At 41.6% G+C, this 57,671-nt stretch carries 53 protein-coding genes and 1 riboswitch; of the genes, 39 read left to right on the top strand and 14 right to left on the bottom strand.

What is annotated here, in order from left to right; all coding sequences use genetic code 11:
- Positions 1-365: 365 nt before the first annotated feature.
- Together EKM80_RS05710 and EKM80_RS05705 are read left to right on the top strand one after the other, a co-directional pair.
- Complete coding sequence (locus tag EKM80_RS05710) at positions 366-1,130, top strand: ABC transporter ATP-binding protein (protein WP_125552150.1); 765 nt, start codon at positions 366-368, stop codon at positions 1,128-1,130.
- Positions 1,131-1,136: 6 nt separating this feature from the next.
- Positions 1,137-2,951, top strand: coding sequence for an FtsX-like permease family protein (locus EKM80_RS05705; RefSeq protein WP_225418821.1), 1,815 nt, complete (start codon positions 1,137-1,139; stop codon positions 2,949-2,951).
- A 41-nt stretch (positions 2,952-2,992) separates the two neighbouring features.
- Here the strand turns inward: EKM80_RS05705 and EKM80_RS05700 are convergent, their stop codons facing one another.
- Together EKM80_RS05700 and EKM80_RS05695 are read right to left on the bottom strand one after the other, a co-directional pair.
- Positions 2,993-3,664: a histidine phosphatase family protein gene (locus tag EKM80_RS05700; RefSeq protein ID WP_125552148.1), complete on the bottom strand. Its 672-nt coding sequence runs from the start codon at positions 3,662-3,664 to the stop codon at positions 2,993-2,995.
- An 18-nt stretch (positions 3,665-3,682) separates the two neighbouring features.
- Positions 3,683-4,582 (bottom strand): proline-specific peptidase family protein, encoded by a 900-nt coding sequence (locus EKM80_RS05695; RefSeq protein ID WP_125552147.1) that lies wholly within the window; start codon positions 4,580-4,582, stop codon positions 3,683-3,685.
- 257 nt (positions 4,583-4,839) lie between these two features.
- On the opposite strand from EKM80_RS05695, the gene EKM80_RS05690 reads away from it, so the two are divergent.
- The 4 genes from EKM80_RS05690 to EKM80_RS05675 all read left to right on the top strand — a co-directional run bounded on the left by EKM80_RS05690 (position 4,840) and on the right by EKM80_RS05675 (position 10,361).
- Positions 4,840-5,868 (top strand): DUF1002 domain-containing protein, encoded by a 1,029-nt coding sequence (locus EKM80_RS05690; protein WP_125552146.1) that lies wholly within the window; start codon positions 4,840-4,842, stop codon positions 5,866-5,868.
- 117 nt (positions 5,869-5,985) lie between these two features.
- Entirely contained in the window at positions 5,986-7,524 is a 1,539-nt protein-coding gene (locus EKM80_RS05685) for a glycosyltransferase (protein ID WP_125552145.1), read from the top strand.
- Positions 7,521-9,029 (top strand): accessory Sec system glycosyltransferase Asp1, encoded by a 1,509-nt coding sequence (asp1, locus tag EKM80_RS05680; RefSeq protein WP_125552144.1) that lies wholly within the window; start codon positions 7,521-7,523, stop codon positions 9,027-9,029. Before EKM80_RS05685 ends, asp1 begins: the two co-directional genes overlap by 4 nt.
- A 219-nt stretch (positions 9,030-9,248) precedes the next feature.
- A complete protein-coding gene (locus EKM80_RS05675; protein WP_125552143.1) occupies positions 9,249-10,361 on the top strand; it encodes an Ldh family oxidoreductase in 1,113 nt (370 codons plus the stop codon).
- 70 nt (positions 10,362-10,431) lie between these two features.
- Here the strand turns inward: EKM80_RS05675 and EKM80_RS05670 are convergent, their stop codons facing one another.
- The 4 genes from EKM80_RS05670 to EKM80_RS05655 form a co-directional block, all read right to left on the bottom strand.
- The gene (locus tag EKM80_RS05670; RefSeq protein ID WP_125552142.1) at positions 10,432-11,412 is read right to left on the bottom strand and encodes a polyprenyl synthetase family protein; all 981 of its coding nucleotides are present in this window, start codon (positions 11,410-11,412) and stop codon (positions 10,432-10,434) included.
- Positions 11,399-12,019, bottom strand: a complete 621-nt coding sequence (locus tag EKM80_RS05665) for a Gx transporter family protein (RefSeq protein WP_125552141.1) — start codon at positions 12,017-12,019, stop codon at positions 11,399-11,401. The genes EKM80_RS05670 and EKM80_RS05665 overlap by 14 nt, the downstream gene beginning before the upstream one ends.
- On the bottom strand, positions 12,016-12,435 hold the full coding sequence (locus EKM80_RS05660) for a NusG domain II-containing protein (protein WP_191985934.1): 420 nt from the start codon (positions 12,433-12,435) through the stop codon (positions 12,016-12,018). The genes EKM80_RS05665 and EKM80_RS05660 overlap by 4 nt, the downstream gene beginning before the upstream one ends.
- Positions 12,436-12,562: 127 nt before the next feature.
- Positions 12,563-14,443: an NAD(P)/FAD-dependent oxidoreductase gene (locus tag EKM80_RS05655; RefSeq protein ID WP_125552139.1), complete on the bottom strand. Its 1,881-nt coding sequence runs from the start codon at positions 14,441-14,443 to the stop codon at positions 12,563-12,565.
- Positions 14,444-14,915: 472 nt separating this feature from the next.
- On the opposite strand from EKM80_RS05655, the gene pplA reads away from it, so the two are divergent.
- The 6 genes from pplA (at position 14,916) to EKM80_RS05625 (ending at position 19,963) form a co-directional block, all read left to right on the top strand.
- Entirely contained in the window at positions 14,916-15,824 is a 909-nt protein-coding gene (gene pplA / locus EKM80_RS05650) for an extracellular electron transfer flavoprotein PplA (RefSeq protein WP_125552138.1), read from the top strand.
- Positions 15,825-15,913: 89 nt separating this feature from the next.
- Positions 15,914-16,894, top strand: a complete 981-nt coding sequence (locus tag EKM80_RS05645) for a 1,4-dihydroxy-2-naphthoate polyprenyltransferase (RefSeq protein WP_125552137.1) — start codon at positions 15,914-15,916, stop codon at positions 16,892-16,894.
- A gap of 145 nt (positions 16,895-17,039) precedes the next feature.
- Positions 17,040-18,338 (top strand): Y-family DNA polymerase, encoded by a 1,299-nt coding sequence (locus EKM80_RS05640; RefSeq protein ID WP_125552136.1) that lies wholly within the window; start codon positions 17,040-17,042, stop codon positions 18,336-18,338.
- The gene (locus EKM80_RS05635) at positions 18,331-18,651 is read left to right on the top strand and encodes an acetyl-CoA carboxylase (protein ID WP_125552135.1); all 321 of its coding nucleotides are present in this window, start codon (positions 18,331-18,333) and stop codon (positions 18,649-18,651) included. The genes EKM80_RS05640 and EKM80_RS05635 overlap by 8 nt, the downstream gene beginning before the upstream one ends.
- Before the next feature lies 1 nt (position 18,652).
- Positions 18,653-19,036 (top strand): hypothetical protein, encoded by a 384-nt coding sequence (locus EKM80_RS05630; RefSeq protein WP_125552134.1) that lies wholly within the window; start codon positions 18,653-18,655, stop codon positions 19,034-19,036.
- 189 nt (positions 19,037-19,225) lie between these two features.
- Positions 19,226-19,963 (top strand): hypothetical protein, encoded by a 738-nt coding sequence (locus EKM80_RS05625; protein WP_125552133.1) that lies wholly within the window; start codon positions 19,226-19,228, stop codon positions 19,961-19,963.
- A 167-nt stretch (positions 19,964-20,130) separates the two neighbouring features.
- Here EKM80_RS05625 and sstT read toward each other — a convergent pair whose 3' ends face one another.
- The 3 genes from sstT to EKM80_RS05610 form a co-directional block, all read right to left on the bottom strand.
- A complete protein-coding gene (sstT, locus tag EKM80_RS05620; RefSeq protein ID WP_125552132.1) occupies positions 20,131-21,426 on the bottom strand; it encodes a serine/threonine transporter SstT in 1,296 nt (431 codons plus the stop codon).
- A gap of 236 nt (positions 21,427-21,662) precedes the next feature.
- The gene (locus tag EKM80_RS05615) at positions 21,663-22,106 is read right to left on the bottom strand and encodes a MarR family winged helix-turn-helix transcriptional regulator (RefSeq protein ID WP_125552131.1); all 444 of its coding nucleotides are present in this window, start codon (positions 22,104-22,106) and stop codon (positions 21,663-21,665) included.
- 800 nt (positions 22,107-22,906) lie between these two features.
- Positions 22,907-24,292 (bottom strand): APC family permease, encoded by a 1,386-nt coding sequence (locus EKM80_RS05610; RefSeq protein WP_125552130.1) that lies wholly within the window; start codon positions 24,290-24,292, stop codon positions 22,907-22,909.
- A 503-nt stretch (positions 24,293-24,795) separates the two neighbouring features.
- Between EKM80_RS05610 and EKM80_RS05605 the strand changes: the two genes are divergently transcribed.
- From EKM80_RS05605 to EKM80_RS05570, 8 genes are all read left to right on the top strand, one after another.
- A complete protein-coding gene (locus EKM80_RS05605) occupies positions 24,796-25,293 on the top strand; it encodes a GNAT family N-acetyltransferase (protein WP_125552129.1) in 498 nt (165 codons plus the stop codon).
- A gap of 16 nt (positions 25,294-25,309) precedes the next feature.
- Positions 25,310-26,485 carry a chorismate synthase gene (gene aroC, locus EKM80_RS05600; RefSeq protein ID WP_125552128.1) on the top strand — a complete coding sequence of 392 codons (1,176 nt, stop codon included), beginning with the start codon at positions 25,310-25,312 and terminating at the stop codon, positions 26,483-26,485.
- A gap of 10 nt (positions 26,486-26,495) precedes the next feature.
- Positions 26,496-27,791: a 3-phosphoshikimate 1-carboxyvinyltransferase gene (aroA, locus tag EKM80_RS05595; protein ID WP_125552127.1), complete on the top strand. Its 1,296-nt coding sequence runs from the start codon at positions 26,496-26,498 to the stop codon at positions 27,789-27,791.
- A 159-nt stretch (positions 27,792-27,950) separates the two neighbouring features.
- Positions 27,951-29,243, top strand: a complete 1,293-nt coding sequence (gene eno, locus EKM80_RS05590) for a phosphopyruvate hydratase (RefSeq protein ID WP_125552126.1) — start codon at positions 27,951-27,953, stop codon at positions 29,241-29,243.
- Between the two features lie 269 nt (positions 29,244-29,512).
- Positions 29,513-30,859, top strand: coding sequence for an NADP-specific glutamate dehydrogenase (gene gdhA, locus EKM80_RS05585; RefSeq protein WP_125552125.1), 1,347 nt, complete (start codon positions 29,513-29,515; stop codon positions 30,857-30,859).
- A 1-nt stretch (position 30,860) separates the two neighbouring features.
- A complete protein-coding gene (locus tag EKM80_RS05580) occupies positions 30,861-31,697 on the top strand; it encodes a pyridoxamine kinase (protein WP_125552161.1) in 837 nt (278 codons plus the stop codon).
- 70 nt (positions 31,698-31,767) lie between these two features.
- On the top strand, positions 31,768-32,322 hold the full coding sequence (locus tag EKM80_RS05575) for an ECF transporter S component (RefSeq protein WP_125552124.1): 555 nt from the start codon (positions 31,768-31,770) through the stop codon (positions 32,320-32,322).
- A 24-nt stretch (positions 32,323-32,346) separates the two neighbouring features.
- A complete protein-coding gene (locus EKM80_RS05570; protein WP_191985933.1) occupies positions 32,347-32,922 on the top strand; it encodes a nucleoside/nucleotide kinase family protein in 576 nt (191 codons plus the stop codon).
- Between the two features lie 30 nt (positions 32,923-32,952).
- Here EKM80_RS05570 and EKM80_RS05565 read toward each other — a convergent pair whose 3' ends face one another.
- On the bottom strand, positions 32,953-33,144 hold the full coding sequence (locus tag EKM80_RS05565) for a hypothetical protein (RefSeq protein WP_125552122.1): 192 nt from the start codon (positions 33,142-33,144) through the stop codon (positions 32,953-32,955).
- A 705-nt stretch (positions 33,145-33,849) separates the two neighbouring features.
- On the opposite strand from EKM80_RS05565, the gene EKM80_RS05560 reads away from it, so the two are divergent.
- From EKM80_RS05560 to EKM80_RS05510, 11 genes are all read left to right on the top strand, one after another.
- Positions 33,850-34,326, top strand: coding sequence for a hypothetical protein (locus tag EKM80_RS05560; RefSeq protein ID WP_191985932.1), 477 nt, complete (start codon positions 33,850-33,852; stop codon positions 34,324-34,326).
- Positions 34,327-34,340: 14 nt separating this feature from the next.
- Positions 34,341-35,279: a DUF6681 family protein gene (locus EKM80_RS05555; protein WP_225418819.1), complete on the top strand. Its 939-nt coding sequence runs from the start codon at positions 34,341-34,343 to the stop codon at positions 35,277-35,279.
- A gap of 323 nt (positions 35,280-35,602) precedes the next feature.
- Positions 35,603-36,592 (top strand): D-2-hydroxyacid dehydrogenase, encoded by a 990-nt coding sequence (locus EKM80_RS05550; RefSeq protein WP_125552121.1) that lies wholly within the window; start codon positions 35,603-35,605, stop codon positions 36,590-36,592.
- A gap of 215 nt (positions 36,593-36,807) precedes the next feature.
- A complete protein-coding gene (locus tag EKM80_RS05545) occupies positions 36,808-37,542 on the top strand; it encodes an amino acid ABC transporter ATP-binding protein (protein WP_318531437.1) in 735 nt (244 codons plus the stop codon).
- A gap of 18 nt (positions 37,543-37,560) precedes the next feature.
- On the top strand, positions 37,561-38,388 hold the full coding sequence (locus EKM80_RS05540) for a transporter substrate-binding domain-containing protein (RefSeq protein WP_125552120.1): 828 nt from the start codon (positions 37,561-37,563) through the stop codon (positions 38,386-38,388).
- A 2-nt stretch (positions 38,389-38,390) separates the two neighbouring features.
- On the top strand, positions 38,391-39,029 hold the full coding sequence (locus EKM80_RS05535; protein ID WP_125552119.1) for an amino acid ABC transporter permease: 639 nt from the start codon (positions 38,391-38,393) through the stop codon (positions 39,027-39,029).
- A 15-nt stretch (positions 39,030-39,044) separates the two neighbouring features.
- Positions 39,045-39,701 carry an amino acid ABC transporter permease gene (locus tag EKM80_RS05530; protein ID WP_125552118.1) on the top strand — a complete coding sequence of 219 codons (657 nt, stop codon included), beginning with the start codon at positions 39,045-39,047 and terminating at the stop codon, positions 39,699-39,701.
- Positions 39,702-39,823: 122 nt separating this feature from the next.
- On the top strand, positions 39,824-41,443 hold the full coding sequence (locus EKM80_RS05525; protein WP_125552117.1) for an ABC-F family ATP-binding cassette domain-containing protein: 1,620 nt from the start codon (positions 39,824-39,826) through the stop codon (positions 41,441-41,443).
- Positions 41,444-41,645: 202 nt separating this feature from the next.
- The gene (locus EKM80_RS05520; protein ID WP_125552116.1) at positions 41,646-42,173 is read left to right on the top strand and encodes a hypothetical protein; all 528 of its coding nucleotides are present in this window, start codon (positions 41,646-41,648) and stop codon (positions 42,171-42,173) included.
- A gap of 249 nt (positions 42,174-42,422) precedes the next feature.
- Complete coding sequence (gene recQ, locus EKM80_RS05515; protein WP_125552115.1) at positions 42,423-44,192, top strand: DNA helicase RecQ; 1,770 nt, start codon at positions 42,423-42,425, stop codon at positions 44,190-44,192.
- A complete protein-coding gene (locus tag EKM80_RS05510; RefSeq protein WP_125552114.1) occupies positions 44,182-45,069 on the top strand; it encodes an RluA family pseudouridine synthase in 888 nt (295 codons plus the stop codon). The genes recQ and EKM80_RS05510 overlap by 11 nt, the downstream gene beginning before the upstream one ends.
- Here the strand turns inward: EKM80_RS05510 and EKM80_RS05505 are convergent.
- Both EKM80_RS05505 and EKM80_RS05500 read right to left on the bottom strand, forming a co-directional pair.
- Positions 45,047-45,325, bottom strand: a complete 279-nt coding sequence (locus EKM80_RS05505) for a hypothetical protein (RefSeq protein ID WP_125552113.1) — start codon at positions 45,323-45,325, stop codon at positions 45,047-45,049. The genes EKM80_RS05510 and EKM80_RS05505 overlap by 23 nt on opposite strands.
- A 180-nt stretch (positions 45,326-45,505) precedes the next feature.
- Positions 45,506-46,297, bottom strand: a complete 792-nt coding sequence (locus EKM80_RS05500; protein WP_125552112.1) for an alpha/beta hydrolase — start codon at positions 46,295-46,297, stop codon at positions 45,506-45,508.
- 96 nt (positions 46,298-46,393) lie between these two features.
- Here EKM80_RS05500 and EKM80_RS05495 point away from each other — a divergent pair, with 96 nt between their 5' ends.
- The 7 genes from EKM80_RS05495 to EKM80_RS05470 all read left to right on the top strand — a co-directional run bounded on the left by EKM80_RS05495 (position 46,394) and on the right by EKM80_RS05470 (position 53,232).
- Positions 46,394-46,933: a GNAT family N-acetyltransferase gene (locus tag EKM80_RS05495; protein WP_125552111.1), complete on the top strand. Its 540-nt coding sequence runs from the start codon at positions 46,394-46,396 to the stop codon at positions 46,931-46,933.
- 110 nt (positions 46,934-47,043) lie between these two features.
- Positions 47,044-47,604 carry a hypothetical protein gene (locus EKM80_RS05490; RefSeq protein WP_125552159.1) on the top strand — a complete coding sequence of 187 codons (561 nt, stop codon included), beginning with the start codon at positions 47,044-47,046 and terminating at the stop codon, positions 47,602-47,604.
- Positions 47,605-47,781: 177 nt separating this feature from the next.
- Entirely contained in the window at positions 47,782-48,309 is a 528-nt protein-coding gene (locus EKM80_RS05485) for an Rrf2 family transcriptional regulator (protein WP_125552110.1), read from the top strand.
- Between the two features lie 87 nt (positions 48,310-48,396).
- The gene (locus tag EKM80_RS14825) at positions 48,397-48,543 is read left to right on the top strand and encodes a hypothetical protein (RefSeq protein WP_164509509.1); all 147 of its coding nucleotides are present in this window, start codon (positions 48,397-48,399) and stop codon (positions 48,541-48,543) included.
- Positions 48,544-48,879: 336 nt separating this feature from the next.
- On the top strand, positions 48,880-50,559 hold the full coding sequence (alsS, locus tag EKM80_RS05480) for an acetolactate synthase AlsS (RefSeq protein ID WP_125552109.1): 1,680 nt from the start codon (positions 48,880-48,882) through the stop codon (positions 50,557-50,559).
- Between the two features lie 148 nt (positions 50,560-50,707).
- Positions 50,708-51,433 carry an acetolactate decarboxylase gene (budA, locus tag EKM80_RS05475; RefSeq protein WP_125552108.1) on the top strand — a complete coding sequence of 242 codons (726 nt, stop codon included), beginning with the start codon at positions 50,708-50,710 and terminating at the stop codon, positions 51,431-51,433.
- A 41-nt stretch (positions 51,434-51,474) separates the two neighbouring features.
- A riboswitch (Lysine riboswitch) is annotated at positions 51,475-51,653 on the top strand.
- Positions 51,654-51,768: 115 nt separating this feature from the next.
- Positions 51,769-53,232 carry an amino acid permease gene (locus EKM80_RS05470; RefSeq protein WP_125552107.1) on the top strand — a complete coding sequence of 488 codons (1,464 nt, stop codon included), beginning with the start codon at positions 51,769-51,771 and terminating at the stop codon, positions 53,230-53,232.
- 143 nt (positions 53,233-53,375) lie between these two features.
- Here the strand turns inward: EKM80_RS05470 and EKM80_RS05465 are convergent, their stop codons facing one another.
- Positions 53,376-54,872 carry a helix-turn-helix domain-containing protein gene (locus tag EKM80_RS05465; RefSeq protein WP_125552106.1) on the bottom strand — a complete coding sequence of 499 codons (1,497 nt, stop codon included), beginning with the start codon at positions 54,870-54,872 and terminating at the stop codon, positions 53,376-53,378.
- Between the two features lie 124 nt (positions 54,873-54,996).
- Positions 54,997-55,662, bottom strand: coding sequence for a deoxynucleoside kinase (locus tag EKM80_RS05460; RefSeq protein WP_125552105.1), 666 nt, complete (start codon positions 55,660-55,662; stop codon positions 54,997-54,999).
- Positions 55,663-56,192: 530 nt separating this feature from the next.
- Here EKM80_RS05460 and serS point away from each other — a divergent pair.
- Entirely contained in the window at positions 56,193-57,470 is a 1,278-nt protein-coding gene (gene serS, locus EKM80_RS05455) for a serine--tRNA ligase (protein ID WP_125552104.1), read from the top strand.
- Positions 57,471-57,671: the final 201 nt, after the last annotated feature.

Below are 57,671 nucleotides of genomic sequence, written 5' to 3'. Positions count from 1 at the left end.
CTTGGCAAGGACACCCCGCCACATGAAATGGCTGGTTTGACCTGCATAACTAAGCGGAACGCACCACATTTACACTAACAATGCCGCTTGCAATCAAGTGATCTGTTAGCTAGACAACTATTTGGTTGGTATTGGCGGGTTATTTTGGCAGAAGCCAGCTGCACACATGACAACCGTCCTTTCTCTCATAAAATTCAATCTTATCTAGTATAATGAAAAAACTATGAAAATACTAGTACCAAAGTACTTCTTGCAGTAACTTACAATTTTGTTAGCTGATTGTTAGTTGATTCGCAGGCGTTGTTAGTAAGGCTTTGCTAAACTAGGTGTCATCAGTTAAATAAAAAACAAGGAGTTATTTTAATATGACGACACAATTACCACTTGTTGACGTAACCGACGTTCGCAAGGTTTATGGCAAAGCTAACGAGAAACAATATGAAGCCTTGCACGATGTTAGTTTTAAAGTGCAGGCTGGCGAATTTGTTGGGATCATGGGGGCTTCTGGTTCAGGCAAAACCACATTACTTAATATTTTAGCAACGCTGGACCAGCCAACCAGTGGTTCCGTCAAAATCAATCAGCAGGAAGTAACCCGTTTACGGGGCAATCAATTAGCGGATTTTCGCGCTAAAGAAATTGGGTTTATTTTTCAAGATTTTAATTTGTTGGAAAATATGACGGCATACGAAAATATTGCCCTACCTTTATCGTTACAAAATGTTTCTGCGAAAAAGGCACGACCGGTGATTGAAAAAATTGCGGCAACACTAGGTATTAGCAAAATTTTAACTAAATACCCAACGGAAATTTCTGGTGGCCAGAAGCAGCGAGTAGCTTCAGCGCGGGCGTTAGTTCATCAACCGAGTATTTTAATGGGTGACGAGCCAACTGGCGCACTGGATTCCAAAAGTGCTAAAAGTTTACTTGATACAATGACGACTTTGAATCAGGAACAGCAAGTTTCAATTCTGCTGGTCACGCACGATCCGTTTTCAGCGAGTTACTGTCAACGAATTCTGTTTATTAAAGACGGGCAGATTGGCCAAGAACTTAACCGTGGCGAACAAAGCAAAGCCGCGTTTTATCAGGATATTCTTGGCGTACTCGGCCGAAATGAACAGCAGTAGGAGGTGATGGGCGTGTTATTTAAGTTATCGTTAACGGGTATTAAAAGCCGTTTTAAAGATTATTTAGTCTTATTTTCTGGTTTAGTCATGGCGGCTGCCATTTTTTATATGTTTGAAGCGTTGGCCACTAATAATAGTTTTATTAAGGCCAATGCTACTTTTTCCTTAGCGCCGTTTGTTTTTCAGTTTGGCTCAGTATTATTAGCCATCATCACGTTTGTTTATATTCTTTACGCTAATTCGTTTTTGCTAAGTATGCGCAAACGCGATTATGGCTTATTTATGATGCTAGGTGCTAAGTCAAGTAAACTGGGTCAATTAATTTTTTTAGAGACCCTGATCATCGGCGCTTTATCATTGCTCGGCGGCTTATTTGTGGGCGTAGGGTTGACCACTCTTGTTGGCCAATTATTAATTAGTCGGTTGGATGCCACTGCAACTCATTTTACCGGTTTTTATTTGCCAGCAATGCTAGTGACTGGCGTTTTCTTCTTGATTTTATTTGTGGTAGCAGCGCTGTTAAATCAACGTGTACTACGCAAAACACCAGTTTTGGCTTTATTAAAAAGTGCGGCGCAACCCGTACACGTTCAGGTCAAACCGGCTAAAACGATTGGACAAATCATCTGCGGCTTAGCTTGCTTAGCAGTCGGGTATGTAGTGATGCGGTACATTGGCAGTTTGCAAATTTTAGGTATTGGCGTAGCACTGGTCACGATCGTGCTAGGGACTTACTTAGTTTTTAACTCATTATTTACGTGGTTGTTAGCGCGGTTACAGCGACATGAAAATTTTGCTAGTCATGGCTTAAATAATTTCACTCTGGCACAATTGAATTTCCGTATTTTCGATTACAATCGAATGTTGGCTATGGTAACGCTGTTGTTTGCATTGGCATTAGGCGCAATCACAACTGGGATGGGTTTCCAGAAAAATATTAAAGTTTATACGCAAAGCGCGCCTTATGATGTCGTGCTCCATGATCCAACAACGACGGTTAAGCAAGCAGCGGCCAAAATTGATATAAAAAGGCAAAATCATTATACGTATAAGGTTGGAGCAAACGTGGTTTATTTTATTCGTGATCAATTTGATGAACAACCATTAAATGCGCAGAAACCTTGGCGTAAAAATCAAGTTGCAGCAGAATATCAATCGATTCAGGGACAGCAAATGACTGCTAATAGTGAATTACGCTGGCAACAGTCGCTGCAAACCTTATTATTGCCGCAAGATAGTCAGAAAACGGTCAAGCTAGTGACGGCCGCTACTTTTGACCAAGTAGCAGGGACAACGCAGCATTTGACTACAATTGTTGCTCATGATTTCTTTAGTGACTTACCAGCAATCAAACGGGTAACCAAATTAGATCAACAACGAAATCATGTTCCAGCTACTTATGCGCTAGGCACCACCAAGTATGATATGTACCAAATGATGAATGGCTTATTATCTGGTTTTGAATTTATGGGCTTCTTCCTGGGTGTGGCGTTTTTAGCGATGTTAGCGAGTTGTTTAATGTTCAAAATCTTATCCGGTGCAGCCAATGATCGACTGCGTTACCGGATGCTAGATAAAATTGGGGCGCGCCAACGCTTACTGCGCAGTGCGATTGCCAAGGAAATTGGTGTTTTATTTATACTACCTGGCGTGGTTGGGGTGATTCATGTTCTATTTGGCCTACAAATATTCACGACAACGCAGTTATTACCGAATGCCTACCATGACCTATGGCTACCGTTTTTGATTTTCTTAGTGCTTTATAGTTTATATTATTTATTGACCGTCAAGTTATACCAGAATATTGTGTTACGCAAATAAGTACACAAAAAGCCAACTCCCAACGGAATTGGCTTTTTGCGTTATTCTAATGGTCCCTCATCAATACGATTGTAGTAGGTAACATGAACTTCACTACCGGATAAAATTAGCTTGGTAACACTACCGTTGCGCGGACTTTTGGTTAAATCAAATTGTCCTTGGCCAAATTTGCCAACGATACTACGCATCGTTGTGCCATGGCTAACTAATAGAATCTTAGCGCCAGCTGGATTATCACGGCGTAACATGTCAAAGCCTAGTAACAGACGATTCCAGTATTCGATGCTGTTTTCCGCATCGTGAAAGGGATCAGCTTGCTTCATAAAGTCTTTGGAAGCGTCGATCGAATAATTACTGATGATCTCGGCGTAAGTGGCACTCTCATGACCAGCGCCGGTCAACGACCAAGCTTCGTGAGAATTCATGCCTTCAAAGTAGCCATAAAATTCTTCACGGAAAAAAGGTGTTTCAAGCGGCTCTGTCAGTTCACTAACAGTGTTCTTCTTAAGGATCAAGCGTGCCGTACTACGCGCCCGACCAGTATCACTACAGTAGGCTTGATCAAACTTGATCTGCGCTAACCGCTGGCCAACCTTATCAGCATCAAGAATACCTTGCTCAGTTAATGGTGAATCGGCCCAACCTTGCATCCGATTGTAGCGATTAAAGTAGGTTTGGCCGTGGCGTACGAAATAAACGGTCGTTTCTGTCATCTTGCTCCTCCTTGTAAACTAAAACGTGCCGTTTTCAACATCCTGAATAAACTGACTTAAATGATCGAAGTAAACTGGCGCATTATCGATCATATGGTGATGGCCACCATTTGGCGTTGTGACCAGCCGTGAATTAGGGATCTGCTCTGCCATTCGTTTAGCTGTTGCTAGTGGCATCGTCTCGTGTTCACCAAATGTAAGTAGTGTTGGGACCTTAATATTCTTGATCTGATCACGGATATCCCATGATTTTAGCTTACCAGTAACAACGAATTCGTTGTTACCTTGGAAATCATTATAGACTGGTGTTGCCATCGTGCTGACCAAATGTGAAATCGCCGGTGGTTGTTTGCGGTCAACGTAGCCAGCATTTAAAATGTCGACGTAGCCTTGATAGCGTTCGTTATCAAGGTCATTACGGGCTTCGCAATCTTTCATATAAGCGACTGCATCAGCCGGTAAAGCTTCTTCGCGAATTTTATTGATGTTAACGACATATTCGTCAATATTATCAACCATACTCGAGATAATTGCGCCTTTTAAATGTTGCCCATATTTCAAAGCATAGAGCATGGTTAAGGCGCCACCCCAAGATTGGCCAATTAAGTAGAAGTTATCCAGGCCTAACTTTTGGCGAACTTCTTCAACTTCATCCAAGTAATAATCATAGGTCAAAAAACGATCACGAATGGCCGAATCAGAGAAATCAGGTTGATCTGAATACCATGAACCCAATTGATCGTACATGGAAACACGGACACCTAATGGCGCTAACTTTTCAGCAAAATTTTCGTAATATTCGTGGTTGCCACCAGGGCCGCCATGTAGCGTTAATAATTGAATATCGCCGGTGCCATCAGTATGGGTCCACAAGTGATAGCCGCTATCCAAGGTAATGATATTAGTTCCGTTTTTCATACACTCACCTTTTTCTAATAAGATACTTTCATTTTAGCATTTTCAGCGGCCAACCTAAAGGATTGATGAATCTAAATATATACTTAAGTTTAATCGAAGTAATCGCTTTTAATACGAAAATTAGTTAAAATAAGTGAGTTAAGTTGGTGCGTTTAAAAAACAGTCTGCTTTTTAAGCGTGTTTGCACTGGATTAGCGGTGAAGCCCGACCTAGCAAATGGGGCATGATTAAGCAAAAAAGTAAGGAGTTTTTATGAGATGAAACAAACTTGGCAAAAAATTAGTCGGCGCGTGGTCGTTGTGGCTGTATTAGCTGGCGTCTTTTTCGGCGGCAGCGTTATTGCACATGCCGATACTTACGATAGTAGCAGTAGTAGTGAGAGTGTGGTTAATGAACGTTGGGGCAAGCCAACCTTTATTTATGGGGGTGGCTTGAATCAAAGCCAGATTCAGCAAACCATGAATATTATGAACATTAATAGTAATGACGTCACCACCAGTAGCGTCACTGGGCAAGATTTGATCAACTATTTAGGCTCAGGTTCCGGCGATACTAGTGTTATGATCTCATCGGTTTTAGTTACCCGCGAAGCCAGCGGCCATGGGATCACCATGAAAATCGATACGCCATCTGACATTACCCAGATCACTGCGGATGAATACAAAAATCCATTGATCACCGCCGGAATCACGGATGCTACTATTGAAGTGGCTAGCGTTAAGCCTGTTACTGGCGAAAGTGCTTTAACTGGTGTCTACAAGGCCTTTGAAACTAATGGTGAAACCATTGATCCTGATCGGGCAGCGCTAGGCCAAGAAGAATTGGAAACCACTAATTCTGTGGCCCAAGATGCCGTTAAACAAAACGCAACGGACAATCCAGATCAAAGCAGTTCGGAAAGCACAGCCGATGCTAAGAAAATCAAATTGCAGTTGGCTAATGCCTTAACTGATATCAAGCAGCAATTAGCCGATTTAAAGGAGCAAGGTAAGACGGCTAATACCACGCAAATTACAACAATTGTTAATAATTCGATCAAAGACAATAATTTATCTGGTAAAATTAGCCAAACCAATATTAAGCAATTAGTAACACTGGCGGGTAAATACCAAACCACGTCTGGCGTGTTGGATAAGTCAACGATGAATCAGTTAGACAAAGCCAAAAGCAGTATTGGGTCGGCTTTGGATAAAGTTGGCGGCGCCTTAAAGAGTGCCCAAAGTAGCAGTTGGTGGCAAGAATTTGTTAACTGGGTCAAAGGTGTTTGGCAAAGTATTTTTGGCTAGGCACTAGTCTGAAAAGTGGGACAACAGCGTAAAGGCTGGGGGACCACTTTTTTCATTTGAACGTTATTTTGTTATACTGGAGAATAATTATATTATTAAGAAGGAGCTGGCGCCATCGTGTTTTATTTTGTAAATACCAGTATGAATTTAAAAAAATCTGGAATCGAGCATGCGGAAATGAAGCGTTTGGCCTTGTTCAATCAGCATGGCGTACCAGCTAAAATTGTTACCCGATTTTTTTCGTTAAGTTTGCATGATACCTTAGCAGCTGCTGGTATTGCTGAAGCTAATCAGATTAATTTATTTGATTTCATTCAACACTCAACTGACTTTAAAGCGCGTAAATTAACGGCAGCTGACTTGACGTTACCACCAGACTATCAAGTGATTCCCGATGCGCATAACTATAAGGTGATGCAAAATAATCAGTTGATGATGCGAATCAACACATTTAGCGTCAATGATTCACGGCTAAATAATGTGCAGTATTATGATCAAAATGGTAAATTAACTAAAACTGACTGGTATGATACCCGTGGCTTTAAAGGTCTAGAACAGTTTTATACTTCCGCTGGGCAAGTCGCCAGTGAACAAGTTTTTGATCCTGAGGGCACAGTTGTTTATCAAACTTTTCATATGCAGGATAAACAAAATAACTTAAAAAATTCACTGTATCGTTTTATTGACTATCGTGGTCATGATTGGTCATTTAATGGTGAAGAGGCAATGATGCGCTTTTTCCTTGATGAACTGAATCGTGCAGATGCTGGCCGAAATGTGTTTGTCGTTGATCGCACCTATGAGCTGGCGTGGTCGGCTTTGCGTATGCACACGCGGCCATTTCGCGTGATGCATTTACACAGTAACCACGTTAATGATCCAGCTGATCCACAGCATTCAACGCTTAATTATAATTATGAACTTGCGATTAATAATTTAGCTGACTGGAATGGGGTAATTGCGGCCACACAGCAACAGGCTGAAGATTTTAGTGCGCGTTATGGTGCACAAACGCCAATCTTCACCATTCCAGTTGGCGTTGTAGCCAAAAAAATTCCACAGGTCAAATGGGCTACTCGGACGCCAGGCAAAGTAGTGATGGTTGCACGTTTGTCGGAAGAAAAACAGCAAGATCAGTTAATTAAAGCAATTAAGCAAGTGCACGCTAAGTTTCCCGCCGTTTCACTAGATTTCTGGGGATACGCTAATGGCGATACCGGCACCAAGTTACATAAGCTAGTAGCGGAACTTGGTGTCGGTGATTACGTTAAATTTAACGATTATACTGCTGATGTCGGTCAGGTTTATGACCAAGCACAGTTAGCTGTACTGACCAGCCGTGCAGAAGGCTTTGCGCTCGCCTTGTTAGAAGGCCAAGCGCACGGACTACCGCAAGTCGCCTATGATATTAAATATGGCCCGCAAGCAATTATCCGCGATCAGCAAGATGGCCTACTTGTCCCATTAGATGATGTGGATGCCTTAGCCGACGCTATTTATGACCTGTTAAGCGATCCGGCTAAGCTGCAAGCCTTTAGTCACCAAGCGTATCAGGATAGTCAACGTTATTCAGATGTAGCGGTATGGTCGGCGTGGCAGCGATTGATTGATGCTGCTGATCAGTACTATACGCAGAAAGGTGGGGCGCAGGCATGATTTATTTTGTTAACCAGTACTTAATGGCTTTGAATTCAGGTGTTGAGCATGCGGAGTTTAAGCGCTTGGCGTTATTTAAAAATCACCATGTTCCAGCTAAAATTGTTACCCGTGATTTTGACGTTTTATTGCATCAAAATATGGCTCATTTTGGCTTAGTTGCTGCGGATATGGTCAATTTATACGACTTTTTCCGCGGTAGCGAGCAATTTCCTGAACGAGTATTGAAATTACCAGATTTAAATTTAGCGCCAGCGTATAACATTGATCCTGGCGCCAACGTTAGCCATGTACGTGACGGTGATCAAATAATTGCTGACGTTTATTTCAGTCCGGGCACGGTTGGGCACCTTTACTACGTGAATTATTTTGATGCGTTTACCAATATTGTTCAGCGGACTTATTATGATGCACGTGGCTTTAAGGCTAGTGACCAGTTCTTTTCGCCAGCTGGTGAAGTGATTGCTGAGTTGATTTATAACTTAGACGGTAGTCGGTTGTTTGAACGTTATTATGGTCATGACGATGCCAATAATAATCAAATTACTGCCATTCGTTTATTAGCCTATCACGGGCGTGAATGGCAATTTAATTCAGAAGATGAATTGATGCGTTTCTTCTTAGAAGAACTTAATCAGCGCGATGCGGGGACCTTCATCGCTGATCGACCTTTAGCTGCTGATTGGCCAGTAATTAATATGCAAACGGCTGCGCGTAAATTTATCTTTTTGCCAACGACTCACGCCAACGATCCACAAGATCAAGTTTTCAGTAATATGAATGGTGCTTACGTTTATGCAGTGCATGATAATCTAGCCAAACTAGATGGCGTGATTACAGCAACCCAACAACAACAAGCTGATTTGACGCGCTGGCTAGGTGGACAACCAGTACGGCCAGTTACCGCAATTCCGGCAGCAGTCGTACTGGACACTACCTTAAAAGCAAAACAGGTGGCTGCTGATCGGCGGACGACCGGTAAAATTATTTTCGTTGGGCGCGTTGATCAAACTAAGCGGTTAAATCAATTGATTGAAGCGTTCAGCCAGGTGCACCAGCGGATGAATGAGACAACGCTGGAAATTCATGGTTATGGTGCCGAAATTAGTAGCCTGCAGCAGCAAGTCGCACAGCTTGATCTGAAAGATGTAGTCACTTTTGTGCCATATCATCAGGACTTAGCAGCGACTTATGATCAGGCGCAACTTTTTGTTTATCCTGCTGAAAGTGACGGCCAATCATTGGCGTTAGTTGAAGCCTTAGCCCATGGCGTACCAGTGGTTAGTTATGATATTAATTACGGTCCCAAAGAAATTATCACTGATGGTGATAATGGTTATTTAGTGCCTTCAGGTGAAGTTAAAGCATTGGCGAGTGCGATGACGAAAGTTTTAGTTAATCAAAAACGCTGGCGGCAAATGAGTCAGAACGCTTATCATAGTGCACGAAAATATAGTGAAGCCCAGGTTTGGCCATTATGGCAAAATCTTTTAGAGTTGAACTAATACTAATTAAATTTTCAGCCGAAGAGTTCGGAAACGGACTCTTTTTTCTATGCACTGAGAATTTGATGAGGATACCGTCTTTCGATTGTTCTCTGTGATAAAATGTGATATCCTCTATATGTAACCGTTTACAACAGTTTAAAAGGGGCAATTATGTTGCAATTGGGGTTTAATAAGCAAAGGTCAACCTTATCTCAGGAGAAGAAAGGAAGTAGTGACATGGCACAAGATATCCAGTATGAGACTTTCGACAACTTACAAAAATTTATGGAGATCGGCTTTGAAGCAGTAGGTGTTCCTACCGCAGATGCACAAACATGTGCGCGCGTATTGATCGAATCGGATAAGCGCGGAATTGATTCACACGGTGTTGGGCGGTTTAAACCGATTTATATTGATCGGATCGAAGCTGGAATTCAAAATGTTATCACTAATGTTGAAGTTGTCCGCGAAACCAAAACAACGGCAGTACTCGATGGTGGCAATGGTATGGGTCACGTTATCGGTACTCAAGCGATGCAAATGGCGATCGATAAGGCTAAGGAGTACGGCATGGGCATGGTAGCGGTACGTAATTCAACCCATTACGGTATCGCTGGCTATTATCCAATCATGGCAGCACGCAATGGGATGATCGGCATGACCGGCACCAATGCACGGCCATCGATTGCACCAACCTTTGGGGTAGAGAATATGTTAGGCACTAACCCATTGACGATTGGTTTTCCAACGGATGAAGAATTTCCATTTATGATCGATGCGGCAACTTCAATTACCCAACGCGGTAAGATTGAACACTATGCACGGATCGGCAAAACAATGCCTTACGGTTGGGTGATCAATGAAGATGGTGAAGGTGTAACTGATCCAGATATTGCCTTAAAAGGCCTAGTTGACGGAACTTGCGCTTTGGCACCATTAGGCGGTATCGGTGATGAGTTAGCTGGTTATAAGGGCTATGATTACGCAACGGTTGTTGAAATTCTATCAGCAGCTTTGCAGGGTGGTAGTTTCTTACATCAATTAAGCGGCTTTGATGCTAATGGTAAGAAGCAACCCTATCATTTAGGCCATTTCTTCATTGCTATTGATATCAACGCCTTTACGGACGTTGCCAATTTTGAAAAAACGGCTGGCGATATTTTACGGGCTTTGCGAGCTTCTAAAAAAGCTAAAGGTCACGATCGCATTTACACTGGTGGCGAGAAAGAGTACTTAGCTTTCTTAGATCGTTCAGAACACGGGGTACCGTTAAATCCAGCAGTTCGTGATTCCTTAACGGCTGTTCGTGATAAATACGAGATTGATTTTAAGTTTGCTTGGGAGAAATAGGTAAACTAAAAAGGAACGAATCACGACGTAATCGTCGTTGGTTCGTCCCTTTTTTTAGTGGAACAAGCTATTAATAGTTGCGGGTGAGTAACTGTTGGGTCAGGTTTTCCAAGTCAACACGCGGTTGGCCTGCAGGAAGCTTGTGAATTGCCGTTAAAGCATGTTCAGTATACTTAGTTGCTAACTGTTGGGCCGCAGTAACGCCACCGGCAGCAACGACTAATTGCCGGACTTGCTCACAATCGGCTGCAGTCATAGCTGCCCGCTTTTGCAATAAGGCTAATAATTCTGGATTTGCTTGTTGTAACACTAGAACCAATGGGGCGGAATAAACGCCCTGCCGGACATCTTCCAGTACTGGTTTACCGAGGATCGTGCTGCTTTGTTGATAGTCAAGAATATCGTCAACAATTTGAAAAGCAGTACCGATTGCCATTCCGATTTGTTCACTTTGCCGGGCAAAGCTTTGACTATTGCCACTTTCGTATGCACCAATAAAGCAGGCGGTACTGAAAAGTTGTGCCGTTTTGCCTTTAATTTGGAGTAAATAGTCGTCTAAGGTCATCGATAATTGGTAGCGCATCTTCATTTGGTGGATTTCACCATTGAGGATCTTTTCCATGCTACGAGAATTGACTTGGATACTGCGTAAATCACTAGCGTAATGTGCCAGTAATTTAAAGCAGACAACGAATAAATAATCACCAGCATAAACTGCGGTATCCTTACCAAATTGGGCTTGAATGGTCGGCTGATTACGGCGCAAATTAGATTCATCAACGATATCATCATGAATCAAGGTAGCTGTATGCAACGTTTCAACTGCTGCAGCTAGCGCAATCATTTTCTGACGGTCGGTTTCATGAAATTGCGAAAATAGAAGGCAATAAGCAGGGCGTAATAATTTACCACCTGCGTGGATCATATCAATAATCGCTGCTGTAACCTGCGGATCATGGGTTTTAATATTTTGTTCGATCAAGGTCAGTGTTGCCATTAGTTCTGTCGAAAGCTGGGGATACTGCTGCCACATCGCATTAATTTTTGTCATAGCGCGCCTCCTTTTTTAAATGATATCTGTGGCGGTGGTGTTTCTTCTGAATCTGCATTTGCTCATAACTCACTTTGAGATAAGTCAGTGTGCGCACGTGTTCAAACAAATAATTAGCAGAGATTCCAATTGCAATACCGGCGAGAACACCAATAAAAGATAAAATTGGTAAGTACAGCATGACGGTCCAACTCTGGGCAATCAAGCTGGCAATTAGTAATTGACCGACGTTGTGCAGGACACCACCAGTCGTTGAAATACCAATGATACTAACGTTTTTTGGCCCTAGTTGCTTAACTAGTAACATGCCGAAGTAGCTCAGAACAGCACCACCAGCTGAATATAGAAAAGTGGATAAGGTACCACCTAAAAGTGTGGTCAAAATCAGACGCATCCACATCAGTAGAAAACTATCGCGAAACGGCATTGTAAATAAGGCAACAATTGTAATTAGATTGGCAAGGCCGAGTTTAGCACCAGGGGCAAAGGCAAAGGGAAAGGGAATCATCCGTTCCAGTAAGCCGATGATCACCCCTTGTGCTACTAGCAAGGCAATAAAGACATATTTTTGAATTTTAGGTTGGGTCATTAACTTTTCCTCATTCATTCGGTGACCATCCCACCCTGAGTTTGCGAGCCGTGGTTAACCTTAATTTCAATTAATAGTTTGTGGGGCAGGCAGACGATTGTTTGGCCTGGCTTGGAGATCCAGCCGCGGCGCACACAAACCTGATCTTGACAATTAGCATCGACAATTGCAATTTTGTTGTCTTTGATTTCAACTTCATTATAGTCACCATCAGGCGCTTGGTAACGGTATTTGGTTGAGCCCTTGTGTCCAGTTAACTTGATTGAATACAATTTTTTACCGTTATGGCTGATAATGGCAGTTCGAACTTGTGTTGTTGGCGCTGAATTATGGGCCGCCACTTGCTCTTTTTCATGTAAGGCAAAAATAACTAGTGGGGTAAAGGAGCCGATTACTAATAGGACGACAATAATGATGTCCCAAGGGCGAATCATTTTAAGATATTTATTCTTAGCCAAGGGCGGTTACTCCATTCTATTGCCAAGGCATCTTTGTTAAAAAAAGAATGGCTCTGGGTAAGTCACCCCAGAACCATCCCCGTGAAAGATTTGACTGTAATTGTTAATTTTTACTGTAAATTGACTTAAGATCACCATACCACCAGTGACCGAGATGCTTTTGTAACCACGGCACAACCCAGAAATCGAGACCAAATGCACGACCAGAACCGTTCATTAAGGCTAGTGCCATAAATGGCATCCACATGTTGACCCAATAGAACATACCGGATAAACAAAAGACAACAACGAGACCAATTGTAATTGCGTTAGCTAACCAAGTGAACAGACCAAGTAAGATACAGACGGCTAAAGCAATTTCAACGATAGTCATAAATTCTTGCATGAACAGGGCAGTTTGCTTATTAGGAATGAAGAATTTCGTAACACTTTCATACCAACTTGGTAAATGCTTGAAAATCATCATTGGTTGTTTACCATAGTCATAAGATAAGCTGAAAAATTCATTAGTTGGTGCGGCTGCAGCAGTTTCAACTGCCTTTTTGGCAGTGCCAGCAGCTTCTGAGGCACCACTAGTGGTTACTTTTGGATAGAGCCAAGTGAAAGGTAAGCGTAATTTACCATTAAACCAAGAGCCACTACCTTGAATCTTGTACCAGCAGTCAACTAACCACATGGAAGCGTAGAAAATTCGTGCTGGGACACTCCACAAAACGTTACCATAGCGAGAAATATGTCCCCAGAATGGATTACGGCCATGACGATTACGGAAGAACTCGTGCATGCTGTATTGGAAAATATAGTAACCAGCAAAGGTGGTAAAGAAATATAATAAATTGATCATGTGTTTCATAATAGTACCGAACCAACCACTTAGATGGATACTGCCAAATACGTTGGCGACACTGTAATGAGCACCAATTGAAACAACAAAGCCAGAATAACTACTTTTCAGCGGTTTCGGTGTGGTGCCATTAATAGTTGCAACGATATGTTCCGCAGCTGTGTTACCGGTTTGTTCTGCAGCCTCAACGATTTGTGGTGTGCCACGATCGCCTTCGTTAGTGTTCAGTGATAAATCACCGGCCACATAGGTATTGGCATATTGTTTTGATTGCATGAATTCGTTAGTGACCAAGCGGCCAGCACGGCCTTGTTCCATATCAAAATCGCTAGTATCAGTGTTGGCTTTTAAACCAGCAGTCCAGATAACGGTATGGGTTGGGACATGGTTGCCATCTTTTAAGGTCATGTAGTCAGCACCAATTTCAGTAATTGGTGTGCTAGTACGAACGTCAACGCCTTTTTTCTTCATGAAACGTAATGCTAAATCAGCATCTGGGCGATCTAACATATTCAAAATTGTTGGGACAGCTTCATCGAGGATCAACGTGATTTCGCTAGGATCAATTTTATTTTCTTTAGCTAGAATTGGGCGCCAGTCAATCATTTCACCGATAGTTTCAACACCAGTAAAACCACCGCCGACAACGACAAAGGTCAGCATTGCTTTACGCTTAGCTTCATCGTGCTCTAAGGCTGCTGCTGCAACCGTGGCCTTAATATGTTCCTTGATCTTAACGGCATCTTCAAAGGACCATAGACTAAAGCCATGTTCCTTGACGCCAGGGGTACCAAAGTCGTTAGATTCAGCACCCATTGCTAAGATCAGATAATCATAGTTGTAGCGACCATGTTCAGTGGTGACCACGTTTTTGTCATGGTCAACTTTAGTTACATTATCTGTAACCAATGAAACGTTCTTTTTATGGGCAAATAATCGTCCTAGATCGTATTGAACAGATTCCAAAGGAACCCGATCAGTGGCAACTTCGTGTAGCTCAGTCATATACGTCATGTAAGAATGACGATCAATGAGTGTGATATGCACGTCATGATTTTTTTTGAATCGTTTTGCTAAGCGTCTTGTAGCTGCTACACCGGCAAAGCCAGCCCCCAGCACTACAATATTTTTCTCAGCCATAAATAAACACTCCTTAATAATTGCAGATAGAATAAAAATTTCACAATAAAATAAAAATTAAAAATAGTACAAGCGTGATATTAGGTAAATTATACAGAATTGAAGCGGCTTTGTCTATCGGTATAGACAAAAGAGGTCGGTATAAATAAAAGGTACAGGTACCAAAAAAGAATTCAGAATAATTAGACCAAAAATAAGGTGCAGGTACAATTAATTATATAGACTTATTTTAACGCATAAATGGTCAAAAAAGGCGATATTTACGGTAAAATTTATTTTTAACTGTATCGCGCTTTAGAGCACGCTTACATTTATTCTAAAACTAGGTGTTTAGATTTTAGATTAAAAAAGACTCATTATAATTAAAACGTTTTCTCATGCAAACCGTCTTTAGCTTGATTATGATTAAGAATGTAATATACTTAACTGTGTGAAGTTAAACACAAATTTATGAAGGTGGGGGAAACATATCATGAAATTAGGCAAATTTGTCACAAGCTTATCGGTTGTGGCTATGTCAGCTTTGACGTTAGCCGCAGCAATGCCAGTTCAGGCCGCTGATTCATCTAGCTCGTCAGCAGAATCAAGTTCAGTAACACAGCAGAAAGTCACTGCTGGTAAGACGATGAAGGCTGGTACTTATAAGTTAGAGGAGAAAAATTACAGTCACGGGTATAAGGTGAAAATGTCGATGACCGTTGATAAGGACGGCAAGGTTACAGCGACGACTTATGATTACGTGGATAAAGATGGCAATTCCAAAACCAAAGATGCCGATTATGAGAAATCAATGAAGGCTAAAAGTGGCGTTGGACCAGCTGAATATATTCCAGAATTGAATAAATCATTTACGACAAATGGGTCTGATACTGAGGCAATTGCAGTTGTATCTGGGGCAACTGAATCATCAAATGACTTTAAGAACTATGCGCAACAATTAGTCCAAGCTGCCCAAGCAGGCAAGACGAAGACAATTGTGATCAATAACGGTAAGAAAATGAAGACCGGCACTTATAAATTAGCTGAACAAAATTATTCACATGGTTATCGGATGACGATGGCGATCACTGTTAATAAAAAGGGTAAAGTGACTAAGTCAAATATGGATTACGTGAATAAGAATGGCAAGTCCAAGACTAAGGATGCCGCTTATGAAAAGCAAATGAAGGCTAAAAGTGGCGTTGGCCCTAAGGAATATATTCCTGATTTAAATAAAGACCTTAAGGGTAAATCCGCAACAACTTATCAAAACGTAAAAGTTGTTTCTGGTGCAACTGAAACTTCAAACACTTTCAAGCTCTATTCCGCACAATTAGTTAACGCAGCACAAAATGGCAGCAAGGGTGCCATTAAAGTTAACAATTACGTTTATGCTGAATAGGTAGTTGTACTGTTAACGGTCTACTAATAGAATAGGAATGTGGTGCAAGTTGGCCACGTTCCTATTTTATTTTTATAAGGGAGAAGAAAATGACAAAAGAAACAACCGTTAAGCCGATGACGTTTAAACTATTTTTGGAGTTTATTCGACTGAATGCCAAAACGGCCAGTGCCATTCCATTTGTACTCGGTTTATTATATTCACTTTATTATTTTCAAAGTGTTGATTGGCTAAATTCACTCCTTTACTTTATTGCGCAGATGGCAATCGCCTTTTTTGTCACTGGATTTAATAATGTGCAGGATTATAAGCTAGCCGTTGATCAGCATTATCGCGCGACGTATAACATAATTGGGCGTGAACATTTATCGGCGCACCGAGCGCTAAATTTAATGTTAGCTTTTCTAGTGCTAGCATGTGGTCTAGGTTTAGTCTTAGTTTGGCGCACTAATTTATTGCTATTATTTATCGGTGGTGCTGGTGTTTTTGTGACGATTTTCTACACGTTTGGCCCCATTCCGTTTTCACGTTTCCCGCTGGGCGAGTTGCTTTCGGGTGTTGCAGAAGGGTTCGGGGTTTTCTTTATCACGATCTATGTTAACGTGTCACCGCAACAATTAATGGGCTTTTTCTTTGATTGGCCACGTTTTACTCTTAATGGGAATCTAGTCACGTTGCTTATTGTGGTGTTAGTAGGGTTACCTAATATTTTCACGGTTGCCAATGTGATGTTTGCAGATAATATGTCAGATCTGGCGCAGGACATTCGCAATCAGCGCTTTACCTTACCCTATTATTTAGGGATTAAATGGGCGTTGCCGCTGTATGCAGCCTTACTGTATTTATCGTTTATCAGTGTTAGTATCAGCGTGATTTTACGCTTATTGCCACCAGAAAGTTTATTGGTTTGGCTGACGTTGCCGAAAATTCAGCAAAACATTCGTATTTTTTCCCGTAAACAAGTTAAGGAAACAACTTTTGAAACGGCAATTCAGAATTTGATGCTGTTTCAAGGTGTACAAATTGTTGCTTTAATAATCGCTATTTTACGGACACAAGTATTTAAGTAAGTTTAATTCCTAGTTGTGACTACTTTTTGTAGTTATGACTAGGAATTTTTGCTATTAGCAGACTATTTACGCAAAATAAAAAAATGACTTGCCAAAGCAAACGTATGTTCTTATAATGGGGTTATGTGATAGCGAGGTGGGTCAAATGGATTATGCGAATGAGCCCCATGGTGTTTTTTTCATGATCGATAACAAGTCGTTTTACGCCAGTGTAGAAAGTATTGAACGCGGTTTAAATCCGTTACGCGCTGTATTGATCGTCATGTCGGAGGCAGATAATACTGGTAGTGGCTTAGTCTTGGCCGCATCACCGCAGGCTAAAAAGCGTTTTGGCATTAGCAATGTTTCGCGACAATATGAAGTACCAATGACACCAGAGCTGCTGGTAGTACCGCCACGGATGAACTTATATATTGAGAAAAATTTGGCGATCAATAAGATTTTTCGCTCGTTTGTTGCCGATGAAGATTGTTATCCTTACTCAATTGATGAATCGATTTTAGATATGACGCACTCATGGCGTTTGTTCGGCAAAACACCGTTAAATGTAGCTCGTAAAATTCAAAAAACAGTCCGCCAGCAACTTGGGTTATACACAACGGTTGGGATCGGCGAAAATCCAGCCCAAGCTAAACTGGCATTAGATCTATTTGCCAAGCATGATCATGAATTGATTGGTACCTTATCTTATGCGACGATGGCCAGCAAGATTTGGCCGCTAACTGATTTAACTAAGATTTGGAGTATTGGTCGACGAACGGCAGCTCATTTACAGCGTCTAGGTATTCACAGTATGCGTGATTTAGCGCAGGTTGATCCGTTTGAATTGCAGCAAGAAATGGGTGTGATCGGTGCGCAATTGTTTGCATTGGCGTGGGGAATCGACCGCAGTCAATTACATGAGTTGGTTAAGCCACACGATAAAAGTTGGGGCAACTCGCAAGTGTTGCCGCGCGATTATTTAAAACAAGCTGAAATTGAATTAGTTTTACGAGAAATTGGTTTGCAAGTGACTGCGCGAATGTGGCATCATCAGCAAAAGGCAGGTTGTGTTAGTTTGGGTATCGGGTTTGCACACGCCGCTGCACAAGAAGATGGGCGTACTGGCTTTAGTCATTCATTACGAATCGAGTCAACAGATAACGGTCAAGCGCTCGTCACTTATTTATTGAACCTATTCCGCCATGCTTGGACGGGCCAAGCAGTCCGCCATATCGCAGTTTCTTTTTCTAAGTTAGTGCCAAATAGTGGGTTGCAGCTGGATTTATTTCAAGACGCAACGCGACAACTTAAGGATGATCGTTTTGAACGCGTACTTGATTCAGTTAGAGCGCGCTTTGGGACCACGGCGTTATTTCCAGCCAGCAGCTTATTAAAGGGTGGCACCATGTTGAAGCGAGCCGGGTTAGTTGGTGGTCATAACGGTGGTAATAGCTATGAATGAAACGCCACAACAGGCTGCTAAAATAGTACAACAACGACTGCTGCTTTATTTTAAGCCACAACGGCAGCAGCGTTACCGGATTGATGTGGTCAATAATAGTTATGGTCAAACTTATAATTTTTTTCTGGATCTGCAGGCACCACGGCAACGTGAACGCTCGATTCCATTGCATCGCCTGCAGGTTTATCAATTAACTTATTTAGAAACTGTACTTAAGTTGTTACGACAAACAACGCAATTGACCTTTAACTTTATCAATTTTGCGGATCAACGTTGGCCAGAACGACAAAGTTTGATCGGACGGGGGAATTGAATTGATTTTACACAAAACCAGCGATGAACAGCTAGCAACGGATTTCTTTAAATATCATTATCATGATCGTGGCATGCTGAAGTGGGGTGGCTTTTATTTATCTGATCACACCAGTGCGTTAAAAAAAATGCGTGCGGCTGAAGTCGCTGAGGTGGCTTTACCAACGCAGGCAATGGCACAAGTTAGTGAGCTGTTATTCAGTGCTTGGCAGCGGCAGCAACGTGTTCATTTACAGCTAGAACAATTAGAAGGTGGCGAACAAGTCGTATCACTTACTGGACTTGTCATTGGTTTAGCTGATAATGAATTAGGCATTCAAACGGATGAGCAGCAACTCGTGTGGTTAGTTTTAGCTATGATTAAACATGTAGAATTATTGGTCTGAAGTGTCTTCCTAAGTTAAGCTGAACATGCTATGATTTGCTTATTAAAATATAACTAAGCTTACGGAGCGACTAGGCGAAGCCAATAATGGCGTTGGGAGCAGTTATAGGGACTAAAAGCAGGTGGGGAGGGGACCTAGGTTATTAATTCAGTTGTTTACGCCCATTATTTGACGATTACGGGTAATATTTTGCTAGCGTTTTTGTATGCTTATTTGTTGCGGCCTAAGTATCAGGATGCAACTGAGTATCAAGGTGTGCTGGCAACAGCCGGTCGGTTATTTCGGCAAGCACGAACTATTTTAATGCAGATGCCGGATAAGTTATATGCCAGTTTATTTGTAATTTTTGTTGGCTTACCGGTAATTAGTAGTTTACCTACCTTGATCAGTCTATTAACTGGTGATCGGCAGTGGTGGCAGGCTTTTTTGTTGGTGATTTTACTAGTTGTAATAAATCTAGGTTTTTTAGTGCTTGGGATGGTGGTTAGTGTTGTCGTTATTAAAAATCGGTTACCTTTGCCTAAAAAAATTCAAGATACAATCAATCAGCAGACAATTTTTGACTTATTGGCGTTCAAAACGCAATTGACAGTTGCAAATTTAACTGAATTGGTTGATGCAGAAGAAATTCCTGAATTAATTCGCCAAGATTCACGGTTATTGAGCCTCTGGCATGGTCTAAACCAACCAGTTCTCCCAGAATTAAGCACTGAGGAATTGCAATTATTAGTACTTAGTCAGGCTAGTGATTACGTGGCTGCGTACGTATTGACGCGTGACTTTGCTGGTTATTGTGAATTAGTCACCATAATTAGCGAGCAGGAGGCCCAAGAAACGGCGTATGCTAATTATTTGCGTAGTAACCAACGGCAACTGTGGTTTGTGTATGCTGTATTAGCGCTTGCAACGGTGATCGCTATTTTTTAATGCGTCAGTGAACCACGCCAAGCGTTTGCTGTTTTCCATTCTTTTTTGGCACAGCAACTGGTTGAAAACAGATCAGTTACTTTGACTGCTGGGACTGACTTGAGATGATATTCAAAAGTAAAAACAAAGCCATGAACCTAATTAATTAGGCCATGGCTTTGTTTTTATTATGCTTGGTTGTCATGTTCTTCAACGAAGGTGGTAATATCACCAGCTTCAGTTTGTTTAGCTTGCCGGACACGTTCTTTAATATTGACTGGTTTTCCTGCACGACGGAGATCAGCAAATTCAGCAGTAGCCGTGAAAAGAATGTCGCTAGCGGCATTAACGGCAGTTTCAACTGAATCTTGAATAACGCCGATAATAAAACCAACACCAACAACTTGCATGGCAATATCGTTGGAAATACCGAATAAGCTACAGGCCAATGGAATTAACAAAAGTGAGCCTCCGGCGATTCCTGAAGCCCCAGTAGCGGAAATCGCTGAGAGTAGACAAAGTAAGAAGGCCATCGGGAAAGAAACGGCGACTCCTAACGTATGGGCGGTGGCCAAAGTCATAATTGAAATTGTCATCGCCGCGCCGCCACTGTTAGCCGAGGCCCCTAATGGAATCGAAATTGCATAAGTTTTTTCATTTAAACCGAGTCGCCGACTGAGATCCATATTGATTGGAATATTAACGGCCGAACTACGGGTGAAAAATGCTGGAATACCACTTTCACGTAATGTAAACAAGGTCAGTGGGTAAGGATTCTGGTGAGTCATAAGCCAAACCATTGCTGGATAAACGATTAAAGCAACAAAGGCCATGGTGCCAACGACCAATAAAATTAATTGGCCATAACGCGCTAACCCACTAAGTCCCGTTTCAGCAACTGACCGGAAAACTAAGCCAACGATCCCTAAGGGTGCTAATTGAATAATAAATTGAACAACGTTAGTGATTGCGCTAGAGAAGTCACTAACTAACTTTTTAGTGGTGCCACCAAATGGTCGTAAGCCGATCCCAATTAAGCTGGCCCAAACCAGTAAGGCTAGATAATTGCCTTCGGTTAACGCCTTAACTGGATTCTCAATTGCGCTGTTGAACAAGTTATTGATCACTGCCGCAATACCTTTAGGCGCTGCAGCAGCACTAGTTGTACCTTTAGGTAGAAGAATATCAACGGGGAAAAGGAAGCTGGCGCCGACTGCAACCAATGCAGCAATAAAGGTAGCCATTAAGTAAAGGACAACAATTGAGCGCATATGGGTTTGTGCGCCTTTTTCGTGTTTTGACATTGACGACATGATCAACATAAAGACTAGTAACGGCGCAATGGCTTTAAGCGAATTGACAAATAAATCACCCAATATTTCCAGCCAACTCCACCCCGGTACTATGACACCGAGAATTGCCCCAATAATAATGCCGATCAAGATCCGCTTGATCAATGAGACTCTAGTAATACGTGCCCACATAATTTCTCAACTCACAATCTTTTTTTATTATTAAAAGTATAAAGGATTATGAGAAAAAAATAAACTGATTTTAATATTAAAATCAGTTTATTGACCTAAATAGTCGGCATAAAGGAAGTTTTAAATTAAAATTCTGATATTATTGCACACTGCAATTAATAATGACGTGCGGCAATCTTTTTAATTAAATGAATGAGTGTAGCACTAATAGGGGAAAGAAACAGAAACTGATCAAGCTACTTATTTTGCTGAAGCGTGGGCTTTAAAATAGCGACGGCTTGTTCGATTGCTAGGTTCAAGCGCTCGTAATCAGCCGCCGGCACATTAATAAGCTGCTGTTGCAATTTAGTTTGAACGGCCTGTTCATGCTGGCTAAATAAGGCGTTACCTTGGTGGGTTAGCGTTACAATAATGATACGGCGATTTTGTGGGTTAATTGTGCGCTGAACTAATTTTTTATTTTCTAAACTAGTGACGGAACGGGTAACTTGGGCTGGCGATGTGCCAATAGCTTTAGCTAGTTCAGACATTGATGATTGTGTTGCATCTTTTATTAAAGCAAGAATCAGCAATTCATTTTTGGAAAGCTTAGTTTTTTGAATCATTTGCGGATCAAAAACCAATTGACTCAACATTGTCATTAATTCAAAAACGGCAGTTAAATTTTTCTTATTGGCCATACGAAGTAACTCCTTTTTTGCGTAGTATGTATTGATAACACTGTGGTGTGTTTGTGTGCTGGATTTGCATAAATGATTGTGTTCAAGTAGCGACAATACGTTGTTAATAGCTTAAATAACATTATTGTATCTGTCAAATTTTATTTATAATTAAAATTTAACGATTGTAAAACGTTTTGCTAGAATTAAAAACAAGTTATTAGCTGAAACACTGCCAAATTGGTGATACACTCACTAAGATCCGCGCTGCTGTTTCAATCGCTGACTTAGCATGATCATGAATGGCAGCCAAGAAGAGCGTGGCAATTGCGTTAAGCTCTGAATAATTGAAAAAATTCGACTTAAATTTAATGTTTAAGTCGAATTTTTTTATCTAAGCCAAAGCTAAGTGTAGAAAAAAAGTTTTTGCTAAGAATTCGACCTTAGAAAAAGTAAATAGATGATTTATACTAGTTGCCGTCAAGTTAGGCTTTAACGGCGTATCCTATCCTAAACAAAACGCTTTTACTAATAAAAATAAATGACTTTATAACAAAATGCTCATGAAGCACCATTAAAGATAAAAAGCATGCTATCCTAAAAATATCCTGTGGGAAAGGACGTTGTTCAATATGAAATGGGAAGACAACATGCTACCGGCTTGCAAAGGCTATTGGCGTCAAAAAATTTTCTAGTGTCACAATGGTAAGACTCGGATAAGCTATAAAGTAAGTTAAAAATTTAAAAGGGGCAAGGCTGTCATATTAAAAAACGGAGTTGCGACGTAAAGTCGTAGCTCCGTTTGGCGTATCTGTTGATATTTAAGAAATATTTTCGTGGCGAATACCATAAGTAAAGTAAATTACTAGCCCGATTGCAAACCAAATCAATGAAGCAACCCAAGTTTCTAACGAAAGTGTCAGCATCAATCCGACACAAGCAACGGCTGAAATAATTGGTAAAATTGGCGACCACGGTACATGGAAGCCATCATTTTTAATTTCAGTGTGCTTACGTAAGGGAATGATACCAACAGAAACGAAGGTAAAGGCAATCAAGGTGCCAATGTTAACCAAGTTAGTCAATTGATCCAGTGGGACTAAACCACCTAAGAATGAAATAATGACAGTAACTAGCAATAAACTGTGTTGGGGGAGATGATTCTTGCCTTGCAAGCGGCCTAAGAATTTTGGCAATAAGCCGTCACGACCAATTGAGTAGATCAAGCGTGAGCTACTGTAAATCATAGTAACCATCATGGTAAACATGCCGGCTAGGGCGCCTAATGAAATAATGCCAGCAGTCCAATTTTGCCCAACCTTTTGCAAGGCAAAAGCTACTGGGTTGGCGACATCTAAGTCACGGTAAGAAACCATCCCAGTTAGAACAACAGCCACTAAAATGTACAATGCAGTAGCAACGATCAAGGTGCCAATGATCCCAATTGGCATGTTGCGCTGTGGATTTTTAACTTCGGCTGCGGATGACGAGACCGCATCAAACCCGAGATAGGCGAAGAATACGGTTGAAGCACCTTGTAAAATGCCGATCTTGCCAAATGGCAAAAATGGATGCCAGTTGGTTGGTTTTACGTAAAATATACCGACGAGTAAAAAGATAATGATAATACTGATTTTAACGATTACCATTAAATTATTAATGCGCACCGATTGCTTCATACCTTTACTCAATAACCAAGTAATTAACCAAACGATAATGATTGCGACAACATTGATATAAGTGCCGTGTGCAGGATCGAATGACCCGCTGATTGCTTTTGGTATGGCTAGACCAAAACCTTGTAGTAAAGAGCTGAAGTAGGCGGAAAAGCCGGTTGACACTGCCGCCACGGCTAACATATATTCCAAAATCAACGCCCAACCAAGAATCCAACCAATAAATTCACCAAAAATCACGTTACCGTAAGAATAAGCAGAGCCGGCAATCGGCATTGCGGACGAAAATTCAGCGTAGCACATGGCCGCTAACGAACAGACAATGGCCGCCACAACGAACGAGAGCATGATCCCAGGGCCCGCTTTTAAGGCGGCGACTGTTCCTGGTAAAATAAAGATCCCCGTTCCGATGACAGCACCGATCCCCAAAGCCATTAAATCAAAGGCGTTCATTGATTTAATAAACTGATTATCCTTAGCTAGGTATTTATCCAGGCTTTGTTTTTGCCACATTTTATCTTTAATCGACAATTCATTTCCCCCTCATAATATCACTACTACCAACTCGGTTCTCAGATGTTCTTCATGATAGCATAGCTAGTAGACAATGAAAAGAAAATGATAACTCACAGGCAAGTCTCATTTTCGCTAGTTACTGGGTAAAATAAAAAAGTGGTCAAAACAAGGCTGCCCTAGGCAACAGTTGCTTTGACCACACGCAAAAATAATTTTATGCGAAGAAGTAGATGCTCCTATCTATAGCTGATACATTTTTTCAAATTTCTAATTGTGAACTGCTAAAATTTTTATACGTTGAGTGGCCTTCAAGCCAATTAACGGCGCTGAGCAATTTTATTTAGTCACTTTCCCAACACTTAACAGTCTATCATCTAGGTATGAATTTTGTGTGAATAAAGCCTAATATAAGCTTAAAGAAAGCGGTCACTCAGTTTCTAAATTAAAGTTAGATTAGCAATTTAGACGTAAAGATGGTTAAATATTTAATAATTAGAGTGCGTAATGGGGGATTTGAAATGCAAATAGAATTTCAGCGGGCACAGCGTAATGACCTGCCCTTTATTGTCCAAGTTTATAATCAAACGGTGGCTAGTCGGATGGTGACAGCCGATTTGGAGCCAGTTACGGTTGAACAGCGTGAACCGTGGTTTAAAGCCCATCAGCAGCGCCGGCGACCACTATGGCTGATCACGGCAGATGGTCAACCAGCTGGCTGGCTTAGTTTATCCGACTATTATGGTCGCGCGGCCTATCACGCAACCGTTGAAGTCAGTCTCTACATTGATGAACAATTCCGCGGTCAGCACATTGGCCAGCAAAGCCTTGAATTTGTTGCCCAGCAGGCACCAGCATTAGGTATTACGACTGTTTTAAGCTTTATTTTTGGTCATAATCAACCGAGTTTGCAGTTATTTGCTAAGCAAGGTTACAGCGAGTGGGGTCGTTTACCCCAAGTGGCAGAATTAGATGGTGAATTACGTGATTTAGTTATCTTAGGTAAGAAAATCGACTGAGAAATGAGGAATTTGTATGCGTTATACAACAGCAGGGGAATCGCACGGTCCTAAGTTAACCGCCGTGATCGAGGGGATACCAGCAGGCTTAACTTTATCAGCTGATAAAATCAACGCCGCCTTAGCTCGGCGCCAACAGGGCTATGGCCGCGGTAATCGGATGAAAATTGAACATGATCAAGTGGAGATTGTTTCCGGTGTTCGCCACCAAATCACCTTGGGGTCGCCAATTACGTTACAAGTAACTAACCGAGACTACGCGCATTGGGATGAAATTATGAGCCCAACCGCCGTGGCTACACCAGAGAACTCAATTCGCCAAGTGACGAAACCACGGCCTGGCCATGCTGATCTAGTTGGTGGTCAAAAGTATCAACAACGTGATCTGCGCAACGTACTGGAACGTTCTAGCGCACGCGAAACGACCATGCGGGTTGCAGTCGGCAGTGTTTGTCAGCAATTATTAGCGGCTATCAACGTAGAAGTACTCGGCTTTGTGCAACAATTAGGCGGTATTCACGCTGATCCAGCTAAATTACCAGAATTAGGTGATTTAGCTACTTTACGTGCGGTAACTGAAGCCAGTGATGTGCGGACCTATGACGAAACTGCTGCTACTAAAATTCAAACTTTGATCGACGCCACTAAAAAGGCTGGCGATACTTTAGGCGGTGTAGTTGAAGTCGTCGCAACTAATTTACCAGCTGGTCTTGGTAGCTACGTCAGTGCCGATACAAAATTGGATGCTAAATTAGCCCAAGCCATCGTTAGCATCAATGCATTTAAGGGTGTTGAATTCGGTGATGGCTTTGGTTTAGCTGAGCACCCTGGTAGTGAAGATATGGACGAAATTTTGTATACACCGGAACGCGGTTTCTACCGTGGTAGTGACCATTTAGGCGGCTTTGAAGGTGGCATGACGAACGGGGAACCGATTATTGTCAAGGGTGTTATGAAGCCAATTCCAACCTTATATAAGCCATTGAACAGTGTTGATATTGCCACAAAAGAAGCGTACAAAGCAAATGTCGAACGCTCTGATACCACGGCAGTACCAGCTGCAGCAGTCGTTGCTGAGGCGATGGTCGCTATTACATTAGCGCAAGCCGTATTGGCAAAATTTGATGCTGACGCTTTGCCACGTTTGCAAGCACAGGTGACAGCATACCGTAAAGAGTTAGCGGCTTATTAAGGGGGGTATTATGGATAAAGCATTAATTGCACACGCGCAGGGGCTGCATGGCACCTTAATCGTACCCGGTGATAAAAGTATTTCTCATCGTAGTATCATGTTTGGCGCTTTAGCTAAGGGCACTACAGTAATCGACCATTTTCTTTTTTCGGATGATTGTAAGCGTACATTAGCGGCCTTTCAAGCGTTGGGTGTACCGATTACGATCAAAGGTGACCAAGTGACGATTACCGGTGTGGGTTTTAACGGATTAAAAGCACCAAAGCAACCCCTTGATCTTGGTAATTCAGGCACATCAACACGGTTATTGTTGGGTGTATTTAGTAAACAGCCATTTCCAATCCAATTTTTTGGTGATGCTTCCTTGAGCAAGCGGCCGATGCAACGCGTAATTGGGCCGTTGAGTCAAATGGGTGCTCAGATTACAGCAACCAATAATGATTTTTTACCATTGACGATTGCTGCTAACCAAAAGTTAGATGCAGTGGAGATGACGGTACCGGTGGCTAGTGCGCAAGTTAAAAGTGCACTGATTTTTGCAGCATTACAAGCAGATGGTGTGTCTAAATTAACTGAAATTGCCCAAACGCGCGACCATACGGAACGGATGCTGCGTCAATTTGGTGGCAAAATCGATAAGGACGGTCTAACCTTAACCATCAAGCCACAAAATCAGTTTGTGGCGCAAAAATTCCGCGTGCCGGGAGATATGTCATCAGCTGCCTTTTTTGCCTTAGCCGCAACCTTAGTACCGAATAGTCAGTTACGACTAGCGCAGGTTGGGTTGAATAATACGCGTACTGGCTTTTTAGATGTATTAAGTCGGATGGGCGCCGATTTTCGCGTTGAAAATGTGGACTCGAAAACCGCCGAAGCTAGTGGTGATGTGATTGTGACCTCAAGCAAATTAAAAGCAACCACAGTCCATGGTGCTGAAATTGCTAACGTGATCGATGAAATTCCGTTGATTGCTTTAGCAGCGACCCAAGCTGAAGGTGTCACCGAAATTAGTGATGCCGCTGAGTTACGGGTTAAAGAAACTGACCGTATTGAAACGGTAGCTACGGAATTACGTAAATTAGGGGCTAATATTGAAACTAAACCAGATGGCATGATCGTTCATGGGCCAACAGCGTTACACACAGTTACCAGCGACCAGGTTGATTCACACGGTGATCACCGGATTGGGTTAATGTTAGCGGTAGCTGCTTTAGTTAGTGATAGTCAATTAACTTTAACTGATGCAAGCGCAATTAATGTCTCTTATCCTAACTTTTTCACTGACTTAGAACAGGTATTAGACTAAAATACTGTTAAGTAAACGTTTTCCTTAACTTATTTTCAAAAAAAGCAGTGATCTTTTGTTGTTATTTGAAAGTTAAGATGATATCATTTTAAATGAATTGTGGGTGCTGGTGTCGCCCTATTTAATCACACCGATAATCACTAAGGAGGGACATATTTAATGTCTAAATCAGTAGTAATCGAAAGTGTTAAAGCACGCGAAGTCTTTGATTCCCGCGGTAACCCAACCGTAGAAGCAGACGTTGTTTTAACTGACGGTACTTTGGGCCGTGCATCCGTTCCATCAGGTGCTTCAACAGGTGAATTAGAAGCAACTGAATTACGTGATGGTGGTAGCCGTCTTTTAGGTAAAGGCGTAAGCAAAGCCGTTAACAACGTTAACACAGAAATCAATGATGCCTTGAAGGGTGTTTCACCATACAACCAAGCTGCAATTGATCAAATCATGATCGACTTGGATGGTACACCTAACAAAGCACGCTTAGGTGCCAACGCTATTTTAGGCGTTTCTATGGCAACTGCACGTGCTGCTGCACTTTCATTGGATACACCTTTGTATCGTTATTTGGGTGGGGTCAATATTGAATTACCTCAAACATTCCATAACGTTATCAATGGTGGTGCGCATGCCGACAACGGTATCGATTTCCAAGAATTCATGATTACACCAATTAAGAAGACAAGCTTCCGTGACGGTATCGAAAAGATTGCCGACACTTACCATACTTTGAAAAAAGTATTGGAAGAAGCTGGCTTCCAAACTGGCTTAGGTGACGAAGGTGGCTTTGCTCCTGATTTGAAGTCAACTGACGAAGCTGTTACGATGCTTTATAAAGCAATCGAACAAGCTGGCTATGTTCCTGGTGAAGATATTGGTATCGCACTTGATGCTGCTTCATCAGAATTCTATGATCAAGAATCTGGTATTTACACATTTGAAGGTCATAAATTCAACGCTGATCAATTACGCGATTACTACGTCAATGACTTATTGAAGAAATTCCCAGCTATCATTTCTATCGAAGATCCATTCTCCGAAAATGATTGGGATAACTTCGCTAAGTTCACTGAAGAAGTTGGCGACCGTGTACAATTAGTTGGTGACGATATCTTCGTTACTAACCCTTCAATCTTCCGTAAAGGGATCAAGAAGGGCGTTGCTAACTCAATCTTAATCAAATTAAACCAAATCGGTACCGTTACAGAATCAATCGAAGCTATTCGTTTGGCTAAGAATAACGGCTACACAACAATGATCTCACATCGTTCCGGCGAAACTGAAGATACATTTGTTGCTGACTTTGCCGTTGCCGTTTCTGGTGGCGAATTGAAGACTGGTGCTATGGCACGTTCAGAACGTGTTGCGAAATATAACCAATTATTACGCATTGAAGAAGAACTTGGCGGCCAAGCACACGTTGCTCATTTTCCACACAACGTTGACTTTGACTAGTCATTAAAATGTTATTTAAAGTAGGATCACAGTTGTGGTTCTGCTTTTTTTTGTAAATATTAAATTATAATTCAATGAGTGTTTTAATTGTGCTATAATGTTACCATGAATTTATCGAGTTACTGACAAATTCTGCAGACTATGTTGTTCGTAAAAAATTTGGACCCTACATCTTGTGGTGCGAACTTTACTACCAACTTGATCACCGTCCGTAGCATCAAATATTGTTGTTAAAAAATTTCCACAATTGTGGAACAGGAGGCAGATTTATGTCACAAGCAACTGAATATATCAAAGAAGTACGTGCTACTTTAGCGCAGCGCGATGGTAACCAAACAGAATTTCTTGAAGCTGTCGATAACTTCTTGGCGACGATCACACCCGTATTTGAAGCACATCCTGAATATATTGAAGCTAACATTTTGGGCCGACTTACAGAGCCGGAACGTGCGATTCAATTCCGTGTGCCTTGGGTCGACGACGCCGGCAAAGTACAAATTAATCGCGGTTTCCGTGTTCAATTTAACTCAGCCATTGGCCCGTATAAGGGTGGCTTACGTTTCCATCCTAGTGTTAATCTTTCTGTTATCAAATTCTTAGGTTTTGAACAAATTCTTAAGAATAGCCTGACTGGTTTACCAATTGGTGGCGGCAAAGGTGGTAGTGATTTCGATCCTAAAGGTAAAACTGATGGTGAAGTTATGCGCTTTGCCCAAAGCTTTATGACCGAATTACAACGACATATTGGACCTGATATTGATGTCCCTGCTGGTGATATTGGTGTTGGTGGCCGTGAAATTGGTTACTTATTTGGTCAATACAAGCGGTTAAATGGTTTTAGCGGCGGTATTTTGACTGGTAAAGGGCTCAGCTACGGTGGTAGTCTTGCACGGTCAGAAGCGACTGGCTTTGGCTTACTTTATTACGTTGATGCAATGCTCAAAGCACACCGTGATGACTTAAGCGGTAAGAAAGTTAAGTTATCTGGTGCCGGTAATGTTGCCATTTATGCCATTCAAAAAGCAACTGAACTTGGTGCCAAAGTGGTTACTGTTTCTGATTCTGATGGCTACATTTATGATGAACAAGGTATCGACTATAAGATCGTTAAGCAGATCAAGGAAGTTGAACGTGGCCGAATCAGCGAATATGCTAAGCGTGTTTCAACAGCACAATATTCAACTGGCTCCGTTTGGGAAGCACCGGTTGATTGTGATCTTGCTTTGCCAAGTGCAACACAAAATGAAATTGACGCCGATGGTGCAAAATTATTAGTTGCTGGTGGGGCTAAACTTGTTGCTGAAGGGGCCAATATGCCAAGTACGCCAGAAGCAATCAAAGTTTATCGTCAAGCTGGCTTACTTTATGGCCCAGCTAAAGCTGCCAATGCTGGTGGTGTCGCTGTTTCTGCCTTAGAAATGAGTCAAAATAGTCAACGCCTTTCTTGGTCATTTGCAGATGTTGATCAACGCTTGCAAAAGATTATGCAAGATATTTTTGAAGAATCAGCTGATGCAGCTAAGCAATTTAATTTAGGCGACGATTATGTGGCAGGTGCTAATATTGCCGGCTTCTTGAAAGTAGCCGATGCAATGTATGCACAAGGTATCGTCTAGTATGACGTTACCGAACCAAGTTTTGATCAGCCAAGATCTATCTTGTGTTGGTCAAGTTTCATTAGGTGTGGCGTTACCGATCGTAGCCGCGTTAGATTTACAGCCAGCGGTTTTGCCAACGGCTTTGCTATCCACGCATACTGGCGGTTTTGGTGCGAATACGTATCTTGATTTAAGTCAGCAAATGCAGCAGATCATTGCGCACTGGCAAACACTAGAGTTGAAGTTTAATGCTATCTATCTCGGTTATTTAGGCAAGGCCGCGCTACCAGTGTTGGCAGAACATTTATCTAACTTGGCGACGGCTAATGCACAGATTTTGTTGGACCCAGTTATGGGCGATCATGGCCGACTTTATAGCGGCTTTGATCAAGCTTATGTAGCAGCGATGCGACAATTGGCCCGGCAGGCAGACGTGTTAACGCCCAATGTCACTGAGGCACGATTTTTACTGGAACAACCGCAAAGTCAGCAAGGTTTAACGATAGCGGCAGCTACTGATCTAGCTAGCCAACTAAGCCAACAGTTAGCGGTACCGAACGTTATTTTAACCGGAGTACCGTTGATCAATGGGCAAATTGCTGTGGTTGGTTGTTCACAACAAAAAACATGGTCCTGGCAAACAACCCGCCTACCAGGACATTATTTTGGCACTGGTGATATTTTTGCAAGCGTATGTTTTGGTCTGTGGTTACATGGGTTAAGCTTGGAAGATGCCAGCCAACAAGCAATGCTTTTTGTTCAGCAGGCCATTGAGCGAACTGCCGCTGCGGCAACGGACATTCGTCTTGGCGTTGATTATGCTGCTGGTTTTCAGCAACTGTTAGCTAAGTTGTAAAAGAATTATTAATATATTTTGGGCTGCGGTGTGTTTTACCGTGGCCTTTTATTTTGGGGAGCGATTGTAGATGCGACAAGAAAGAAATACATTACGGGCAGTTATTTTTACTGGTTTATTTGCAGCAATTATTTTTATCGGAATTTCATTATTACGGATTCCGATCCCAGCCATGGTAGGGCGGCCCTTTATTCATTTCGGTAATCCATTAATGGTATTAGCTATTTTATTTTTAGGTGGGCGCAATGGTGCATTTGCTGGTATTATTGGACTAGGCGGTTTTGATCTGCTTAACGGATACGCGGCAACCTCATGGTTAACCGCGCTGGAAGTTATTGTGATGGCAGTGGTGATCAGCACTGGTTTTAAACTTTTTCGGCATGATGATCGGGTCAGTCATATCGTCATTTTAGCAATCGTGGCTGGCGTGACTAAGATTATCACTTCATATGCGGTGTCAATTGTTGAAGCGTTAATGGTAGGAACCACTTTTAAGGTGGCCTTGATCAACTCATTTTTAAGCTTACCAGCAACCGTGATCAACTCGATTTCGACCGCTATTATTGTACCGATTCTCTATTTTGCCTTGCGGGGCAGCTTACACGCCATTCAACGACGCGCATAATTTAATTGAAAAAGGGAGGTGGCGTTGTTGCCGCAGCGCTTATTTGTAATCACCGGGGCAACAGGAACGGGTAAGACGACGGTGAGTCAGTATTTGACTAAATATTATGAAATTCCACGGGTGATCACACATACTACGCGGCCACCACGGCCAAATGAACAAAATGGTGTTGCGTATTATTTTGAGACCGAGGCTAGCTTTTTTACTAAGCACTATATCGAATACGTTAAATACGCCGACTATTATTACGGCTCTTCTCGTGAGGCGATTACTGCAGCATGGGCCAAATGTGCCTATGCTAGTATTGTGTTGGATACTAAAGGTGCGGTAACCTATGTGCAAACATTAGGTGCACAAGTGGTGCCACTGTTTTTAACGGTGCAACAGCCAGCCGCTTTGCTCGCACGATTGGCTAAGCGTGGTGATCAGCGTGAAATGATCAGTCAGCGCGTGGCCAGTGCTGAATATGAACGTGATCTACAATTGCCACTTGAGTTGATCGATCAGGCACAGGTGATTGTTAATGATGATTGGTCGACAGCAAAAAACCAATTGGATCAGTTGATGCAACGTTATGGGATAACAAAAAAAACTGACTAGGTTTGAAAACCTAGTCAGCTTTTTTATCGGTTAGGCAGTTTGATCAGCCTTATTAATTGTCACTGGTTGATGAGCTTGTAATGCTAATTTGCGTACTGCTTCATCAATTGTGATACCATTGGCAACTTGTTCCGGATGTTGCTTTGAAGTTGCATAAAAAATCTGTTGATCGGTGTCTAAAGAGATCCGATACCAACTATTACTAAAATTACCAAATTTCATGGTGTATACCTCCTTGTATCAAGGAAAATGTCCTTGTAGTTAGTCCCAACCACCGAATCAAGAGGCGCTTGGTGACTAAGATGTTACGTTATTTTTTTGTAACGCCCAGCACGTTCTAAATAGTCTACAACCAAAATGAATTTTACGCAAGGATTTAGTCCACAATTATTCCTACGCTAATATAAGATGCCTGATTCAATATTGTAAACGGTTAACGTAACAGCTTACAGAATAGTTTACAATATCATTTTAATATTAGCAAGTGAAATGCAACACAAATTTAATCGGTTACCACCAGTGAAGTCGAGTATTATGCGGAAGCTAATGTGGCTAGAAACTTTCACTAAGTTTCTTTTAATGAAAGCCTTTGAAAATCAGCTGTTTATTACATTTTCATTTTCAGTCAGTTAACTTGCAACTCTGTCTTAGTATGCTAAACTAATTTTAGGAACAAGTGTTCAATTACACGCAGAAAAGTCAGTTTTGAGCTGATTTTTCGGCGCGTTTTAGTCTAATTTAAGCTTAAGTTAAGCTGGATTATCTAGACTAAGTGTCGATTGAGCTACTCGCAACATGCGAGTTAGTTGTGCATAATTGGTAGTAATTTTAAATTTTAATAATTCTTTACCAATCAAACGCGCATTGTTAAGTTAGATATGGTTTAATAGAAAACTAGAGATCAATTAATGAAGAGGAGGCCTTTTGATGGCTTATCGAACACCGCCATTTATTACCCCATTTGCGATTGTTTCAATCGTTTTAGGCTTAGCTGCGACTAACGTGGTGGCGGATAAAGTCGCGCCAGTTAAGAGCAAAACTGAACAGACTAGTCAGGTTACTAGTTCGTCAGCTGTTGGTAGCTCAAGTAGCGTGCGACAAAGCAGCTCATCACGGCCAGAAAGTAGTAGTTCAGTTAAGGAAAGTAGTAGCGTTGAAGAATCAACGGATACGGCGTCCCAACCAGATACAACGGATGCTAATTCACAGTCACAAGCCACAACAACGACTGGTCAAAATAGCCAAAGCGCTGCAGCCACTTCATCTAGTGCTGCTGCAACAAGTTCAAGTGCTGCTGCCGATTCATCATCTGCAAATAGTGCTTCATCCACAACAACGACTGGTACGACTGGAACGACAACAGGTACCACAGGTGACACAACAACGGATACAACAACTGAGTAAATGGAGGTGATTGAGTGTTATCTTTGCTTGATATGTTGAATCATTATTTAGGTTACTTCAACATGAACGTCAAATTAAAAAACCGTGTGTATACTGGGATCGGTATTGCAGGAGTATTATATCTTGGCTACTTAACGTTTAATTATCTTCGCTTAGGTGCGTGGACGCGTGGGTTGTTGTTCTTACTGATTTTCCTAGTGCTTGTCTACTTTACGGCATTAAACGTGATTTACTACTTCACAACGAAAACCGCTAAGTTCGATATATCGCCTAAAATCGAAAAGCTTTTAGGTGGCCGTGCAGCTGGTGCCGGTGACGATCCAATGGTTGTTGGCAAGCATGCTGCACATACAACTAAAGTGATCCCAGCGGCTGGTTTATTCCATGAGCAAAGTCTGTTACCAGCTAAATTAGTTGTCGATGCGACGCAACAAGCCAACATCGAACAATTAGTTGATAGTTTAGTGGCCAGCAATTATTTACAATTAAATTATGCTAATCGTTCTGATGACGATGTTTATCAATTGGCGCAGAAATCTGGGCAGCCGGTTTATGCTTTAGGTGACTTGGTACAATTACCATTTTATGAATTACGTGAACAAAGTGGCCATTATGTTGTCTATGCGGGGCGTAATGCAATCGATAGTTTACCAGTAGGTGAAGTCACTGAAGTTGGTTTAATGCCGACTAAGGATGCAGCTGCAAAATATCAAATTGTTTTGGCTAGCGCGCAGTTAACTGGTGGGCCGTATAAAATTGCTGGTCGATCTAGTGTTGTCGCGGGTAATGAACCGTTCAAGCTGGTGATCCAAGCGGCGTATAAAGATCCAAATCAGGCCGTCACACCAACTGCAACAACGCCATTAACAACAGGCAATCGGTCAACGCCAACTAATACGACGTCTAAATCAACTATAACCGAATCAACGCGGATGTCGCGACGTAATCGCTAGGATAAAGCACCTTTCATTGTGAAGGGTGCTTTTTATGGTTGAAGCACTGTTCTAAAAAAGATTGACGATTTCTAATAACAAGGTTAAACTTAAATTAGAATAAGCTAATAATTAATGACAGATTACTGCAATTAACCGTACGAATTTAATGCGGGATGTGTCGCTTGCACATAACCTGTATTCAGGCGGTAAATGTGTGATTACTTGTAAACTCACGGCGCTTATGCTGTGGGTTTTTATTTTTAGATGGCATACAAGACTGTTTAGCTGTGTTTCTTGGTCTTTAGGTACTAGCTTATCAACAACAAATGGAGGCATTTAAAATGAAAATTCTAATGTTTAGTGTTCGTGATGATGAACAACCAGCAATCAAAGCGTGGGCCCAACGTAATCAGGCGACTGTTGATACGTTTGAGCAAGATCTTAATTTGGCTACCGTTGAGCAGGCTAAGGGCTACGACGGTATCGTGATCGTTCAACACGCTAAAATTGATAGTGAACAAGTTTATACTAAGTTACATAGCTTTGGTATTAAACAAATCAGTTTACGTAGTGCTGGCTATGATGTTGTCGACCTAGCAGCGGCCAAGGCAAATAACTTACTGATTACCAATGTACCAGCGTATTCCCCACGTTCAGTGGCTGAATATGCCCTAACGCAAACCATGCGTTTAATTCGTAATTTAGAATTATTCGATGAGCGAACTAGCCGGCATGATTTTCGTTGGGGTGGTTTAATGGCACATGAAGTCCATACTTTAACGATTGGTATTATCGGTGCTGGCCGTATTGGCGGCACGGTTGCCCGGTTATTCCATGCTTTAGGTGCTAAAGTAATCGCCAGTGATCCGGTTAAGAATCCTGAATTAGCTGAATTTGTCACTTATATGGATCAAGCTAGTGTTTTAAGTCATGCTGACGTCGTGACGTTACATACGCAATTGTTGCCAACAACGACACATTTGATGGGTGCAGAACAATTCAGTCAAATGAAGTCGACTGCTTTTTTGATCAATGCTTCCCGCGGACCTGTTGTCGATACACCAGCCTTAGTAGCTGCCTTAAAAGAAAAACAAATTGCTGGGGCAGCCATCGATGTGATTGAAGACGAACAGGAATTTAACAATAAGAATCTCACAAATACTAAGATCACCAACCCTAATGTGTTAGCATTACAAGCAATGCCCAATGTGATTTTCACACCACACATTGCCTTTTATACTAATATGGCGGTTCAAAACATGGTTGATATTAGTTTAGATGATACTAAAAGCATTCTTGAAACTGGCCAAGCCCAACATCCAGTTCAGTAATGACAGTTCGTCATAATTAAAATGAGCTTTTTCTCATAAAAAGGTAAATTTCTAAAAAAGATTCAGAAATTCACCATTTTTATTTGCGTATAGATTAAAAATAAATTAAAATTAAAAAGGTGGCTTTTGGCCACAAAGAACGTTTAAGTGTCAATTTGGTAATTATATCGTTGGTTACCAACGGATATGGTGTACTTAAGTTTGGAGGGAAAGTTATGTCAATGATCGAGTTTCACGATGTTGAAAAATATTATGGCGATTTTCATGCCCTAAAACATATCAACTTAACGATCGATAAAGGAGAAGTTGTTGTTATTATCGGACCATCTGGTTCTGGTAAAAGTACGCTACTTCGTTCTATGAACGGACTAAATACGATTTCTGAAGGTAAATTGGTCGTCAATAATTTTGATTTAGCGGATAAAAAAACAGATATCAATAAAATTCGCCGCGAGGTTGGCATGGTTTTCCAACATTTTAATTTATACGCAAACAAAACCGTGCTCCAGAATGTGTCGTTAGCACCGCAATTAGTTTTAAAAGAAGATAAAGCTCAAAGTGAAAAAGAAGCGATGGATCTGCTGAACTTAGTTGGTTTAGCTGACAAGGCGCAATCGTATCCCAGCATGCTATCTGGTGGTCAGGAACAGCGGGTGGCAATTGCTCGTAGCTTAGCCATGAAGCCCCAAGCGTTGTTGTTTGACGAACCAACTAGCGCACTAGATCCAGAAATGATTGGTGATGTGCTAGATGTTATGAAAAAAGTTGCTGCTGACGGCATGACCATGATCGTGGTAACTCATGAAATGGGCTTTGCTAAGGAAGTTGCAAACCGGTTGATCTTCATGGCCGATGGTGAAGTATTAGAGGATGACGACACTAAATCTTTCTTTGCCCATCCAAAGGAAGAGCGCGCACGGCAATTCTTAAGTAAGATCATCAATCATTAGTGAAGGGGGGCTTGGGCGATGAAAAAATTTGTCCAGCGCGTGCTACCGCTTGCCTTCTTATTGAGTTTGGTTTTACTGATGAGTGGCTGCGGCAAACAGAGTTTATCACAACAAAATGTTTTAAAAGCAGATCAGGCCAGTAATACAATAACTTGGGGCGTCAAAGCTGACACTCGGTTATTTGGACTGATGAATATTAAGACTGGTAATATTGAGGGCTTTGATATTGATATGGCAAAGGCGATCACCAAGCAGATCCTAGGTAAAAATGGAAAGGCCAAATTTATTCAGGTCACCAGTAATACCCGAATCCCAATGTTAAAAAATGGGAATATCGATGCGATCATTGCGACAATGACGATTTCGCCAGAGCGGGCCAAGCAAGTTGATTTTTCTAAGCCATACTTCAATGCCGGGCAAGCAATTCTGGTTAAAAAAGGTAGCAAAATTAAAGATATTCGTGACCTGAATTATAAAGGGGCTAAAGTTTTAGCTGTGCAAGGGTCAACATCAGCGCTAAATGTGGCTAAGTTTGCGCCAAATGCTAGCGTTTTAGAATTATCTGATTATGCACAAGCCTTTACTGCGTTACAATCAGGCCAAGGTGATGCACTGACTACGGATAACGGGATTCTTTACGGGATGTCCTTAGAAAATCCTGGGTACGTTGTCGTTGGTGGTGCGTTCACTAAGGAACCTTATGGGATTGCAGTTAACAAAGGTCAAACAGACATGACCGATGCGGTGAATAAAGCCGTTAGTGACATGAAAAAAACGGGTGAATACCAACGCTTATTGAATAAATGGTTTGGTAAGGTACCTGGCTTTGATGAAGGGGGGAACTAAGTATGATTTCGATTTTAGTTGATCATTGGCCAGCATTTTGGTCTGGGTTCCTGTTCACCCTTGGTTCTAGTATCTTAGCTTTAATCGGTAGTTTGATCGTTGGAACTGTTTTTGCCTTACTGGAGATCAGCGAGCGTAAATGGGTACGAATCATTGGTCGAGTGTACGTGGAAATTTTTCGGAATATTCCGCTACTGGTTATTACCATGTTCTTTTATGTGGTTATTCCGATGTTCATTGCCAACGTCAATGGGTTTACTGCCGGCACCATTGGATTGACCATCTATACGTCAGCCTTTATTGCTGAAACTATTCGGGCGGGGATCGAAGCCGTTGACCCTGGCCAAATGGAGGCAGCACGTTCCAATGGTTTGAGCTATTTACAGGCAATGACGCATATCGTTTTTCCCCAGGCTATTAAGATCACGATTCCACCATTAGGGAATCAGTTCATTAATTTAGTTAAAAATTCTTCTGTTCTTGCCTTTGTCGCCGGATTTGATTTGATGTATCAAGGTAACTTGATTGCATCAACCACTTTCGATACCTCAAATACTTATTTGGCAGTGGGACTTTTATACTTAATTTTGACCCTACCGTTAAGTTATTTTATGCGTTATTTAGAAAAGAAATGGGCTTAGAAAGGGGATTAACTGATGAGTAATTTTATTCAAGCATATTCATGGCTCAACATTCGTTATCTCCTGGAAGGCCTATGGATCACTGTGGAGATTTCCGCTGTTTCAATCGTTTTTAGTTTTATTATCGGCGGTTTATTAGGACTGTTGCGTTACGTTAAAATCAAATATTTATCAGCCATCGTAGGTTTTGTGATCGATATTGTCCGTAACTTACCCCTGCTGCTAATTTTGTTCTTTACCTTCTTCGGTTTGCCTAATATTGGGATCAAGCCGGATGCGATTATGGCTGCCATTTTAGCAATGACCGTTTTTGAATCAGCAATGGTTGCTGAAATTATCCGTAGTGGGATCCAAGCCGTTGATCCTGGGCAAATGGAGGCCGCACGTAGTAACGGGATGTCGTACAGTCAAGCGATGCAACATATTATTTTACCGCAGGCAATTAAAAAAATGATTCCGCCATTGGTCAGTCAGTTTGTTTCCCTGATCAAGGATACATCGTTAGCAACGATTATTATGTTGCCAGAATTGATGTATCATGCGCAGATTATTTACGGGCAAAACACAAACTATGTTTTACCGATGTTCTTAGCATTAGCGGTATTGTATTTCATTGTTTGTTACGCTTTATCCTGGCTATCCCGCATATTAGATCGGCGGCTGGGCGCGTAAACTTCGAAGTGTGTCAGCTGAGGTAAAACTCAGTTAGCGCACTTTTTTGTTTGTCGCCATGACTTTTCTATGATAGAGTTGATAATTATAATCAACTAAAATAAGATGAATGAGGCTATTAAATGATAACTGTAAGTGATGTTAGTTTACGTTTTCCTGATCGGCAATTGTATTCTGACGTTAATTTGAAATTTACTCCAGGTAACTGTTACGGCATTATTGGTGCAAACGGTGCGGGTAAATCAACTTTTCTAAAAATCTTGTCCGGTCAGATTCAACCAACTACTGGACAAGTGACAATTTCACCAAATGAGCGGATGACAAGTTTAAATCAGGATCACTATGCTTATGAGGATAGTACTGTTTTGGATACAGTGATCCAAGGCCACGAAAAGCTTTATCAAGTGATGCAAGCTAAGGATGCTTTATACGCTAAGCCTGATTTTAATGACGAAGATGGCATTAAAGTTGCTGAATTAGAAGGCGAATTTGCTGAAATGGACGGCTGGAACGCAGAAGCTGAAGCAGCCCAACTATTGCAGGAATTAGGCATTAACGATGCGATGCAACAACGAAAAATGAGCGAATTAACAGAAAATGAGAAAGTTAAAGTCCTACTTGGTCAGGCATTATTTGGTAAGCCTGATATTTTGTTATTGGACGAACCAACCAACGGGCTTGATGCGCCAACGATTCAGTGGCTGGAAAACTTCTTAATGGGCTTTCCGAACACTGTCATCGTAGTTTCACATGATCGCCATTTTCTGAATACAGTTTGTACACATATGTGTGACGTTGATTTTGGTAAGATTCAGTTATTTGTCGGTAATTACGACTTTTGGTTGCAATCCAGTCAATTAGCAGCACAATTAAAAGGTCAAGCTAACGCAAAAAAAGAAGATCAGATCAAGGAACTACAGGCCTTTGTTGCGCGTTTTAGCGCTAACGCTTCTAAATCAAAGCAGGCGACTTCGCGGAAGAAACAACTTGAAAAAATCACTTTAGATGATATTAAGCCATCTAGCCGCCAATATCCGTTCATTAAATTTGAGTTGGCCCGAGAAATTGGTAGTGACTTACTGCGGGTCGATAATATTAGCAAAACCATCGCCGGCGTTAAGATCCTAGATAATATCACCTTTACGCTTAAACCTGGTGAAAAAACGGCTTTGATCAGTCGTAGTGATGTGGCAACCACAACTTTGATGCAGATCCTGGCTGGTGAATTGACACCAGATACGGGTACCATTACTTGGGGTGTTACCACGTCACAAGCTTATTTACCGCGGGATAATTCTGCTGAATTTGCAGCTGACATAACGATTTTAGATTGGTTGCGCCAATTTGCCAGCAAAGAAGAAAGTGATAATACGTTCTTACGTGGCTTTTTAGGGCGCATGCTTTTTTCTGGTGATGAAGTATTGAAGAAGTTAGACATGCTATCTGGTGGCGAAAAAGTACGGTGCATGCTAGCAAAAATCATGCTTAGTCAGGCCAATGTCCTATTACTAGACGATCCAACCAACCATTTAGACTTAGAATCGATCACCGCGTTGAATGATGCATTAGTTGATTTTAAGGGTGCCTTAGTTTTCACATCCCACGATTACGAATTTATTCAAACGATTGCGGATCACATTGTAGAGGTTAGTGCTAAGGGTGTAGTTGAGCGCTTTGATACACATTACAATGAATTCTTGGATCATGAAGATATTCAAAAACAAGTGGCTGCATTATACTAAAATTTGTGTTTGCCAGCACGCTCCGCAAAATAAAAACGATACGTAGCGATTTTTTTACGATCATTGATGCTTTAATGATAAACGATCATTGAAGCATCAGTGGTCGTTTTCTTATTGATATCATAGGATATTTGTTGACGTTCAGTGAGCTGTTTCGTTATGCTTAGGTATAAAGACTAGGTAATTCGAAAGGATGCTATACATGACGAAAAAACTGTATCCCTTAATTTTTTGTGCAATAGCTGGCTTATTAGCTGGTTGTACAGCTAATTCCACTCAGGAAACGCCAAGTAGCAGTTCGGTAGCTAGTTCTAGTAGTCAGCAAGCTGATTCCAGTGAATCATTACAAAGTAGTATGCCATCTTTAAAACGTGGAACCGATCACGAAACGCCGCTTTTACAGCAAACATGGCAGTTCAAACAATTTGTGATCACTGGTATTAAGGCCGAGTGGGATGGTACGGATCAGATCGAGTTAGAGATTGGTTGGCGCAACATGACCACAACTGCCCAACGGTTTGCTGATGTTGGACAAGTGACGGTGACCCAAGGTGATCAGCAATTAGCGATGGTCGCACGTGATGATGATTTCAGTGATTCGATCACTGCGCAAGCTGACGAAGATTTTGAACTGACTTATCGCTTGAGCAATCACACCCAACCCTTGAAAATCAGTATTGATCCAGAACAAGGCGAAACAAGAACACGTACAGTTAATCTAGATCAATGAGAGCCAAGCGGTTGTGGTAATTTGCCATAACCGCTTTTTATTTTCTGAATAGGCTATTTAAACGTGTGTCATAAGCTACTGCCGCTGGTTCTTAATAATAATCTTGATTAAGTTACCTTTTACTTTGCGTGGTTAGTTGCATCAAGTGCAGTTATTCGTTAGAATTAGTGGTTGAATTTCTTACACGGAAAAAGCAGCTAATTGCGAATATTAGTATTAAGAGATCAAAGAAAATGGGGCGCGGAATTAATGGATGCAGCGACGATTTTAAAAACAAAATTTGGTTATACTGAATTTCGCCATGGACAAAAGCTAGTGATCGATAAATTAATGGCTGGCAATAACGTGCTGGCGTTGATGCCAACTGGTGGTGGTAAATCGTTGTGCTACCAGATTCCAGCATTACTTTTCTCTGGGTTGACGTTGGTAATTTCACCTCTGATTTCCTTAATGAAAGATCAGGTTGACGCTTTAAATGAAAATGCGATTCCAGCCACATTTATTAATAGTTCATTGACTTATACGGAAATCAATCAACGCCTAGATATGGCTGCTCGGGGCGAGGCTAAATTATTGTATTTGTCACCGGAGCGTTTGGAGATGCCAGATTTTATGGCTGAACTAAATCAATTAAAGATTGATTTAGTCGCAATTGACGAAGCCCATTGTATTTCCCAATGGGGCCATGATTTTCGGCCTAGTTATCTAAAGGTCACGGCGCGGCTTCAAGAGTTAAATAGCCAACCCGTCATAATTGCATTAACCGCCACGGCAACAGAGCGAGTGGCAATTGATATTCGGCAACGTTTGGGGATCGCGGCAGAAAATGAAGTTAAAACCGGTTTTGCACGTGATAATTTAGCATTACAAGTAGTCAAGGGCCAAGACCGTGATCGCTATATGCTGGATTATTTGACGCTAAACGCTCATGAATCAGGTATTATTTATGCGAGCACACGTAAGGAAGTTGACCGGTTAACGGCTTTATTTCAGCAACATGACTTAAGTGTGACCACGTACCACGCCGGCTTAAATGAAACTGTTCGGCGCCAGAATCAAGAGGACTTTTTGTATGATCGTAAACTGGTAATGGTGGCTACCAACGCTTTTGGCATGGGAATCGATAAAAGCAACGTTCGTTTTGTGATCCATGCCCAAGCGCCAGGTAGCTTAGAAGCGTATTATCAAGAAGCTGGGCGGGCTGGTCGTGATGGCTTGCCTAGTGAGGCGATCTTGTTATACCGACCATCAGATGTTCAACTACAACGTTTCTTTATTGAGCAATCAGACATGGCTGATGCACCACGGCAACAAGAATATTTGAAATTACAAGCTTTGATGCAATATGCCAATACGCAAAGTTGCTTGCAACAAGCGATTTTACAGTATTTTGGTGAGCAATCAGCGCCATGCGGCCGTTGTGGTAATTGTCTGGATCAGCGGGCGGCTACCGATATTACAGTGACCGCGCAGAAAGTATTATCCTGCGTTTATCGAATGCACGAAAATTTTGGTAAAACATTGGTGACACAAGTTTTGACTGGTGCTAATAATCAACGGGTACGTGAGCTGAATTTCACTAAATTATCGACTTATGGGCTTTTAAAGGGGCAAACACAAAAAGCCGTCAGCAGTCTTATTGACTTTTTGACGGCGGAAGGCTACTTACAGGCTAGTGGTGGCCAATATCCGGTGTTGACCGTAACTACCAGTGGTGCAGCAGTATTACGCGGCCAACAACAAGTTATGCGTAAAACGTCGGTAGCCACGCAGGTGGTACAGCCCGAAGATGATGCCTTATTTGAACAACTACGCCAGTTACGGTCGCAGTTGGCCCAAGCACAACAAGTGCCACCATTCGTTATTTTCTCTGATAAAACGCTCCATGATATGTGTGCACGCCTGCCGCAAAATACCAGTGAATTATTAGAGGTCAAGGGTGTTGGTGAGCATAAGGCAGCACAGTACGGTACGGCGTTTTTAGAGTTATTAGCAACGGGTGAGCAAGATGAAGTTTAGTTGGTGTAATCAAGGCCCAACTATGACTGTGACCCGGTTTTTGCAACAACAGGGTGTTAGTAAACGTCTGTTGAAACAATTAAAATATTATGGTCAAGTTTGGTTAAATGGGTACCCTTGCCGGTTAATTGACCTGCTACCAGTAAATGCCGAAATAAAAATAAAGCTGCCAGCGGAAAGTGGTGATCCGCTGGCAGCAATTAGTTTGCAACCTTTAATATTATTAGCTGAGACGCCCCATTGGCTAGTTGTCAATAAACCAGCTGGGTTGGCATCAGTGCCCGGCCCACAGACTGGTAGTGACACACTGGTCAGTCGTGTGCGTGGCTATTTATTACAGTCTGGTGCAGAAAATGTGGTGCCACACTTAGTCAGTCGTCTTGATTATGGTACTAGTGGTGTGGTGTTGGTCGCTAAGCATAGTTTTGCTCACAGTCGCCTAGCTAGTGCCACAACGATTCGCGAGAAAAATTATCTAGCTGTTGTTGCAGGGATGATTCACGCCAGTCACGGGATGATCACATTACCATTGGGACAGCGGCCAACGCAACCTGCAGGCATTATCGACTTAGCTGGTAAGCCGGCAACTACAGAATTTTGGCGTGAGGGTTATTTACCCCAATTAGAGGCTACTGTCCTCAAGCTAAAATTGCACAGCGGTCGGCGGCACCAAATTCGGATTCATTTGCAGGCAGTCGGGCACCCTTTACTAGGCGATAACCTATATGGTGGGCCACTGGATCGGGGCATAAGCCGGCAAGCTTTACACGCCCAACAACTTATTTTTACTGATCCTTTTACCCAACAATTGCAGACGATCACGGCACCGTTGCCGACTGACTTAGCGCAATTGTTTAAAAGTACGAGTAGTCAGTGAAATCTGCACTATCAATAATTTCAAAATGTTCAGCTGCGATACCAGTAGCTTGGCTGATAGTTGCAGTTAAGTCGGTTTTACTGATATGACTCCAAAAGCGGTAGTCATTCTTGCCATAATGCATCCAGTCACCTAATTTACTAATTTGGGGATATTGCGTTAGATCAGGTCGGGTGACATCGATAAAATGCAACACATAATCGGCGGCGTCATCACTAAAAGCAGGACGAGGTTGAAAATAATGGCGGTCGAGCATAGTATTTCCCTCTTTCTCACGGGTGACAAAAGTAACGTTTTCCTTGTTAAAAATTATACGTGGTCTAGCTAATAAGTACAAGTGATTAGGTTTTCCTTAGTCTAAATTAATTTTTCATAGTATTTATTGGGTGGAAATATAAAAAAAGCACGACGTCATAATTGAAGTCGTGCTAAGATTTTACTGCCAAGTATCACGTAACCATTCAATGGCCAAATCAAACCAGTGAGCAACATGGGGTTGATCAGCATCAGCTTTCCAAGCAGTTTGCTGATTGGCTAGTGCTAAGCCATGGGGACCATGACGGAAAATGTGACTTTCAAACGGCACGCCTTGTTGCGCTAATGCATTTAAGTAAATTAAGCTATTTTGTACTGGTACCAAAGGATCATCCGCAGTGGTCCAGACAAAGGTGGGCGCACAATTAGTGTTGACTAATCGATCTGCAGCCAATTGTGCTGGTTCTGTTGTTAATGTTGCAAGTTTTTCAGCAGATGCTGGCCAACCAGCATCTAAACGGATGACTGGGTAGCCAAGAATAGCAGCATTTAGTTTAAGCTCAGTACCTAGGCCAACTTGCTGCACAGCAGCTGTTTGCCAATTGCCATTATAAAGACTAACAATATGACCACCAACGGAAAAACCGGCAGCAGCAATTTTTTGAGGATCAAGGGACCAATCCGCTGCGTGTAGACGTAATTGCCTAATAGCTGCAGCTAAATCTAATATTGGTTGCGGTAGCAATGGGGTTACTTCGTTGCTAAAATGGTAACGTAAGTAGAATGACTGAAAGCCACGCGCTGCAAAAGCTAAAGCCAAAGTTTCTGCTTGAGCCTCTGGGATATGGGTGTAACCACCACCGGGAACGATGATCACTGCCGGAAAGCTTGTTTGTGGGGTGTTAGTATCAGGCTCACGAATATAGGCTTTGAGATAAGCTGGTTTAGTTAAAGGAATCGTCATAACTTGCACAATATAACCCTACTTTCTTAAATAAGTATGTATGTTTATTGTAACGATATTAACTTGTTTTGTGTCATTTGAATTTAAATTTAGGAGCTGACTGCTGTGCGACTTACCACCGAGCGCTTAGTAATTCGACCATTTACTGAAGCTGATTTAACTGATCTCCATGAATTAATGAGTAACCCGCAGTTAGGGGCGATGGCTGGCTGGCAGCCACATCATTCGCGCGCTGAAAGTGATGCAGTGTTGACCATGTTCTTGCGTAGCGATGAGGTTTTTGCAATTGAGGCTAAAGCTGATCATAAAATGATCGGCACAATTGGGCTGCATCGACGTGCGCCTAGTGGAACTACGCCAAAGGATGACAGTCGTGAGCTAAGTTTTATGTTGAACGAAGGATACTGGGGACAAGGATTAATGCCTGAGGCAGTGACGGCAATCGTTACTTTTGGGTTTAATCATTTACGATTGCAGGAGATTTGGGTCGGCCATTTTGCTGATAATAAGCGTTCACAACGAGTAATTGAAAAAACTGGCTTTGAATTTGAGTACGAATTTGAGCGGCCACGATTGTTTAGTGATGAAATACCAGTCGATGAAATTTACTACAAAATGACTTTGGCTAGCTTTAGGAAACGTTAACAGAAAATGAAAGCAGTATGTAAATATTGCGGTTAAGCCAAAATTAAGCTTTAGCTAAGCGCTGGTTATGGTATAATGGGCTCCAGATAGAAATATTGGAGGTAGGAATGATGGACGTATCACCGGAGCAATTAAAAATTATGGGAAAAGCTTATCAGGAACGGTTAGCGGCAATTAAGGCTGATGCTCGTTTAACTATATTGGATACGGTAGTAGATTACGATGTGGATTCGCAACCTGTTACACCGTACATTGTTTATACTGATTTTAATCGAGCGCAGATCAACGAGAAAAGTAGCTCGATTTTTGTCTACACAGCGTACGAAAATGTCGATAAATATGGTCACTCAAAAACTGATTATCAAAATGAATTATTATTTGAATACAATGCTTGGAAGAAAGCTATCCATATCACTGTCTTGGAAACGCTAGGTGCGGAAAGTCAATTGGCTTTTTATGATTTTCAAAACCATGGTTTAGCACAATTAGCATTAAAGTATTTATTAAAAATTGCTCACAAGAATCAAGTTGAAAAGATCGATGGCAATGTTAGCTCGTTTGACGGCGAAAGCTTGAAGCAAGTAATGGCGTTGTTTGCGAAATTTGACTTTAAATTTAAAGTTCAAGATGCACAGCAAGGTTTAGCGAGTTTCGAACTTGTTTTAGCTTAGTCGCTGACGGTTGCTTTTAAGTATCGCTGCAGTATACTTAATGCACACCCTTGGCAGGGAGAAGGCGTTTATACCAGTTGTTTTATGGTGTAAGCGCCTTTTTTCTTTTTGCACTTAGGCTATATTTGTGATATGATATATCCATAACAAAGGAAACTAATTAGAGGGGTGTCAAGCATGCAATTAACCCGTGGTTTTGAACAAGCTGCTTGTATTATTACATTGTTAGCAACGCAAGATCCGGAAATTCCGATTTCGTCTGAAGTGATTCATCATCGCTTAAGTGGCTCACAGACTTACTTACGTAAAATTATGCGTAAATTAGTAGTCGGTGGTTTAATCAAATCCGTTTCTGGGAATAACGGTGGTTTCACCATCGCGCGGTCACCAAAAGAAATCAGTTTGTATGATGTTGTACTTGCTACTGAAGGGGATATTCAAACTTATCCAGACTCAGGTTTGATCGATATGGTATTCAAGGATTTTCAGCCAGTAGCCAAGCAGGGGACATCGGTCATCAACCAAGCTTTTCATGAAGCTGATTTGTTATGGGGTAAGGCATTGAAGCAACAATCAGTTTATCAAGTTATCAGCAATACTTTGGGTGGTAGTGAGATTCCATTGATCAACTGGAACGAGTCCGATGAAAAGCGCGAATTGTTGATTCAAAAAATGTTACGCAATATTCGTACCGACTTGAAATAAATTCCGACGCACTATTTTGCTGAAAAAGCGCTATAATGAAATTAACGAGTAGTAGCCCGTTACTTCATTTTAAAAGAGGCGGTAACAATGGCAAAAAAGCTCAGCAAAGCCGAAAGAAAAGAATTGATCCAAAAGGCTGAAGAAGCACGAGCTAAGCATCCACAGCCTAAATCATCTGTTTCTGGTTTTGAATCAATTGATAAGGAAGCTGAAAAACTTAGCGGTCAGAACTAAAATGAACTTGAAACAAGTGTGTCTGTTATTTTCATGATGGTTATGAAAATAATTGGCATGCTTTTTTAGTTTATCTGTAATTGTAAGCGATTGCTGTGAAAACACTGGTATACCGAGTACCAGTTTTAACGTAATTTCACAAATTGAAAAAGATTGCTGATTATTATGCTTGTGAAAAATCATTAACAGTGATTTTCCATAGTTGTTAGGCTTGTAATTGATTTCACTTGAGGGAATTCACAAGAATTTCTGATAGGAATATGCTATGATAAGAACCGGCTTTGAAAAAGAACTTAAAACGTAATTCAAAAAAATTTATTTTGGAGGGATTTATTAATGACGGAGAAACAACGCTATGGCGCTGATGCCATCTTAGAAAGCTTGATCAATCATGAAGTCAAATATGTTTTCGGGATTCCTGGTGCTAAAATTGATCGTCTGTTCGAATTATTAGCACATGCTGATAACGCAAAACGGCCTGAATTGATTGTTGCCCGCCACGAACAAGGCGCTGCATTTATGGCTTCTGGGATTGGTCGTATTACTGGTAAACCAGGGGTCGTTATGACGACTTCTGGCCCTGGTGTCAGTAACTTGGCCACTGGGATGGTTACGGCAACCGCTGAAGGCGACCCAGTTTTAGCTATTTCTGGGCAGGTACAGCGAGCTGATTTACTACGTTTGACGCATCAAAGTATGGCTAATACAGCATTGATGGCGCCAATCACTAAGTATAGTGCAGAAATTCAAGAACCAGAAAATGCTTCAGAAGTGATTGCCAATGCTTACCGGGCTGCTTTATCTGCTAAGCAGGGCGCTAGTTTTGTGAGTGTGCCCCAAGATGTCGTTGATTCTAAAGTGGTACGGCCAGCCGTGATGCCACTTCAAGCGCCTAAATTAGGGCCTGCTAGTCCAGCTGATATTACAATTTTAGCTCGGAAAATCAAGGAAGCTAAATTACCAGTCTTGTTGGTCGGCATGCGCGCTTCATCTGCTGAAGTCACACGGGCATTGCGGAATATTTTATACGTTTCTGATATGCCAGTTGTTGAGACTTTTCAAGCAGCGGGAATTATTTCACATAATTTAGAAAAGAACTTCTTTGGTCGTGTTGGTTTATTCCGTAACCAACCAGGCGATATGTTATTGAAGCAAAGTGATCTAGTTATCACTGTTGGGTATGACCCAATTGAATATGAACCACGTAATTGGAATGCTGAAAATGATGCACGGATCGTTGTGATTGATGATGCAGCAGCTGAAATTGATCATAATTTCCAACCAGAAACCGAATTAATTGGTGATATTGCCCAAACCCTTGATTTCTTGTTACCTTATATGCGTGGCTATGAAGTTAAATCAGAATCAAAGGATTACATGGCAGGGTTACATGAAAAACTTGAAGATCGTGACGAACCACCAGTAGTAGCACCAGAAACAAAATTAACACATCCATTGGCAGTTATCTCTGCTTTACAAAAACGGGTCACTGACGAAATGACGGTCACTGTCGATGTTGGTAGCTTCTACATTTGGATGGCGCGGCATTTTCGTAGTTATGAACCACGGCATTTGTTATTCTCTAATGGGATGCAAACGTTGGGGGTTGCTTTACCATGGGCAATTTCTGCCGCGCTTCTACGGCCAAATACGCAGATCGTTTCTGTTTCTGGTGACGGCGGCTTCTTATTTACCGGTCAAGAATTCGAAACAGCGGTACGCTTAAATTTGAATATCGTTCAATTAATTTGGAACGATGGAGCTTATGATATGGTTAAGTTCCAAGAAGAAATGAAATACGGTCAGAGTGCAGGAACTGATTTTGGCCCAGTCGACTTTGTTAAATACGCTGAGAGCTTTGGTGGAACCGGCTTACGGGTTAATCGAGCTGGTGATCTAGAAAAGGTGCTTGATCAAGCCTTTGCAACTAAAGGACCTGTGATCGTCGATATTCCAATCGATTATTCGGACAACAAAAAGCTTGGCCAAACTATTTTACCGGATCAATTCTATTAGGCTACTTTGTGGCGTCGTGTAATTAAGCTAGCGTAAACGTGCTAAAAATAGGTTATTTATCGTAATCGCATTTACTGGAAACGGTCTGTGTAAGGTCTATGATCTAACTATTTTTAGCACTCTCGAAGTGAAAGGATATTTTAAATCAATGGTAGAGCAAAAAAAACAGTCAGTTCTTTTTCAACATGGTACGTTAAGTTTGTTAGTGCCCGGTTTGTTTGAAGGAACGATGACTGTGGGTGAATTATTACAACATGGTAATTACGGTATTGGGACAGTGCAAGATTTCAATGGTGAATTAGTGGTATTAGATGGTCATGCTTATCAGGTGGTGGAATCTGGTGCGGTCAATGAATTGACTGCTGAACAGTCAGTGCCATTTGCTTCAGTTCATTTTGACGATCCTGTTGCTGAAACTGAACTCACTAATTTGAATAAGGCTGAATTAGAGCGTTATTTGTTGCAAAACTACCCGTATCGCAATGTCTTCTTTGCGGTTAAAATCGTCGGCGAATTTGCGCATATGCATACGCGAGTCGTTGAAGAACAGCAAAAACCTTATCCCAGTTTGACTGAAGCCACAAAAACTCAGCCGAAGTTTAATCAAGATAATATTCATGGGACATTGATCGGTTATTATGCACCCGAGCTATTTCAAGGCGTAGCCGTTTCTGGTTATCATGTGCATTTTCTCAGTGATGATCATAAAACTATCGGTGGGCATATTCTTGATTATCAGCTAAAAAAGGGTCAAGTATCAATTCAGCCATTCGCCACGTTGGAACAACATTTCCCGCTGGAAAATCAGGCATTCCGTGATCAGAATTTTGAATATGACGGTATGAGCCAATCAATTAACCAGGCGGAAAAATAAGTTAGCACCTTGTTAAACAACTGAATATTCGGTATACTATAAAAAAAGATTGAGGTTGCAGAGATCATAAGTCACCAGTTAGAGACGAAAAGCGTCGCTGAAAACTGGCAAAAGGGTGATCTGCCGAAATGTTTAATTGCTTTTTCAATTAAATGTTGGGACTTGGCTTAACAGGCCAAGTACTGTCGTGATGAAGTCATCACGGGGCGCTATCGACTGACAGAAAAAGACACCGTCTTTTTGTGTAGCAGTGGATGCTACATGAAGGGGCGGTTTTTTGTGCGTAAGCATGGCGCGACCTCTAAATTTAGACTTGGTTCAGGAGGAATTTTTAGATGGCGCAACAACACATTGACCATGAACAAGGTGGCGTGAAGCGAGAGCTAAAAACGCGGCATTTGTCGATGATCGCATTGGGTGGCAGTATCGGAACTGGCTTATTTGTCGCTTCTGGTTCAGCAATTTCTACGGCTGGTCCTGGTGGGGCTTTAATTGCCTATATCGGTATTGGCTTGATGGTGTACTTCTTAATGACCAGTTTAGGCGAAATGGCAACCTATATTCCGGTATCAGGTTCCTTTGCCACTTACGCTGGTCGGTTCGTTGATCCAGCACTAGGATTTGCCATGGGCTGGAATTATTGGTTTAATTGGGCAATTACGTTGGCGGTGGATGTTTCTACGACAGCAATTGTGATGCATTTCTGGCTACCACATGTGCCTGGTTGGATATTTAGTTTATTTTTCTTGATCGTGATTTTTGTTATCAATGCACTATCAGTACGCGCTTTTGGCGAAACTGAGTATTGGTTGTCGATCATTAAGGTCGTTACCGTAATTGTTTTCTTGATTGTTGGTTTCTTAACTATTTTCGGGATCATGGGTGGCAATGGCCCTGCAGTTGGTCTGCATAACTTTACAATTGGCAAGGCCCCGTTTGTTGGCGGTATTCCAGCCATACTCAGCGTCTTCGTCGTGGCTGGCTTCTCCTTTCAAGGCACAGAATTAATTGGTATCACTGCTGGTGAATCGGCTACCCCAGAAACAAGTATCCCTAAGGCAATTAAGCAAGTCTTTTGGCGGATCCTGTTATTTTATATTTTAGCCATTTTCGTAATTGCAGCAATTTTACCTTACACTAGTAAAGATTTACTTGGTTCAGGTGCTGGTGATGTCGCCATTAGTCCGTTTACCTTGGTTTTCCAACGTGTCGGGTTAGCAAGTGCGGCTAGTGTAATTAACGCGGTGATCTTAACGTCCGTTATCTCTGCCGCTAATTCTGGTATGTATGCTTCAACGCGGATGTTATGGGCAATGTCAAAGCAGCACATTGCACCGAAAATCTTTGGCCGCACTAATGGTCGTGGTGTCCCAGTTGCCTCATTACTAATGACAACTGTAGTGGGCTTATTCACTTTCTTAACCAGTATTTGGGGCTCACGAATCTATATGTTCTTAGTTGCCGCCTCTGGTCTAACCGGCTTCATCGCTTGGCTAGGGATTGCAATCTCACATTATCGTTTCCGCAAGGCTTTTATTGCCCAAGGCCATTCGTTAAGTGAATTAAAATATCACGCCAAATTATTCCCATTTGGACCAATTCTAGCGATGGTACTAGGTATTTTAGTTATCGTAGGTCAGGATTTAAATGCGGTAAAAACTTTTGATTGGCAAGCACTAGGTGTCAGCTATATGAGTGTACCGTTGTTCATCATTTTGTTTGTCTATTACAAAATAAGCCATAAGACGCACATGATTCCGCTAGATGAAGTGGATTTAACTAAGATTCATGATGATTAATTTTTAAGCATAGGTTTTGGTTTTAAAGGAAAATTAGCGACAAGGCTAATTTTAATCAGCCTAGGTTTAAGTGTAAAAAGCATTAGCGACTGCTAATGCTTTTTTGTTTCTGTAAAAAAGCCACCAAGTAGCTGCCGTGGCGGTTACTTGGTGGTCATTTTAGCGGCGTATAAAGTTTTGATCTTCGCGTATAAGCGAAAGAAGTCACTGCCATTGGCTTCTAAATTCCAATGTAGTAATGGCACACCGTAGGCAGCCATTTCCTGCATCAGTGGGGCCTGACTATCGATGGTAGAAATAATGAGATCGGCATCTTGCGGTCGGGCAGGCGGGGTCATTAATTGCGCGATTCGAATATGCTTTAGCAGTCGCTGTAACTCGGTGGTCAGCAGATCGTTATTTTCTGCAATTAACCAGACATGAACCATCTGCTGGTCCTCTAGATGGTGCAGTTGTGGTTGCAGCAAATAACAAACATATTCACTAACCGTTTGACGATTACGATAGAGCTGCGGCAGGGTTTCAGTAAGGCCTGGTTGTTCAAAAAACTGAGCAATTATTTGATAGAGTTGTGTTGATTTAAAATTGGTTAAATCAGGACGATAAAAGTCGAGCATTTTTGGATAGCGGGTTTGTAATGCGATTGTGGTTAGTAGAACACGCAAAACATCGTAGGTTAAAATCGGTTCATCCGCGGGCGTGATTTTAGTATGAAAGGTGGCGGTTAATTTGGCCAAAAAGTTAACCGTTAAGCGCCATATAGGATCGTCTTCAGCTGCAAAATGAGTCAACACAAGCTGTGCTTGTGTTTGACTACCGGTTACTGCGGTGATCAAACTAAATTGAGCAAAGAAGAAGAATTTGGCTTCGTTGTGCCGGTTTTTGGTGGCTAAATTACCAAATAATTCAGTCGGAAAAACGAGCTCGTCAAATGCACTATTATGGTCGGTTAAAATATTAAAACAAGTGGCGTCACGGATATAATAGCCATGATTAATGCGCAAGCGCATAATACCAAGCAGTAAAAGTTGTTGCAGTTTAAAAATTGGTGCTGTTGGTTGGGGATTAGCTGTTGTAAAAATCCGTTCAATATCAGCAGCACTAAAATTTTGCCACGGCCATTTGATACCATGAAAGCCAGTCCAATAGACGATGAATAAGAAATAGCGAATATGACTTTCATTACCAGTGATCTGCAGATCCGTGTACGAAAAGCGCAGCGAGTATTGGGCCATAAAACGCTTCAAGCCAGCCGATTTGCGCAACAATGTCGACTTACTGACAAAATGTTGCTCGCAAAAATCGTTGACTGTGGGTGTCGGGGCTTGTACTAAATAATCAATAAACTGAAAAACTAAGGATTGTTCTAGTAAAAACAAGCGATAGCGGTCCAGTGAAATTTTAAATGTTTGCTGGGATAGTAATTCATGGCGATCCACTGGTGTGTCCAACTGAGTATCTAGTGACCGCATGTCCCGCAACAGGTCTTGAAAGGTATTATAGGTTTGTTGATACGAAAGGTGTAACTTATCGCTGATGTCGTTGATGGTCAGCGAATGATTACCGATGGCTTTTAGAACACGAAACATTTGAAACTTTTGTAGGTCCGCTTTTTCTAAAAATAAGTCTTCAAACAGCATCACGAGGCTCCTAACATGTCTTTACTTCACATTTTACTGATTCTATAAGGTAAATGCAAACTACGCTGGCGATATAATTTTGCATTCAAAAAGCGCTAAACCGGTTAAAGTTTAGCGCTTGTGACTATTGGTGATTGCTTGCCATATGAAAAGCTGGGTTCAAGCTAGCTAATTTTTGGTCGATCAATTCAATGACACGCTTGCGAGCGAGCTCGTCGCTGACAAAATCAAGCTGATCACCGTCAATCTGAATTTTCGGGCTTTCATCATATTCGTCATACCATTGTGCGTAGCGCTGATTCAAAGTTTGGTAATACGCATATAAGCTTGGATCCTGTGTGATCTGTTCATACGGCCGGTTACGCTTCTCAATTCGTTTTAGCATTGTCGCAAAGGAAATGTTGATGTGGATCAGTAAATCAGGACGCTTGTGGTAGTCTTGTTGTGGTAATTCTTGTAGCATATTTTCTAACAAGGAATCGTACACAGCAACTTCGGTTTCGGTGGTGCGACCGAGATCAGCATTCAAATGAAAAAGTAGTGAGTCTTCGAAAATCGAACGATCCATTACGCTATTATTGATCTGATCAGCGGCTTTTAGTTGCGCCATGCGTTTGTTCAGGAAGTAGATCTGTAATAAGAAAGCATATTTTTTGGGATCTTGGTAAAAGTAAGGTAATACCGGATTATCGTCAACCGATTCATAGAATGCCTTTGAGTTTAGGTGGTTGGCTAATAGCGTGGTTAGACTAGTTTTACCTGCGCCGATAGTTCCTGCAAGTACGATCATAATAGTAGACTCCTTGTTTTTTGAATTCAGGTCGTTAGATATAAACCAATTATGTGGTTAGATGGTGTTTTAAATTAGGTCGACATGTTTAAAATAGCTTAGCCATTGGATTGTAAATATTCTTTATTAGCGCCGGCAGACATAAAAAGCCTGTTCCTGACGCTTTCTGCAACATACTCTGGCTAAGCAGCACCATATATTGTATCATGCTTAAATCTGATTGCAATATGTGGCACAACTTTTTTATTGGTTGCCTTTTAACAGCTTTTCGGGTACACTAACTACATTATTTAAACGCGATGATGCGCCTAAGGTCAGTTTAGAGAAATGGCGGTAGCTGCAAAGCCATTCTGACCAATTCCAGCGCAGTAGCGGGCAGTTAATCCTGCACGGTCAATGATCGTTATCGACAATTAAGGGTGGCTAACTGTAGCCAAACTTGGGTGGTACCGCGAAGCTGATTCGTCCCAATTGAGGGATGAGTCGGCTTTTTTTCGTGTTTAAAATTCAATTAATGGAGGAAATTAGTTATGTTAGATGTTAAAATGATTCGCCAGAATAAAGAAGAAGTGCAACAACGCCTGGCAACTCGAGGTGTTGATCCGGCCGAAATTGAGCATTTAGTGGCGTTAGATGAAAATCGACGTGAACAAATTGCGGTATCTGAAGGTTTGAAGCAAAAGCGCAATGAAGTTTCCAAGCAGATTGCTGCCTTGAAACGTAATAAGGAAGACGCTACTGACATGATTGCACAAATGCGCGCAGTCGGCGGTCAAATCAAGCAGGTCGATGAGAAGCTAGCTGAATTAGATGAGCAAGTTCGCTATATCGCGGTACGGTTGCCTAATTTGCCAGACGCTTTAATTCCAGTTGGCCCTGATGAAGCTGCCAATCACGAAGAACGCAAAATTGGAACGCCACGACAATTTGATTTCACACCAAAACCACACTGGGAAATTGGCGAGAACTTAGATATTCTCGACTTCGAGCGTGGTGCAAAAGTAGCCGGTAGTCGTTTTCTCTTCTATAAAGGGCTCGGTGCTAAGTTGGAACGTGCGGTTTACAACTTTATGCTGGATGAGCACGAAAAGGAAGGTTACACCGAAATGATCACACCATATATGGTCAATGATGATTCGATGTTCGGGACCGGTCAATTTCCTAAGTTTCGTGCCGACGTTTTCTCAACGATGACTGATGATAAAGAGATGACCATGATTCCTACAGCAGAAGTGCCATTAACCAATTATTATCGTGGTGAAATTTTAGATGAAGCGCAATTGCCCGTTTATTTCACTGCGCTCAGTCCGTCGTTTCGTTCAGAAGCAGGTAGCGCAGGCCGTGATACCCGCGGTTTGATCCGTCTACATCAATTTAATAAGGTAGAAATGGTCAAATATGTTAAGCCAGAAGAATCATTCAATGAATTAGAAAAAATGACGGCCAATGCGGAAAATATTTTACAGAAGCTCGAATTACCCTATCATGTCATTACTTTATCAACCGGAGATATGGGGTTCTCAGCTGCTAAAACTTATGATCTTGAAGTTTGGATTCCGGCGCAGGAAACTTACCGTGAAATTTCCAGTTGCTCAAATTGTTTAGACTTCCAAGCTCGGCGTGCCCAGATCCGTTATCGCGACAGTGATGGTAAAGTTCATTTATTACACACGCTAAATGGTTCTGGCTTAGCCGTCGGACGGACGGTGGCAGCTATTTTAGAAAATTACCAAAATGCTGACGGCAGCGTCACAGTACCAAAAGTACTCGTACCTTATATGCGTGGTGTCGAAAAAATAAGTAAATAATTAAAGACGAACAGTTATGAATGCATAATTACCCTTTTAAGGTAGTTATGCTTTTTTATTACGGATATTAATTTGAAAAACTGATTTAACATTCGTGATCTATAAAAAGTTCGTTTTAATTAGGAAACTTCCTTGACGCTACGCTGAAAACTTGATATAGTATTTGTTGTTGTCAGTTACGACTGATGGCGTTGGAAAAAA

Origin of the sequence: Loigolactobacillus jiayinensis, from assembly GCF_003946445.1 — a bacterium.
Taxonomy (GTDB): Bacteria; Bacillota; Bacilli; order Lactobacillales; family Lactobacillaceae; genus Loigolactobacillus; species Loigolactobacillus jiayinensis.
Note: the sequence above shows the minus strand (reverse complement) of the source record. Positions and strands in the feature narration are given on the sequence as shown.

Coding starts and splice junctions, on each gene's coding strand:
- pplA (WP_125552138.1), top strand. CDS start 14,916: ATGAAATTAGGCAAATTTGTCACAAGCTTATCGGTTGTGGCTATGTCA.
- EKM80_RS05695 (WP_125552147.1), bottom strand. CDS start 4,582: ATGAAAAACGGAACTAATATCATTACCTTGGATAGCGGCTATCACTTG.
- alsS (WP_125552109.1), top strand. CDS start 48,880: ATGACGGAGAAACAACGCTATGGCGCTGATGCCATCTTAGAAAGCTTG.
- recQ (WP_125552115.1), top strand. CDS start 42,423: ATGGATGCAGCGACGATTTTAAAAACAAAATTTGGTTATACTGAATTT.
- EKM80_RS05505 (WP_125552113.1), bottom strand. CDS start 45,325: ATGCTCGACCGCCATTATTTTCAACCTCGTCCTGCTTTTAGTGATGAC.
- EKM80_RS05535 (WP_125552119.1), top strand. CDS start 38,391: ATGATTTCGATTTTAGTTGATCATTGGCCAGCATTTTGGTCTGGGTTC.
- EKM80_RS05635 (WP_125552135.1), top strand. CDS start 18,331: ATGAATGAAACGCCACAACAGGCTGCTAAAATAGTACAACAACGACTG.
- EKM80_RS05490 (WP_125552159.1), top strand. CDS start 47,044: ATGGACGTATCACCGGAGCAATTAAAAATTATGGGAAAAGCTTATCAG.
- EKM80_RS05545 (WP_318531437.1), top strand. CDS start 36,808: ATGTCAATGATCGAGTTTCACGATGTTGAAAAATATTATGGCGATTTT.
- sstT (WP_125552132.1), bottom strand. CDS start 21,426: ATGTGGGCACGTATTACTAGAGTCTCATTGATCAAGCGGATCTTGATC.
- EKM80_RS05700 (WP_125552148.1), bottom strand. CDS start 3,664: ATGACAGAAACGACCGTTTATTTCGTACGCCACGGCCAAACCTACTTT.
- aroA (WP_125552127.1), top strand. CDS start 26,496: ATGGATAAAGCATTAATTGCACACGCGCAGGGGCTGCATGGCACCTTA.
- eno (WP_125552126.1), top strand. CDS start 27,951: ATGTCTAAATCAGTAGTAATCGAAAGTGTTAAAGCACGCGAAGTCTTT.
- asp1 (WP_125552144.1), top strand. CDS start 7,521: ATGATTTATTTTGTTAACCAGTACTTAATGGCTTTGAATTCAGGTGTT.
- EKM80_RS05520 (WP_125552116.1), top strand. CDS start 41,646: ATGACGAAAAAACTGTATCCCTTAATTTTTTGTGCAATAGCTGGCTTA.
- EKM80_RS05705 (WP_225418821.1), top strand. CDS start 1,137: ATGGGCGTGTTATTTAAGTTATCGTTAACGGGTATTAAAAGCCGTTTT.
- EKM80_RS05670 (WP_125552142.1), bottom strand. CDS start 11,412: ATGACAAAAATTAATGCGATGTGGCAGCAGTATCCCCAGCTTTCGACA.
- EKM80_RS05640 (WP_125552136.1), top strand. CDS start 17,040: ATGGATTATGCGAATGAGCCCCATGGTGTTTTTTTCATGATCGATAAC.
- EKM80_RS05550 (WP_125552121.1), top strand. CDS start 35,603: ATGAAAATTCTAATGTTTAGTGTTCGTGATGATGAACAACCAGCAATC.
- EKM80_RS05560 (WP_191985932.1), top strand. CDS start 33,850: ATGGCTTATCGAACACCGCCATTTATTACCCCATTTGCGATTGTTTCA.
- budA (WP_125552108.1), top strand. CDS start 50,708: ATGGTAGAGCAAAAAAAACAGTCAGTTCTTTTTCAACATGGTACGTTA.
- EKM80_RS05690 (WP_125552146.1), top strand. CDS start 4,840: ATGAAACAAACTTGGCAAAAAATTAGTCGGCGCGTGGTCGTTGTGGCT.
- EKM80_RS05540 (WP_125552120.1), top strand. CDS start 37,561: ATGAAAAAATTTGTCCAGCGCGTGCTACCGCTTGCCTTCTTATTGAGT.
- EKM80_RS05580 (WP_125552161.1), top strand. CDS start 30,861: ATGACGTTACCGAACCAAGTTTTGATCAGCCAAGATCTATCTTGTGTT.
- EKM80_RS05510 (WP_125552114.1), top strand. CDS start 44,182: ATGAAGTTTAGTTGGTGTAATCAAGGCCCAACTATGACTGTGACCCGG.
- EKM80_RS05470 (WP_125552107.1), top strand. CDS start 51,769: ATGGCGCAACAACACATTGACCATGAACAAGGTGGCGTGAAGCGAGAG.
- gdhA (WP_125552125.1), top strand. CDS start 29,513: ATGTCACAAGCAACTGAATATATCAAAGAAGTACGTGCTACTTTAGCG.
- EKM80_RS05465 (WP_125552106.1), bottom strand. CDS start 54,872: ATGCTGTTTGAAGACTTATTTTTAGAAAAAGCGGACCTACAAAAGTTT.
- EKM80_RS05655 (WP_125552139.1), bottom strand. CDS start 14,443: ATGGCTGAGAAAAATATTGTAGTGCTGGGGGCTGGCTTTGCCGGTGTA.
- EKM80_RS05645 (WP_125552137.1), top strand. CDS start 15,914: ATGACAAAAGAAACAACCGTTAAGCCGATGACGTTTAAACTATTTTTG.
- EKM80_RS05485 (WP_125552110.1), top strand. CDS start 47,782: ATGCAATTAACCCGTGGTTTTGAACAAGCTGCTTGTATTATTACATTG.
- EKM80_RS05460 (WP_125552105.1), bottom strand. CDS start 55,662: ATGATCGTACTTGCAGGAACTATCGGCGCAGGTAAAACTAGTCTAACC.
- EKM80_RS05525 (WP_125552117.1), top strand. CDS start 39,824: ATGATAACTGTAAGTGATGTTAGTTTACGTTTTCCTGATCGGCAATTG.
- serS (WP_125552104.1), top strand. CDS start 56,193: ATGTTAGATGTTAAAATGATTCGCCAGAATAAAGAAGAAGTGCAACAA.
- EKM80_RS05675 (WP_125552143.1), top strand. CDS start 9,249: ATGGCACAAGATATCCAGTATGAGACTTTCGACAACTTACAAAAATTT.
- EKM80_RS05605 (WP_125552129.1), top strand. CDS start 24,796: ATGCAAATAGAATTTCAGCGGGCACAGCGTAATGACCTGCCCTTTATT.
- aroC (WP_125552128.1), top strand. CDS start 25,310: ATGCGTTATACAACAGCAGGGGAATCGCACGGTCCTAAGTTAACCGCC.
- EKM80_RS05575 (WP_125552124.1), top strand. CDS start 31,768: ATGCGACAAGAAAGAAATACATTACGGGCAGTTATTTTTACTGGTTTA.
- EKM80_RS05710 (WP_125552150.1), top strand. CDS start 366: ATGACGACACAATTACCACTTGTTGACGTAACCGACGTTCGCAAGGTT.
- EKM80_RS14825 (WP_164509509.1), top strand. CDS start 48,397: ATGGCAAAAAAGCTCAGCAAAGCCGAAAGAAAAGAATTGATCCAAAAG.
- EKM80_RS05660 (WP_191985934.1), bottom strand. CDS start 12,435: ATGATTCGCCCTTGGGACATCATTATTGTCGTCCTATTAGTAATCGGC.
- EKM80_RS05615 (WP_125552131.1), bottom strand. CDS start 22,106: ATGGCCAATAAGAAAAATTTAACTGCCGTTTTTGAATTAATGACAATG.
- EKM80_RS05530 (WP_125552118.1), top strand. CDS start 39,045: ATGAGTAATTTTATTCAAGCATATTCATGGCTCAACATTCGTTATCTC.
- EKM80_RS05665 (WP_125552141.1), bottom strand. CDS start 12,019: ATGAATGAGGAAAAGTTAATGACCCAACCTAAAATTCAAAAATATGTC.
- EKM80_RS05565 (WP_125552122.1), bottom strand. CDS start 33,144: ATGAAATTTGGTAATTTTAGTAATAGTTGGTATCGGATCTCTTTAGAC.